Here is a 56215-nt window from a genome sequence, read left to right as displayed (position 1 = left end):
CTCGCGCTGCTGCTGAGCAAGAAGAAGAAAACCCCGGCGGGCGAAGAGACCACGACCGAAGAGCCCGCCACCTATCCCGCCGGACCGCCGGCGACGCTGAGCGCGAACCTGTCGGCGTTGCCGAGCGCGGCGCGGCCGTCGGTGCAGAATTGCATGAACGACGCGGCACGCCAGATCGGGGTCACCGGCGGCACGCGGCTGAGCTATGACAAGCTGGTGTCGCTGGAGCAGGGCAATGGCGGCTGGCGCATCCGCGCCGCGATGACCGCGACCTATCCCGACGGGGCGCGGACGGTCGAAATGTATTGCCGGGCGACGCCGAGCCAGATCATCCAGCTCGATTTCAGCTAGCGCGCTACGGCGTTTTGGATATTGCCGTCATCCCGGCGAAAGCCGGGTGACGAAGCATGAGACGAGAACAGAGTCGCGCCGCCATGGTGAAGGAGAATGGGCCGGCTGCGGCCTTGTGGTCGCGGGCCTATCTGCTGCTGACGATGACGGCGCTGTTCTGGGCCGGCAATTCGATCGTCGGACGCGCCGCGCGCGACCTGGTGCCGCCCGCCGCGCTGTCCTTCTGGCGCTGGACGATCGCGCTCGCGCTGCTGTTGCCGCTCGCCTGGCCGCATCTGAAGCGCGATTGGCCCGCATTGCGGGCGCGTTGGCCGGTCATGCTGATCCTCGGCGCGCTGGGAATCGGTGCGTTCAACACCTTGCTCTATACCGGGCTGCAAACCACCACCGCGCTCAATTCGATGCTGATCCAGTCGGCGCAGCCGGCGTTGATTCTGATCGTCGGTGCGCTGGTGATGCGCGACCGGACGAGCGCCCGGCAGGTCGCGGGTGTCGCGGTGTCGCTGGCGGGCGTCCTTATCATCATCGGGCGCGGCGACCCCGGCCTGCTGCTGGCGTTAAGGCTGAATGGCGGCGACGCGATCATCGCCGTCGCGGTGCTGTTGTGGGCGCTTTATTCGGTGCTGCTCCGCCGTCGCCCGGCGGTGCATCCGCTCAGCTTTCTCGCCGCATCGATCATGGTCGGGCTGATGGTAATCATGCCGGTCTATGCGACGGAAATCTGGTCGGGACGCCTGATCGTGCCGGCGACGGGCAGCGCCCTTGCGATCGCCTATGTGTCGATCTTTCCATCGTTCCTGGCCTATCTTTTCTTCAATCGCAGCGTCGAACTGATCGGATCGGCGGCGACCGGGCAGTATATGAATATCATGCCGCTGATGGGGGCAGGGTTGGCGATGCTCTTTCTCGGCGAGGTGCTGCACCTGTTCCACATCGCGGGATTGGCGCTGATCGTCGCCGGGATTTTGGTCGCCGGGCGCCCGCCGCAGCCCGCCGCAGACGGTTAGCCCAGCGCTTCCTCGACCTGCGCCAGCCGGTCCTTGCCGAAGAACATCTCCTCTCCGACGAAAAAGGTCGGGATGCCGAACACCCCGCGCGCGACCGCGCCCTCGGTGTTTTGGGCGAGCTTCGCCTTGATCTCGGGTTCCTGCGTGCGCGTGAGCAGCGCGGGGCCGTCGAAGCCGTTGGCGGTGAGGAAGGCCGCGGCGACCTCCGGATCGTCCATCTTCAGCCCATCTTCCCACATCGCGCGGTTCACCGCCTCGACATAATCGTCAAGGTTGCCGTCATTCTCCGCCACGATCGCGCCGCGCATGATGAGCAGGGTATTGACCGGGAAATGCGGGTTGAGGCGGAATTTGGTCAGGCCATGCTTGTCGATGAAGCGCCGCATCTCGAGGTTTTCATAGGCCATCTTTGCCGGCGCGTCGGCGTATTGGATCATCGGTGCCTTGTTGCCGGTGGCCTTGAAGACGCCGCCGAGCAGACAGGGGGTGATGATCAGGTCGGCGCCGGTGCGGTCGAGCAGTTCGGGCAGGACCTTGAGCGTGAGATAGGCGTTGGGGCTGCCGAAATCGAAGATGAGTTCGAGGGTTTTTGCGGCGTTTTGGGTCACCATTTTTCTCCCCAAGGGCGGAGGTCGAGTTCGTGGGTCCAGGCGCTTTTGGGCTGCTGGTGGAGCATCACATAATTGGCGGCGATGGCGTCGGGGTTGAGGATCAGGTCGGCCGCCTTGGCATTGTCGAAATCGGGGTGGCGGCCCTTGATGAAGTCGGTGTCGATCGCGCCGTCGATGATCGTGTGGGCGACGTGGATGCCTTGAGGCCCGAGTTCGCGCGCCATCGACTGGGCGAGCATGCGCAGCGCGCCCTTGGCGCCCGAAAAGGCGGAAAAGCCGGAGCCGCCGCGCAAGCTCGCGGTCGCGCCGGTGAAGAGGATCGTGCCGCGACCGCGCGGGGCCATGCGCTTCGCCGCCTCGCGGCCCAACAGGAAGCCACCGAGGCACGCCATTTCCCAGACCTTGGTGTAGACCCGCACCGTCGTCTCGGTGATCGGGAAATTGACGTTGGCGCCGATGTTGAACACCGCGACCTCGACCGGCCCGACCTCGGCCTCGACCTGGTCGAACAGCGCGATCATGTCGCTTTCTTCACGGGCGTCGCCAGGGAAGGCGCGCGCTTGTTGGCCCGCATCGCGGATCGACTGCGCCAGCGATTCGAGCTGGTCGGCGTTGCGCGCGCGGCGGTTGACGCAGGCGGTGAGGCCCTCGGCGGCGAAAGCGCGCGCGATCGCGCCGCCGGTGGAGTCGCCGGCTCCGATGATGACGGCGGCTGGATTGGACATGCGACTCTCCTCTTGCCGTCCATCGTAACTATGATAATCATAGTGACAAGTGGTTTTTCCACGAAGGGTGGCAATTGTACTGCGACAAAAAAAACCGCGTCATTGCGCGCGAAGCGAAGCAATCCAGAGCCTGCGTAAACCGCTCTGGATTGCTTCGCTTCGCGCGCAATGACGAGTAGGGAGGACGATAGATGCCCAGACGTGCGGATCTTTCGGATACTTTCTGCCCCGTCGGACGGTCAGCCGAACTGCTCGGCGACCGCGCCGTGCTGCTGATCCTGCGCGACCTGTTCTTAGGGCGGCGGCGGTTCGAAGCGATCGCGGCGAACACTGGACTCGGCCCGCAGCTTGTGTCCGCGCGGCTCAAGCTGCTGGAAAAGGAAGGCGTGGTCGAACGCCATGCCTATCAGGACAAGCCGCCGCGCCACGAATATCGGCTGACCGACAAAGGCAAGGATCTGTTCGACGTGCTCTATGCGATGCGCGGTTGGGCCGAGCGCTGGGCGTATGCGGATGGCGAGACCGGCGACGGCCCGGCGATGCGTTATACCCACCGCGCGTGCGGCACCGATGTCGGAACGGCGACGGTCTGCCCGGGGTGCGGCGCGGCGCTGCGTTATGGCGACTTGAAGGGCGAGCCGTCGCCGGCGCTGAAGGCCGAACAGGCGCGGCGGGCGGGTTAGCTCAGGCCTTTTCCAGCGTGCATTGCAGCGGGTGCTGGTTCTGCCGCGCGGCGTCCATCACCTGGTTCACTTTGGTCTCGGCGACCTCATAGCTGAACACGCCGCACACGCCGACGCCCTGTTGGTGGACGTGGAGCATCACCTGCGTCGCCTGTTCGATGTCCATGTTGAAGAAGCGCTGGAGCACCATCACGACGAATTCCATCGGGGTATAGTCGTCGTTGAGCAGCAGCACCTTGTACATTGAGGGTTTTTTGGCCTTCGCGCGGGTGCGTGTCGCGATGCCGACGCCCGGGGTGCCGGGCGTGCCATCGTCCTTGTCCGCCATGGCGCGGATCGGGGGAAGGGTCTGAACTGGAAGCATTGTCACCGGAATATCGCACGCCGAGGCGGATTCGCAAGGGGGCGGGGCATCATTAACCCCCTTTTTCGGGAACCCCGAAAGCAAGAACCGCCCGCAACCCGAAGGATGCGAGCGGTCTTGGTGTGTCGGCGCAGGCTGGGAGGAGGGGAGAGACGCCCGCGCCAACGGGAAGAGGAAAGCCCTTAGGCGGCCTTCATCTTCGAAGTGATGACCGACACGCGGTTCGAGATCGGCGCGAAGCTGTCGTTCGCCATCTTGACGACGAGTTCGCTGGTCTTCGAGGTCTGCGCGACAGCGGCGTCGAACGCCTTCTTGCTGTTTTCGGCATAGAGCTTGAAGAATTCGGTCGGCGACTTGACGGCGGTGTAGCCCTTCAGCGCGGCGGTCGTGTCTTCAAAGCTCTTGCGAGCGAAGGTCACGCCTTCCTGGCCGAGGACTTCGGCGTTCTTCGCGGCGATCTTGCCGGCTTCGACGAGGGCTTCGAGGTTCGCCTTGTTGAACTCGACGGCTTCCTTGGCCTTCGCGTTGAAATCGGCGGTCAGCGCTTCGGCGCGGGTCTTCGCTTCGTCGGCGAACTTCTTGACGGTGTCGTTCATGGTCTTGAATCCTTTGGTGGCGGCAGCGACCGGCTTCGGTGCGGCCTTCAGGGGCTTGGGGGCAATGGTCTTGAGGACCGCCTTCTTGGGGGCGGCCTTTTTGGCGACGGTCTTGGGGGCCGCGGCCTTCTTGGCGACCGGCTTGGCTTTTGCCTTCACCGTCGCGGTTTTTACGGGTGCCGGAGCGGCCTTTGCCACTGCCGGGGCAGCGGTTTCGACCGGAGCGGCCGGAGTCGCCGCCGGCGTGGCGGGGGTTTCCAGCGTCGCGGCTTCGAAAGCCTTTTCGGCACTATCCATCTTGGTAGCCATCGGGGTAACTCCTTTATGTTGCAGTGCACAATATAGGAGTGGCGTGGCGATTTCAAGGATATTTTTGTGCACTGCACAAAAATTGTTGCTCGCGGCCTTATTGGCCCTTTATTTCCCCGATTTTACCGCTGCTTGACGTAGCGGCCGGGGGCATCCTCGATCGCCTTCTTAGCACCTTTTCCGGGAATGCGCGAACCCTTAGCGGCGGTTTTTGCGCTATCCTGTGTGGCAATCCAGTCGATCCAGTGCGGCCACCAGCTGCCTTTGGTCTCGTGCGCGCTGGCGACATAGTCGTCGAGTGTGGCGGCGTCGCTGTCGCCGACCCAATATTGATATTTGCCCGCGGCCGGCGGGTTGACGACCCCGGCGATATGGCCCGAACCGGCGAGCAGGAAGGTCTTGGGGCCCGACAGATGGTCCATCAGTCGCCAGACGCTGGCGAGCGGCGCGATATGATCCTCGCGCCCCGCCTGGATATAGGCGGGGGTCTTGATCTTCTTGAGGTCGAGCGGGGTGCCGCACACCGACAGGCTGTTCGGGATCACCATCCGGTTGTCGCGATAGAGGTCGACCAGATATTGGCGGTGCCACTTCGCGGGTAGGTTGGTGGTGTCGCCGTTCCAATAGAGCAGGTCGAAGGGCGGATAGTCGTTGCCGAGCAGGTAATTGCTGACGACATAGTTCCAGATCAGGTCGCGCCCGCGCAAGCTGTTGAAGGTCGCCGCCATATAGCGACCATCGAGGAAACCCGGCGCCGACAGCTGTTCGAGCAGCGCCAGATAGCTGTCGTCGACGAACATCTTCAGGTCGCCGGCGAATTCGAAATCGATCTGCGCGGTGAAGAAGGTGACCGACTGGACCTTGTCGGCTTCTTGCCTGGCCGACAGCATCGCGAGCGTCGCGGCCAGCGTGGTGCCGGCGACGCAATAGCCGATCGTGTGGACCGCGGGGACGCCCAGCAAGTCGCGTACCGTGTCGATCGCATCGACCTGCGCCGCGATATAATCGTCCCAGACCACGTCCTTCATCGACGCGTCGGCCGATTTCCATGACACCATGAATACCGACAGCCCCTGCTCGACCGCCCAGCGCACGAAACTTTTCGCGGGGTTCAGGTCGAGGATGTAGAAGCGGTTGATCCACGGCGGGAAGATCAGCAGCGGGACGGTGAAGACGTCCTTCGTGGTCGGGGCGTAGTGGATGAGCTGATAGAGATCGGTCTCATGGATCACCTTGCCCGGCGTCGTCGCGATATTCACCCCGACCTCGAATGCGTCGGGATCGACGTGGCTGAGCTGCCCGCGCGACAGGTCGGTGAGCATATGCTTCAAGCCCTTGAGCAGGCTCTCGCCGCGCGTCTCGACCGCGCGCTTGATCACCTCGGGGTTGGTGAGCGCGAGGTTCGACGGCGAAAAGGCGTCGGCCATGCCCTTCGCGGCAAACTCCATCTTCTTGCGCGCGTTCTCATCGAGCCCCTGCATCTGGCGCGTCGTCGTGAGCAACTGGTCGGAGAGCAGGCCATAGGTCTGGCGGATCAGCGCGAAGGCCGGGTTGGCGGTCCATTCGGGGTCGGCGAAGCGCTTGTCCTTCGGCACTTCGGCAGGCGCGTCGGGGGTGAAGCCGGGGGTCAGCGTCGCCAGCGAGGTCCAAAAGGCGACCCCCTGTTCCCACATTTTTGCCGACTGTTCGGCCCAGGCCTGCGTCGCGGGATTGTTCAGCCAGCCCGCGGGATCGAACATCGCGGCGGCACCGGCCTTGCCCTCGTTCGCCTGTCCCATCGCGTAATCGAGCATCATCTGCTGCGCGCGGCCCATGACGCTGGTCCAATGCTGCAGGTCGTCGGGTGCGGGCATGAAGGGGTTTGGCGTTTCCGATGTGCCGTCTTTGCCCGTGTCGCTCATGCTGGTTCCTGCTGGTCTGTCCGGAGATTATGCCTATAACAAGCCGCGGCGCGGCTGGCGAGCGGCCGTTCGCGCTTATTACCGATAACGAAAAGGAGTTGTTCTAGTTTTCCATGTCCGAAGATGAATTCTATCGCATCAAGCGCCTGCCGCCCTATGTCATCGCCGAAGTCAATGCGATGCGTGCGGCCGCCCGCGCCTCGGGCGAAGACATCATCGACCTGGGAATGGGCAACCCCGACCTGCCGCCGCCGCAGCATGTGATCGACAAGCTCTGCGAAGTGGCGATGAAGCCCGACGCGCACGGCTATTCGCAATCGAAAGGCATTCCGGGGCTGCGCCGCGCGCAAGCCAATTATTATGCGCGCCGCTTCAACGTCGAGCTCGATCCCGAAAGCGAGGTCGTGGTGACAATGGGATCGAAGGAGGGACTCGCGAGTCTCGCCACCGCGATCACCGGTCCCGGCGACGTCGTGCTGGCGCCGAACCCCAGCTACCCGATCCATACCTTCGGTTTCATCATCGCCGGCGCGACGATCCGCAGCGTGCCGACGACCCCCGACGAAAATTACTGGCGCGCCCTCGACCGCGCAATGGCCTTCACCGTGCCGCGCCCGTCGATCCTGGTGGTCAATTATCCGTCGAACCCGACCGCCGAGGCGGTCGATCTCGCTTTCTACGAACGGCTCGTCGCCTGGGCGAAGGAGAATAAGGTCTGGGTGCTCAGCGATCTTGCCTATTCGGAGCTTTATTACGACGGTAACCCGACTCCCTCGATCCTGCAGGTGCCGGGCGCGAAGGATGTCGCGGTCGAATTCACCTCGATGTCGAAAACCTATTCGATGGCGGGGTGGCGCATGGGCTTCGCGGTCGGCAACAAGCGGCTGATCGCGGCGATGACGCGGGTGAAATCCTATCTCGACTATGGTGCCTTCACCCCGATCCAGGCCGCCGCGTGCGCGGCCTTGAACGGGCCGCAGGATATCGTCGCCAGGAATCGCGAGCTGTACCAGAAGCGCCGCGACGTGATGGTCGACAGCTTCGGCCGCGCCGGCTGGGACATTCCGAGCCCCAAGGCGTCGATGTTCGCCTGGGCCCCGCTGCCGCCCGCGCTGAAAGAGATGGGCAGCCTCGAATTTTCGAAGCAATTGCTCACCCATGCCAAGGTCGCGGTCGCGCCCGGCGTCGGTTATGGCGAGGACGGCGAAGGCTTCGTGCGCATCGCGATGGTCGAGAATGAGCAGCGCATCCGTCAGGCGGCGCGCAATGTGCGCAAGTTCCTCCAGATGCACGGCGTCAACACACCATCGGTCGCGGCGGGCAGCGAGGGATGATGGCGAACCGGCGGGGTGCGATAAATAGGGACAGTCCCTATTTATCGGCGAGGCCGGGTTGATGGCGGCCGCAGGCCTCGGGGCCATTGCGGAAATCATCCAGATCTCGGTCACGCCGGTGTTCCTGCTGGTAGCGACCGGCGGCCTGCTCAACGTCTTCACCGGGCGGTTGGCGCGCGTCGTCGACCGGTCGCGCGTGCTGATCGAGCAATGGGGCGAGACCCAGGGCGCGGAGCATGAGCGGGTCGTCGCCGAACTGCGCGTCGTCGACCGGCGGATGGACATCATCAACAATTCGATCGCCGCGGCGGTCGCGTGCGGGATCGTCGTTTGCCTGCTGGTGGCGCTGCTGTTCGCGCAGGCTTTCGTCGGCTTCAACCTCGGCGCCGCGGCGGCGTGGGTCTTCGCGCTGGCGATGCTGTTGTTGCTCGCCTCGCTCGTCCTCTTCCTGGTCGAGGTCAGGCTTGCGACGCGGACGATCCATGTCCCGCTCGAACTGCTCGAGCTGGAGGAGATGGGCTGGCGGAAGCGACAGGGGCGGCGTTAGGGCATCGGATCATCGCGATCCGCGTTTGTTACCGGCGTTGGCTTTGGCGTAGAAAGCGGACATTTGCCAGCGGCGACAGCTAGGCCTCAATATGTCCATATCTTTGGTTTACGAAGAATCCGGGCGATGGCTGCCGTCACAATCAAGGCTGCGCCAAATCTCAGCACCCAGTCGATCTCGAAAAAATCCAATCCAGCATAAGTCGCAAAACCAATTACGGTGGCGGTTTCAGTTGCGTGCTTGCGAAAAATCCTGGGTATCATCTGCTCAAAAATAAATTCATCGAGACCGGATGTCCAGCTCGAAGCCCTGTGCGCTAAAGCGTCGATGAGCGGCCATCAGGTCTTCGGACAATCAGGGGCCGACACGCGTGCGGAAGGTCGGCATGACGCGTTTCTTGCTCGCCTGCTCATAGGCATAACCTGCGGCAAGCACATCGGCATCGCTCCACTTCGCACCGATGAAGCTGACACCGATCGGCAGGCCCTCGACCGCGCCCATCGGGACGGTCAGGTGCGGATAGCCGGCGACGGCGGGAAGCTGACTGACGCTCGGGCCGCTATAATGATCGCCGTTGACTAGGTCGCTGGTCCAGGCGGGCCCGTTGGTGACGCCGACGAGCAGGTCGACGCCCTTGTCCTTCAACAATTTGTCGATCCCCTCGGGACCCGCAAGCCGCGCCGCCTTGGCCTTGGCTTCGACATAGGTGGGACTGTCGAGTCCGCCCTTGCTCTCGGCCAGTTCGAACAGCGACTGGTCGAACCATTTGAGTTCGGCGGGGTGCGCCTTGTTGAATGCGATCAGGTCGGCGAGCGTCTTCGGCCCGTCCTTGCCGGGCAGGCCCGCGAGATAGGCCGCCATGTCGGCCTTAAGCTCGGTCATCAGCACCTCGAACTCGGCGGCGCCCAGTTCCTCCAGTCCTTTGCGGCTGTCGTCGATCTCGACGATCGTCGCGCCGAGGTCCGCCATCTGTTTTAGCGCCGCGTCGAACAGCGCGGCGACGTCGGCCCGGTCTCCGATGCGGTCGCGCAGCACGCCGATGCGCTTGCCCTTCAGCGCGTCGGGCGAGAGCGCGGCGGCATAGTCGGTCTTGCGCGCATCGGCCTCGGTGGTCGCGGGATCGGCGGGGTCGCTACCCGCGATGACGGTCATCACCGCGGCGGCGTCCCGGACGGTGAGGGTGATCGGGCCGGCGGTGTCCTGGCTGTAGCTGATCGGCACGATATGGGTGCGGCTGACAAGGCCGACGGTCGGTTTGAAACCGACGACGCCATTAACACCGGCGGGGCAGGTGATCGACCCGTCGGTTTCGGTGCCGATGGCGAGCGGCGCGAGGCTGGCGGCGACCGCGGCGGCGCTGCCCGACGACGAGCCGCATGTGTTGCGGTCGAGCGCGTGGGGGTTTTTGGTGAGTTCGCCGACCGCGCTCCAGCCGCTGGTCGAATTGTTCGACCGGATGTTCGCCCATTCGCTGAGGTTGGTCTTGCCAATGATGACTGCGCCCGCCTCGCGCAGCCGCGCGACGATCGGCGCGTCGCGGTTCGTGACATTGTCCTTCAGCGCGAGCGAGCCGGCGGTCGTCGGCACCGGCCCCTTCGCCTCGATATTGTCCTTGAGCAGGATCGGGATGCCGTGGAGCGGGCCGCGTTTTTTCTCCGCCTCGCGTTCTTTCCACAGCCGGGTCGCCTCGCTCTGCGCGTCGGGGAAAGTGGCGATGACGGCGTTCAGCTTCGGCCCATAGTCGTCGATCTTCAAAATGCGGTCGAGATAGAGGGTTGTGAGCAGTTCGTCGTACATCGATCCGCTCTCCATCTCGGCCTGGAGCGTCGCGGCGTCCTTGCCCTCGACGGGCGGCAGCGGCGGCGGCATCGCCGTTGCGGGAGCGATCGCGAGCAGGGCGGCGGCGGCGAGCAGCGAAATTTTTTGCATGGGCGCGAAGCTGCCAGCCGTAGCGGCAATTGCAAGCGGCGAATTTCGGCGCGCCGCAACGGCGTTGACACCTGGGTGTCCGGTCTGCTCCCATGGCGCTACGGGAGATAAGAATGAACCAGAAAGCTGCCCTTGCCGGGAGCATCGGGTCGCCGCCCACCGCCGGCGTGTCCGCGCAGACGCGGACGATGCTGTGGGTGCTGCTGATCGTCTATATCTTCAATTTCCTCGACCGGCAGATCGTCAACATCCTCGCCGAGCCGATCAAGACCGACCTAGGGCTGAGCGATACCGAACTGGGATTGCTCGCCGGACCGGCGTTCGCGGTCTTTTATGCGCTGCTCGGCATCCCGATCGCGCGCTATGCCGACAAGGACGGCACCAACCGGGTGCGGCTGATCGCGCTCGCGCTCGCCGTCTGGTCGGCGATGACCGCGGTGTGCGGGCTCGCGCAGAATTTCGTCCAGCTGCTGTTCGCGCGGATCGGGGTCGGGGTCGGCGAGGCGGGCTGCACCCCCGCCGCGCACTCGTTGATTTCGGACAGCGTGCCCGCCGAGAAACGCTCTTCGGCGATCGCCTTTTACGGGCTGGGCGTGCCGATCGGTTCGCTGCTCGGGCTGATTATCGGGGGCATCGTCAACGATCTTTATGGCTGGCGGATCGCGCTGATGCTCGTCGGCGCACCGGGTTTGCTGCTCGCATTGATCGTGTTGTTCGTCATGCGCGAGCCGCGCCACAGCCGCACTGCCGAAGCCGCGGCGAGCGCGGCGGCGGTGGTGCCGCTGTCGACTCGCGAGGCGATGCGCGAAATCTTCGCTTCGCGCGCTTTCGTCTACATATTGATCGCATCGTCGGTCGTCGCCTTCCTCGGTTATGGCAAGGCGCTGTGGACGATCAGCTTCTTTATCCGCAGCCACGGACTGTCGACGACCGAGGCGGGGCTGTCGATGGCGGTCGTGCTCGGGCTTGCGGGGGTGCTCGGCACCTGGCTCGGCGGCAAGATGGCCGACAAGTTCGGCCCGCGCGACAAGAAGCATATCCTGACCTTCCCGGCCTATGGCATGGCGCTCGCGGCGCCGGTGCTGTTCCTCGGCTATTATATGGAGGACTGGCGCGTCGCGGTGGCGTTGCTGATCGTCCCGACGATCCTCAATTCGGCCTATTACGGTCCTGCCTATGGCTGCGTGCAGGGGCTTGTGCGGCCGCAGGCGCGCGCGGTCGCGGCGTCGATCATGCTGTTCGGGCAGAATCTGATCGGGCTGGGTTTCGGGCCGTTCCTGTTCGGGGTGCTGTCGGACATGCTGGCGCCGACCTATGGTCAGGAAAGCGTGCGTTACGTCCTTTATGGCGCGGCGTGGCTCGGGCTGATCCCAGCCTTCTTCTTCTGGCGTGCCAGCCTGCGGCTGAAGGCCGAGCTGAAGTCGGGTTAGGTCAATAGGGCGGCGCCTGGCGCGCCCGCTGTTCCCGCGCCGCGTCGATCCACCAGTTGAGGTCGTCGGCGAAGCGCGGGAAGTTTTTTGCCAGCCGCGCGCCGTCGTCGCCCGCCGGCTGGCCGTCGGTATCGAAGGCGCCGCCGATCCGCCCGACCGGCAGGATCGACGAGATCACCGCCATTCCCATTTCGCCCAGCGTGTCGCGCCAGCCCATCATCGCGCGCACCCCGGACCAGGGGCCGGCCGAATAGCAGGCGATCGCGGCGGGGCGCCAGAACCATTCCTCGAGATAATGATCGGTGAGATTCTTGAGGCCGGGTTGCGGTCCCCAATTATATTCGCCGGTGACGAACAGGAAGCCGTCGGCGGCGCGGATCTTGCCCGCAAGTTCCGCCATCGCGGGCGGCGCCTCGCCCTCCGGATATTCCTTATACATGCGGTCGAGCATGGGGAGGTCGACCGCCTTGGCGTCGATCAGTTCGGCGCTGTCGCCGCGTGCCGCGATTGCCTCGACCAGCCAGCGGGCGAGCTTGATCCCCTGCCGGTCGCGGCGGTAGCTGCCGTAGAAGACGAGAATGTTGCGCGACATGGAAGCTCCTAGGGGCGAATGGTGATCAGGGTGCCGTCGGGAACCAGGTCCCACAGCTGCTCCATTTCACCGTTCGACAGCGCGATACAGCCGTCGGTCCAGTCGGTCGTGAGCGGCGGACCGGGCCAGCGATTGGGCTGGCCGTGGATGAAGATATCGCCCCCCGGCGAGCGCCCTTGCGCCTTCGCATAAGCGCGATCAGCGGCATTGGGATAGGAGATGCGCAGCGACAGGTGATAGGCGCTCTTCGCGTTGCGGCCGTCGATCCTGTAGTCGCCCTCGGGCGTGCGCTCGTCGCCCTCGAACTGCTTATGCCCCTCGGGCGCGTCGCCGAAGCGGATATTGGTGTAACGCGCGATCTCGCGGTTGCCGACAAAGGCGATCAGGGTGCGGTCACTCTTGTCGACCAGCAGGCGGTCGGCCTTCGCGTTCTGGGGTATTTGCGGGGGCTGCGACGCGGCGGATCCGCAGGCCGTGATGAGCAGGCACACGAGGGGGAGGGCGGAGCGCATCGTCCGACCCTACGCCTTTGGCGGTCTCCGGCAAGTGGTTGTCAGCGCGGCCTCCCAGGCTAAGGTGGCGGCGGGGGGATTGGAGCATGACCATATATCGCACGCCGGACGCGCGCTTCGCCGCGCTACCCGACTGGCCCTATGCGCCGAAATATTTGGAGATAGACGGCGGGTTGCGCGTGCATCATGTCGACGAGGGGGCAGCGGATGCGCAGCCCGTGCTGATGCTGCACGGCGAACCGACCTGGGCCTATCTCTATCGCAAGATGATCGGGCCGGCGGTCGACGCGGGCTTTCGCGTGTTGGCACCCGACCTGATCGGTTTCGGTCGGTCGGACAAGCCGCTGGATGCCGGTGCCTACAGCTATGCACAGCAGGTCGCGTGGATGCGCCAGTGGATCGAGGAGCTCGACCTCAAGAACATGATCCTCGCCTGCCAGGACTGGGGTTCGCTGATCGGGTTGCGGCTGGTGGCGGAGATGCCCGAGCGCTTCGCTGGGGTCGCGCTGTCCAACGGTGGCCTGCCCGAGGGCCAGCCGGCGCCGCGCGCCTTCGCCATCTGGCGCGCTTTCTCGCGCTACAGTCCGGTGTTTCCGGTCGGGCGGATCGTCAATGCCGGAGCGAAACGGCAGCTGACGCCCGAAGAAATCGCCGCCTATGACGCGCCATTTCCGACCCGCGCGTCAAAGGTCGCGGCGCGCATCTTTCCGTCCTTCGTGCCGCTCGGTGACAATGTCGCCGTACCCGACCAGAAACGCGCATGGGCGGCGCTCGAGCGCTTCGACAAGCCCTTCCTCTGCTGCTTCGCCAACGGCGACCCGATCACGCGCGGCGGCGACGCGCTGTTCACCGCGCGCGTGCCGGGCGCACACGGCATGGCGCATCGCGCGCTGCACGGTGGACATTTCATTCAGGAGAATGACCCCGACGGCTTCGTCGCAGCGATCCGCGACGTTGCGGCTGCGGGGGTCAGTCGCTGAACGGATCGCGGATCAGGATCGTGTCTTCGCGTTCGGGGCTGGTCGATACCAATGCGATCGGGGTTTCGATCAGTTCCTGGACGCGCTGGACATATTTGATCGCCTGCGCGGGCAGGTCGGCATAGCTGCGCGCGCCCGCGGTCGTTTCGTGCCAGCCGTCCATTTCCTCGTATATCGGCTCGACCTCGGCCTGGTCGGCCGAATGGGCGGGGAAATAGTCGAGGATCTTGCCGCGCAGCCGATAGCCGGTGCAGATGCGGATGGTGTCGAAGCCGTCGAGCACGTCCAACTTAGTGAGCGCGATACCGGTGACGCCCGAGACGGCGCAGCTCTGGCGCACGAGCACCGCGTCGAACCAGCCGCAGCGGCGCTTGCGCCCGGTGACGGTGCCGAATTCATGCCCGCGCTCGCCGAGCTTCTGGCCGGTCGCATCTTCGAGTTCGGTCGGGAAGGGGCCGCTGCCGACGCGCGTCGTATAGGCCTTGGCGATGCCGAGGACGAAGCCGACCGACGAGGGGCCGAGGCCCGAGCCCGACGCCGCGGTGCCGCTGACGGTGTTCGAGCTGGTTACGAACGGATAGGTGCCATGATCGACGTCGAGCAGCACGCCCTGGGCGCCCTCGAACAGGATGCGCGCGCCGGCCTTGCGGACCTTCTTCAGGCGCTTCCACACCGGCTGCGCATATTCGAGCACATAGTCGGCGATTTCGGTGAGGTCGGCGATGAGGCGATCGCGGTCGATCGGCGGTTCGCCGAAGCCGGCGCGCAGCGCGTCATGGTGCGCGGTCAGGCGGTCGAGCTGCGGATCGAGCTTGTCGAGGTGCGCGAGGTCGCAGACGCGGATCGCACGGCGGCCGACCTTGTCCTCATAGGCGGGGCCGATGCCGCGCCCGGTGGTGCCGATCTTGCCCGCGCCCGCGGCGGTTTCGCGCAGCGCGTCGAGGTCGCGGTGGAAGGGCAGGATCAGCGCGCAATTGTCGGCGATCGCGAAATTCTCGGGATTGATCGCGACGCCCTGGCCGCGCAGCTTGGTGATCTCGTCGCGCAGCGCCCACGGGTCGAGGACGACGCCATTGCCGATGATCGACAGCGTGCCGGTGACGATTCCCGACGGGAGCAAGGAGAGCTTGTAGACCTGCTCGCCGACGACGAGCGTATGGCCGGCGTTGTGCCCGCCCTGGAACCGGACCACGGCGTCGGCGCGGCTGGCGAGCCAGTCGACGATCTTGCCCTTGCCCTCGTCGCCCCATTGCGACCCGATGACGGTGACATTTGCCATGATGCTGTCCTGCTGAACTGGGGCCTCGAAACGACCAGCGCCGGCCCGGCGCGGCCTTAGCGGATTTGGCCGCAGAGGCAAGCTTGGTGGGACGGATTTGCGACATTTGCGGGCTAGATATGCTGGCGCCAGGGAAAGCGGAGATTGCAGGCGATGCGAAAACAGCGGTTGATCACAGGCGCGGCGCTCGCGGCGTTCGTCGCGGCAAGCCTGATCATCCCGGGCCCCTTTGCGGAGGGGCGCGAGCGGCTGCGCGACCGGATCGCGCAGCGAATGGGTGCCGACGAGGGGCCGAAGGCGCCGGGCAGCGAGACGATCTTCTATGGCCGCGATCCGCTCCAGTCGCTCGACGTCTGGCGTGCGAAAAATGTGAAGGGGCCGGCGCCGCTGGTCGTCTTTGTCCATGGTGGCGGGTGGAAGCGCGGCAGCAAGGACAATGCGACGGGGCGCTTCAAGGCCGACCATTATCCGGGTGAGGGCTATGCCTTTGCGTCGATCGATTACCGGCTGGTTCCGGACTCGCCGGTCGAACAGCAGGCCGAGGATGTCGCGATGGCGGTGAAGGCCTTGATCCGCGATGCCGACCGACTGGGGATCGACCGGCGGCGCATCGTGCTGATGGGGCATAGCGCGGGCGCGCATCTGGTGGCGCTGGTCGGCACCGATGAGCAATATCTGAAGAGCGTCGGCCTTTCTTTCGCCGATATCACGGGGGTGATCCCGATCGACGGCGCGGCCTATGACGTGCCGGCGCAGACGAAGGACGGACCGCCGATCATGCAGGCGACCTATAAGCAGGCGTTCGGGAGCGATCCGGCGCGGCAGGCGAAGCTATCGCCGACGCTGCACGCGGCCGCGCCCAATGCAACGGCCTTCCTGCTGCTCTACGTCCAGCGGCCCGACGGGGTGCGCCAAGCCAAAGCGCTAGGCGCCGCGCTCGAGGCGGGCGGGAGCAAGGTCGAGCATGGCAGCTTTCCGGGCGAGGGATTGCAGGGCCATGGCGAGATCAACCGGCGACTGGGCGACCCGAGTTACGCGCCGACGACGGCGGTCGACGCATGGTTGAAGCGGGTGTTTGCGCGATAGCGTCTAACGCCGCTGTCTAGCAATTGCCCTTCACGCCATCGGCACAGTCGCCGACCGATTCGACATCCTTCCCCGCGCCTTGAACCGTGTTGCAAGCAGACAGGACCAAGATCGAGCTGCCGATTGCGAAAATTTTCAGAAGCTTTTTCATTTTCTCTCTCCGACGACGAGGGCGACCCACCCTCGATTCATTTTCGGTATTTCGACAACATCCGCTCGCGACGATCGTTGCGCGGTATCCGCGTCACGCTGGCCGAAGCGTTCGAAATGATCGTCGGGCTGGGGAAGAACCCGGGCTTGACCCGCGGCCAGCCTTCTCGTTCAAGGCAGGCAGGCCCCGGATCAAGTCCGGGGTGACGTGACCCGGAAAGCGATGCCCCTATGACCGACCCCTCCGCCCCCTATCACGCGCATATCTATTATGACGCCGCCGAACGTCCTGCGGCTGCAGCGCTGCGTGACGATTTCGGGCGCGATCCGGCGATCCTGTTCGTCGGGTCGATGACCGAGGGCGGGGTGGGGCCGCATCCGATCGCGCAATATGAGGTGCATTTCCTTGGCAGCACGGTGCCGGCGGTGGTTGCTGCGATCGAGGCGACGGGGTTGCGCGCGCTTGTGCATCCCCTGACCGACGACGACCTGGCCGATCATACGACGCTCGCGCACTGGATCGGGGAGCCGGTCGTTCTTGATGTGACGGTGCTCGACCCGCCGGGCGTGAACCAAGGTGTGCCGCGCTTCGGCAAGGCCGATTTCTAATTGATGTTCCCCGGCGAAGGCCGGGGCCCAGATGCTGTGCGCAACCGATCAATGGGCCCCGGCTTTCGCCGGGGAGCGTGAAGGTCAGGCCGCGACCGGACCATCGGCGCTGAGCCGGTACCCGCACCCGAGCGCGCGTGCATCATCGGCTTCGGACAGCGCCGCTACCGTCTGCCAGTCGTCGGCGCGCAGGCTCGCGGCGAGCGCGGGATCGTGCCCCAGCGGCAGGAAGATGCGGCGCTCGGCGTCGTCCTCGGCGCCGAGGCCGTCGTCGATCAGCGGATCGGGATAGAGCGAGAAGCCGACCGCCGATTCTTCATGATCCTCGCCGACCGGGATCGCATAGCCGCCGCCGCGGCCGATCGCGTCGCCCTGGCCGGGGACGAAGATCTGGAAACCGAACCAGCTTTGATAGGCGAAGCCGTGGCGCTCGGTCGGGTCGAGGGTCAGCGACACGCGGTCGCGGATCGGTGCGGCGATTTCTTCCAGCGCGTCGATACGGCTGGCAAGCACCCCGGCACTGTCGAAGGCGCGCAGGTCGGCGATCGCCTGGTCGAAAGGACCGGTGGCGCGGAGCAGAGGCAGATAGGCCGAAGCACCGATGCGGACGAGCGCGCCGGCATCCTTGGCGTCGAGTTCATCGCGCAAGGCATCGCGGCTGGCCGCGACCGGAAGCGAGGCGGCGAGCAGGTCGACGACGTCGGGCAGGGTGAAGTCGATGGTGACGGGGCCGATGCCCGCGGCGTCGAGTGCGTCGATCGCGACGGTGACGATCTCGCGCGCCGCGGCGACGCTGTCGCTGCCGATCAGCTCGGCGCCGACCTGCAGCATTTCGCGCGCCGGGCGAAGCTGGCTGGCGCGCAGCTTGACGACCTGCCCGGCGTAGCAAAGGCGCAGCGGCCGCGGAGCGCTCGCGAGCAAAGAGGTGGCGATGCGCCCGACCTGGCGGGTGATGTCGGGACGTAGCGCGAGGGTGCGCTGCGATACCGGATCGGTGAAGCGGAGCAGGTCGCGCGATGCGCGCTCGTCGTCGCCGCCGAGCGTCTCGCGGAACTCGGCGAGCGGGGGCGCGACGCGGCCATAGCCGTGCGCGCGCATCGCATCGACGAGCGCGCGGGTGACGCGCGACGCCGCCTCGGCCTGTTGCGGCAGGCGGTCGCGCAGGCCTTCGGGCAGCAGGGCGGGGGCTTTGGGCATCGGAGCGGCCTTAGGCTGGTCGCGACCGGAGTCAACGATCCGGTGCGATTCGTCCGCGTCGGGTGGTGCCGAAACACCGTGGAGGAGAGAGAGCCTGATTGGGCATCCCGGTCCACCCGACGCGGACTGGCAGGGCAGGAAGTCCTAGAACTTCAAACCCTTCACCGTCTTCACGCCGGGCAGCTGGCACAGCTGCCACAGCAGGGGTTCGGGCATCGGCGAGTCGAGGCTGAGCAGCAGCACCGCTTCGCCCCCGGCGGCGCGGCGGCCGAGGTGGAAGGTGCCGATGTTGAGCCCGGCTTCGCCGAGTGCGGTGCCGATGCGGCCGATGAAGCCGGGGGCATCCTCGTTGACGATGTAGAGCATGTGGCCGTCGAGATCGGCCTCGACCTTGATGCCGAACATTTCGACCAGGCGCGGGTCGCCGTTGCTGAACAAGGTGCCGGCAACCGAGCGGTCGCCGTCGCTGGTCGCCACCGTGACGCGGACGAGCGTGTGATAGTCGCCGTCGCGATCATGACGCACTTCGCGCACATCGAGGCCGCGTTCGCGGGCGAGATGCGGCGCGTTGACCATGTTCACGCTGTCCGAATAGCGACGCATCAGGCCGGTGAGCACCGCGGCGGTGATCGGCTTGAGGTTCAGCTCGGCGGCGGCACCCTCGACCTCGACCGAGATCGTCGTGAGATTGTCGTGCGCGAGCTGGCCGACGAGGCTGCCGAGCTTTTCGGCGAGGCTCATATAGGGGCGCAGCTTCGGCGCTTCTTCGGCCGAGAGGCTCGGCACGTTGAGCGCGTTGGTGATGCCGCCGGTGAGCAGATAGTCCGACAGCTGCTCGGCCACCTGGATCGCGACATTGACCTGCGCCTCGTCGGTCGACGCGCCGAGGTGCGGGGTGCAGATGAAGTTCGGGGCGCCGAACAGCGGATGATCGGCCGCCGGCGGCTCGGTCTGGAACACGTCGAGCGCGGCGCCCGCGACATGGCCGCTGTCGAGCGCGTCCTTGAGCGCCGCCTCATCGATCAACCCGCCGCGCGCGCAGTTGATGATCCGCACCCCCTTCTTCGCCTTGGCGATATTATCGGCCGACAATATGTTGCGCGTCTGGTCGGTCAGCGGCGTGTGCAGCGTGATGAAATCGGCCTTGGCGAGCAGGGTGTCGAGATCGGCCTTTTCGACGCCGAGTTCGATCGCGCGCTCGGGGGTCAGGAAGGGATCGAAAGCGACGACCTTCATGCGCAGGCCGAGGGCACGTTCGGCGACGATGCTGCCGATATTGCCGCAGCCGATCAGGCCGAGCGTCTTCGAGGTCAGCTCGACGCCCATGAAATCGTTCTTCGGCCATTTGCCCGCTTGGGTCCCGGCGTTGGCTTCGGGAATCTGGCGTGCGAGGGCGAACATCATCGCGATCGCATGTTCGGCGGTGGTGATGCTGTTGCCAAAGGGCGTGTTCATTACGATGACGCCCTTTTTCGACGCCTCGGGAATGTCGACATTGTCGACGCCGATGCCGGCGCGGCCGACGACCTTCAGGTTCGTCGCGGCGGCGAGGACGTCGGCGGTGACCTTGGTGGCCGAGCGGATCGCGAGGCCGTCATAGTCGCCGATCATCGCGATCAGCTCGTCCTTGGTCTTCCCGGTGATGACATCGACGTCGATGCCACGTTCCTTGAAAATCGCGGCGGCTTTCGGGTCCATTTTGTCGGAAATGAGAACTTTGGGAGCGGTCATTGTCTGTCTCCGTATCCCGGCGAAAGCCGGAACCTGTGCGGAATGGGGAAATGGGCCCCGGCTTGCGCCGGGGAACACAAAGGTCAGGCCGAAAGGCTGGCGTAGGCCCAGTCGAGCCACGGCCCGAGCGCTTCGATATCGGCGGTGTCGACGGTTGCGCCGCACCAGATGCGAAGCCCCGGCGGCGCGTCGCGATAGCCCGCGATGTCATAGGCGGCGCCTTCGGCATCGAGCAGCCCCGCGAACTTCTTGATGAAGCCCTCGTCGGCGCCGGCGACCGACAGGCAGACCGAGGTCTTCGATCGGCTGGCGGGATCGGCGGCGAGGTGGCTCAGCCACTCGCGCTCTTCGACGATCTTGTCGAGCGCCGCGGCGTTCGCATCGCTGCGCGCCTTCAGCCCGTCGAGACCGCCGAGCGATTTCGCCCATTCGAGCGCGAAGATCGCGTCTTCGACCGCGAGCATCGACGGGGTGTTGATCGTCTCGCCCTTGAACACGCCCTCGGCGAGCGCGCCCTTGCTGACGAGGCGGAAGACCTTCGGCAGCGGCCAGGCCGGGGTGTAATTCTCGAGGCGTTCGACCGCGCGCGGGCCGAGGATCAGCACGCCATGGCCACCTTCGCCGCCGAGCACTTTCTGCCAGCTGAAGGTCGCGACGTCGATCTTGTCCCACGGCAGGTCGTAGGCGAACACCGCGCTGGTCGCGTCGGCGAAGCTCAGTCCTTCGCGGTCGGCGGCGATCCAGTCGCCGTTCGGGACGCGGACGCCGCTGGTGGTGCCGTTCCAGGTGAAGAGAACGTCGTTCGACCAGTCGACCTGCGTCAGGTCGGGAAGCTGGCCGTAATCGGCACGGATGACGGTGGGGTCGAGCTTGAGCTGCTTTGCGGCATCGGTGACCCAGCCCTCGCCGAAGCTCTCCCAAGCGAGCGTTGTCACAGGGCGCTGCCCAAGCATCGTCCACATCGCCATTTCAAAGGCGCCGGTGTCGGAGCCGGGGACGATACCGATGCGGTGCGTGTCAGGCAGCTGCAGCATCTCGCGCATCAGGTCGATGCAATATTGGAGACGCGTCTTGCCGATCTTGGCACGATGCGAGCGGCCCAGCGATTCGGTGTTGAGTTTTTCGGGGGACCAGACCGGCGGTTTGGCGCAGGGTCCGGAGGAGAAAAACGGGCGCGCAGGGCGCAATTCGGGTGTCGGCACTTCAGTCATGTTAGTCTCTCCTTGCAGAGAGCTCGCGCGGCGTTGGGACCGCGTGGCCCGGCGCCGCGTTTAGGGAGCGCCGCGTAACTGTCAAACAAATTGCGCCGCCCGGGCGAAATTATCGACGAGCCGATGCCGTGCTTTAAGACTTGTTAACCATGGTGTCGGTAAATTGACGCCATGGCGAAATTCCCGCTTCTCCGGCCCCATATCCTGATGGCGACGATCGCGGCCCTGTCGCTTTCGGCGTGTTTCGGCAGCCCCGACGTGATGAAGCGCAGCGATGCGAAAGGCTCTTCGGCCAGCACCCCAAAACGCCCGCAGATGACTTCGGCACCGTCGTTCAACAGCCCCGAGGCGCAGCAATGCGCGGTCGACCTGAAGCAGGCTGGGGTGAAATTCACCCCGCTGCCCAATCAGGATCATGGCGGCGGGTGCAGTTCGATCGACGCGGTCAAGCTGCTCGACATCGGCACCCCGACGACGAACCTCGGCGCGATGACCTGTCCCTTGGCGCGCAATTTCGCGGCGTGGGCGCAATATGCGGTAAAGCCCGCGGCGCGGAAATATTTCGGGCAGGAGGTCGTCAAGATCGAGACCTTCGGCACCTACAGCTGCCGCAACATCTATGGCGGCCGTTCGGGCCGGCTGTCGCAGCATGCCTATTCGAACGCGGTCGACGTGTCGGGCTTCGTGCTCGCCGACGGGCGGCGGATCATGCTCGACGGCGGGTGGACGGGCGACAAACCGTCGCAGGACTTCCTCCGCGCGCTGCACAAATCGGCGTGCCGGCGCTTCGGCACGGTGCTCAGCCCGGATTATAACGCCGCCCATTATAACCATTTCCACATGGATATGAGCGGCGCCGGATACTGCCGCTAGGGCGCCCCTGCACTTGGCTTTCGCGGTGGAAACGGCTAGCCGTCCGCCCATGACAGAAGACAAACAGCCCCATCGTTCGCGTTTCCACAAGGCCAAGGACGACGCGCAGTTCGCCAAGCAGGCGGTATCGACTCCCCAGACCCAGGACCCCGCCTATCGGTTGGCGTTCCAGGACACCGAATTCCTGCTGCGCGAGGATTTGCGTCCGGTACGCTTTCAGCTCGAACTGCTGAAACCCGAACTGATGCTCGACGCGGCGAAAATCGAATCGATGCTCGTCATCTATGGGTCGGCGCGCATCCCGTCGCCCGACAATGCCCAGGCGGTGCTCGACGCGGCGCGGACGCCCGAGGAAAAGCGGATCGCCGAGCGGCTTGCCGCCAAGGCGAAATATTATGAGGAGGCGCGCAAACTGGCACGCATCGCCAGCCAGGTGCCACCCGACAAGAATGGCTGCCGCAACTTCGTTGTTTGCTCGGGCGGCGGGCCGTCGATCATGGAGGCGGCGAATCGCGGCGCCGACGACGAAGGCAAGGAATCGGTCGGGCTCAACATCGTGCTGCCGCACGAGCAGGCGCCGAACCGCTACGTCACCCCGGGGCTGAGTTTCCAGTTCCACTATTTTGCGCTGCGCAAGATGCACTTCCTGCTCCGCGCGCGCGCGGTGTGCGTGTTTCCGGGCGGTTTCGGGACATTCGACGAGACGTTCGAGCTGTTGACGCTGATCCAGACCGGCAAGATCAAGCCGATCCCGATCGTCCTCTTCAGCCAGGAATTCTGGACCCGCGTCGTCAATTTCGACGCCCTGGTCGAGGAAGGCGTCATCAGCGCGCGCGACCTGTCGCTGTTCCACTTCGTCGAGACCGCCGACGAGGCGTGGGCGATCATCCAGGATTTCTATGCAAAGGTGGCGGCGGAATAGGCCGCCCTTTCGTCGCCCCCGCGAAGGCGGGGGCCGCCAGCCGCCTATTTCTGCGCGTCCAGATACAGGATCAACGCCTTGCGATCGGCATCGTCGGGAATGCCCGCGAACGCCATGCGCGTTCCGGGCACCGCCATCATCGGCTGTTTGAGATAAAGATCGAGCGCCGCGTCGTCCCAGATGCCGCCTTTCGCCTTCATCGCGGACGAATAGCTGAAACCGGCGTGCGAGGCGACCGCGCGGCCGACGACGCCGTGCAGATTGGGCCCGATGGCGTTGTTGCCGCCCTTGTCGATCGTGTGGCACGCGACGCAGCGCTTGAAGATCTGTTCGCCCATCGCCGCGGTCGGTTCGACCGTCGCTTCGGGGGGGGCGGACGGCGCGTCCGGGGTTTCTGCGGCCGGCTTGTCGCCTTTCCCGCAACCCGCCAGCGCGCCCGCAAGCACGAGCGCGCCCGCCAGCACGACGGGCGCGAGGCGCATTACTTCTTGGCTTCGGCCGGGGCGGGAGCGGCCGCGGCGCCTGCCGCCGGTGCAGCGGCGCCCTTGTCGGCGGCGGGTGCCGCCGCGCCTTCGGCCGGGGCCGCAGCGGCGTCAGCTGCCGGAGCGGCTTCGGCGGCGGGCAGCGGAACGTTCGAACCCTGGGCGTTCAGATAGACGATCAGGTTCGCGCGATCTTCGGCGCTCGACAGGCCGGCGAACGACATCTTGGTGCCGCTCGCGAACTTGCGCGGGCTGGCGAGCCAATGGTCCATATTCTCGAAGGTCCAGGTGCCGCCGTGGCTCTTGAGCGCGTCGGAGAAAGCGAAGCCGCCCCGGCCGTGGCCGATTTCGTCGCCCACCACCGCATGGAGGTTCGGGCCGACGCCGTTGGCGCCGCCCGCATTGATCGTGTGGCATGCGGCGCATTTCGCGAACACCGCCTCGCCCTTCGCGACATCCGCCGCGGCGAGCAGGTTGGGAAGCGGGACGGCCGATTCGCCGCCGCCGGCACCGCCTTCGGCGTCCTCGATCGGATAGCCTTCCTTTTCAGGATGATGGTCGGCGAACACCATGCCCGACCCGATGGTCAGACCAAGCGCGCAAATGCCCGCAAAGAGCACCCAGCCGGCGATGGTATTGTTGCGATTGTCCATGCTTTGCAGCCCCGTTCGCTGGCGCCCGCCCATGGACGCTCATATCTGATTTGGACGCTCCCTTACTGGTGCGCGCACGGCGGCGCAAGGGGATGAAAGGCTCTTCACGCCGGTTGCGCGAAAAGGCCCGCGCCGCTATGCGCGCGGCCTCCACGCGGGAAGGCACATATGGGCAGTTATTCGGCATCGGCGCAGGCATTGGTCGACGAAATGAAAGCGGCGGCACTCGCCGAACCGGCGCGTGGCCTTGCGTTTCAGGGCGCGCCGGGCGCCAACAGCGACCTCGCGGCGCGCGAATATGACCCGAATTCGCTTCCCTTGCCCTGCTATTCGTTCGAGGATGCGATCGAGGCGGTGCGCGACGGGCGCGTCGACCGCGCGATCATCCCGATCGAAAACAGTCTGCACGGCCGCGTCGCCGACATCCATTTCCTGCTCCCCGAATCCGGCCTGTCGATCGTCGGCGAGCATTTCCTGCGCATCCGATACGGTCTGATGAGTCGCGACCTCGGCCCGTTGACGCGCGCGATGAGCCATGAACAGGCGCTGGGGCAGTGCCGCAAATGGCTGCGCGGCAACGGCATCGACCCGGTGGCGCACAGCGATACCGCGGGCGCCGCGGCGTGGGTCGCGGACAGCGACGAGGTCGGGCTCGCCGCGCTGGCACCGCCGCACGCTGCCGACCTCTACGGGCTCAAGCTGCACGAGACCGGGATCGAGGACGCCGACCACAATATGACGCGTTTCGTCGTGCTGGCGCGCGAACCGCTGACCGAACTGCCGCAGGACGTCCCGCTGATGACGACCTTCATCTTCGAAGTCCGCAACATTCCCGCCGCGCTCTACAAGGCGCTTGGCGGCTTCGCGACCAACGGCGTCAACATGACCAAGCTCGAAAGCTATCAGGTCGGGGGCAGTTTCACCGCGACGACCTTTTATGCCGACATCGTCGGGGCGCCGGGCGAGGAACGCATCGATCGCGCGCTCGAAGAACTCGATTTCCAGACCAAGACGCTGCGCCTGCTCGGGATCTATCGTCAGGCGCGCGCGCGCACCTAACGCGCCTCGAAATGCGTCGCGGGTTTCGCATCGCGCGTCGTGACCAGATAGTCGTAACCGAGCAGCATGAACCGCGGAAAACTTGGCAATTCGCGCAGCGCCTTGCCCTGCAGTTTGTGGCGCAGCGGCGCGAGCGGGATCAGGACATGGCCCGTCGCGGGCAGGCTGTCGCGGGCGATGCCCGCGGCGTCGAGGATCGGACCGATCGCCTCATCTTCATAAGGCACGACCGCAGTGAAGGCGGTGGGCGACGGCTTGACGGTGCGAACCATCCCCGCCAGCGGCACATAGGCGATGTGAAGCGACGTCTTGCCATTCGCGGCGGCGAGGCCGGGCAGTAGCGATCCGATATCATAGATCGACGTCGGCGTCGTGCCGCGTCCCATATGATAGGCGCCCATCTTGAACAGCACCGTCGGTGCGTTCGGCGCCGCGCCGCGCCAGGCGCGCAGGAAATAGCCGCGCATCAAGGCGGCGCGGACCTCGTTATTCTCCAGATAGCGTCCGCTGTCGTTGAGCTGGTAGATCGCGGCGCTGTTCGCGAGCGCGTCGACGATCGCGAGCGCCTCGACATCGCCGGCGAAGCGCGACCTGAGGTCGGCGAAACCGGCGGGGGTGGTCGTCTGGAGCATGATCGCGTCGAACCGGCCGGCGCCGAGCGCGGTCTTGTCCCTGTCGCGCCATTCCGCGAGCAAATCCTTCGTCGCCTTGTCCTTTGCGCGCTCGGCGAGCAGGTCGAGCAGGATCGTCGGCGATCCGACGAATTCCTGGTCGATGCCCCACAACCCGTCGCTGGCGGCAAAGGGCGCGGCGAGTTTCGCATCCTCGACGTTCGACAGGAAGGGCATGGCAAAGGGCCGTCCGGCGAGCGATTTGCCGAGTGCGTCGGGTCCGCCGTCGCGCAGCGTCTGCCCGGCCCAGCGGGTGGTGACCGGGCCGACCTCGACCGCGTGATAGAGCGGCGCCGCGCCGGGCAGCGCGGCGACGTCATGCGCCAGCGCCATGCCGAGTTCGGGCGACCCCGCAAAGCCATGATCCTCGCCGAGCGCGATGAACTGGACGCCGGCGAGTTCGGCGCGCAGCCGATCGCCGCCGGGACCCGACAGGCCCTCGGCGGAAAAGGCGATCGGCAGGATTTCGATCGGCTCGGGCGCGGATGCGGCAGGATCGGCGGCGGCGGCCGTGAACGGAAGCGCCGCGATCCATGCGGCGGCCAAGGCGGTTTTCCAGAGATTCATGTCGCCCTCCTCTTTTCGGCTAGCTGTATTATTATGACAATACAATCAAGCGAAAAGGCAGGCGGGTTTAGTCGCGGCGGTGGGCCAGCTGGCGCGCGGTGGCGAAGCTTTGCGTCACGAACAGGGTGACGAGGATGCTGGAGATGGTGAGCCCGAAAAGATCGAAGGGCGAGAAATTGGTGTGCCAGACATCGGCGCCGCCGACGATCGGCATCAACCCGGTCATCGCGATCAGCATCAGCCGCAGTTCGGTGGGACCGCCCGCCATGTAGGAGAGGCGGAATTCGCCGACGACCTTGGCGGCGAGGAAGCTGTGGATCGCCAGCAGCAGATATCCGATTACCGCGATCAGTGCGACGTCAAAGCGCATATAGGGGCTGAGTCCGATGCTGCCGACCATCAGGAAAATGGCGAGGCCGTCGACGCTATGGTCAACGAAATAGCCATAAGAGGGGCGTTCGATCCGGCGCCAGCGCGCGAGGCTGCCGTCGAGCGAATCCCCGAACCAGTGGACGACATAGCCGGCCACCGACAGCGAGAGCCACGCCGGGCCGAGCCAGCTCAGCATATAACCCATCGCGACCATCACTGCGCCGAGGAAGCCCAAGGTCGTCAGCTGGTCGGGGGTGACCCAGCCGGGAAGGCGCGGGCAGATCCAGTTGAGCAGGCGGCGTTCGCCGCGCGCGAGGATATTCTGCTGGATGCGGACCGGAGGGGTCGCCGCCTGCGGGGGAATGCTGCTCATGTCGGCCTTTCGTCGGGGGCTGTCACATCTGTGTCAGCCAGACGTCACGCGGGCGTCATAGGCGCAATTTCGCAGGGGGGAAAGGGCGCGACCACGCAGCCCGGCTCCGCGGCGGGGCGGATGGACGCGGCATATGCTTGGCGCGCCGTCGCCGAACGGCTATCCGGAAAGCCGAAGGGGGAGACAAATGGCCGATATTTCAATCGGGAGGATCGTGCGGCGCGGGGTGGCGGGGACGATCGATCCCCGCGGGCGCGACGACCGGGTCCAGTTCTGGATCTATTTCGCTATCGTCCTTGCGCCGCTGGTCGCGGTCCAGATGATCGCGCAGGTCGTGCTCACCTTTCCGTCGATCGACCTGCAGGGCGCGATGCAGCCCGATTATGATGCCAGGGCGGCCAATCTGAAGATGATGACCGAGATGTTCGAGGGCATGATCGCGTCGATCTACATCGCGGTGGCGATGCATGCGGTGGCCACGCTGCTGTTGCTGACGGCGACCGCGCGCCGCCTGCACGACCGGGGGCGCAGCGGGCTGTTCGCGTTGATCCTGCCGCTTGCGGCGGTGGTGACGGGCATCGATCAGGCGCGCCGGACCGAGCATATCCTGGGCATGATGCCGAAACTGTCGGCGGAACTGGCCGCGCAAAGCGGCCCGCAACAGCCGAGCGACATTTTCGGGCTGATCGCGAAGATGCAGCCCGAGGCGTCCGGGGCGAGCTGGGCGGCGATCGTTGCCGGCCTCGCGATGCTCGTGCTGGTGATCGAATTGTTGCGCGCCGGGACGCCGGGTCCCAACCGCTTCGGGCCGCAGCCCTGAGGCGTCAATCCTGCCAGGGACCGATTTCGCCGACGTCGCCGATCACGCGGTAGCGCACCGCGTCGCCCTGCCAGGCGACCTCCCACATCGGCGCGGGGCGCGCCCATTCGCCGATCACGAACAGCGGAATCCTGTTCGCCGCGACGAAGGCGAGGTCGTCGGCGGTCGGGCCGGGGACGACGGTTTCGGAGCGCTGGTGCAGCCGGACGACCGCGATCGTCCCGGCGGGCGGCGCGGGCAGCGACTGGCGCACCGGCATCGCGAGGCTGCCGCCGATGTCGGGATGGCCATTGCGGTCGCGGTTGAGCAGCAGAATCTTGTCGGCGGTCGGATAGGGGCCACCGACCGGGCGCCCCGCGACCTTGCGGCCGTTGAGCGCGGCGAACAGGCGCATGTCCTCATCGGCGATCGTGGGGATGGCGGCGGGCCGCGGTGCGGTTTCCACAACCGGCGGCGGGACCACCACCGCCGCACCATCCTGAAGCAGCAACGCAGCCGCCAGCGCGAGCATCGTCAATGCGCTTCGCCCCAGCTCTTGCCGGTGCCGATTTCGACCTCCAGCGGGACCGAAAGCGTCAGCGCCGGTTCGGCGGCGCCCATCATCACGCTGCGGATGACGTCGCCCGCCGCGGCGGCCTTGTCCTCGGGCGCTTCGAAGACGAGTTCGTCATGGACCTGTAGGAGCATTTTTACGTCGGACAGGCCGGCCTCGGCGAGCGCGGCGGGCATGCGCGCCATCGCGCGCTTGATCAGGTCGGCGCTGGTGCCCTGGATCGGCGCGTTGATCGCGGCGCGCTCGCTGCCCGCGCGCTCGTTCTGGCTTGCCGCCTTGATCCGCGGGAACCAGGTCTTTCGCCCGAACAGCGTCTCGGTATAGCCCTTGGCGCGGACGCTCTCCAGCGTGTCGGTGATATAATCGCTGATCCCCGGGAAACGCTCGAAATAGCGCGCGATCAGCGCTTGCGCCTCGTCGGGCGTGACCTCAAGCCGCCCTGCGAGGCCCCAGCGCGAAATGCCGTAGAGGATCGAGAAATTGACCGTCTTGGCCTTGCCGCGCGTGTCGCGGTTGCTTTCGCCGAACAGCTCGATCGCGGTCGCGGCGTGGATGTCCTGCCCCTGCGCAAAGGCTTCCTTCAGTTCGGGCACATCGGCCATATGCGCGGCGAGGCGCAGTTCGATCTGGCTATAGTCGGCCGCGATCAGGACATGACCCGGCGCGGCGATGAAGGCGTCGCGGATCTGGCGCCCGGTCTCGGTGCGGATCGGAATGTTCTGAAGGTTCGGGTCGGTCGAAGACAATCGCCCGGTCTGCGCACCGACGAGGCTGTAACTGGTGTGGACGCGTCCGGTCTTCGCGTTGATCTGCTGCTGCAAGGCGTCGGTGTAGGTGGACTTCAGCTTGGCGAGCTGGCGCCATTCCAATATCTTGCGCGCGATCGGCACGCCGTCGCGTTCGAGCCGTTCGAGCTCGTTCTGGTCGGTCGACCAGTCGCCCGACTTGCCCTTGCGTCCGCCCTTGAGGCCGAGCTTGTCGAACAATATTTCGCCGAGCTGCTTGGGGCTGCCGATGGCGAAGGGCTGGCCCGCGAGGGTGTGGATTTCGCCCTCGATGCGCAGCATTTCGGTCGCGAACTCGCCCGACAGCTTCGCCAGATAGTCGCGATTGACCATGATCCCGGCGCGTTCCATCGCCTCGACGATCGCGGCGAGCGGGCGGTCGACCATTTCGTAAACGCGGGTGCCGCCTTCGAGCGGCAGGCGGACCTTGAGCAGCTTCCACAGGCGCCATGCGACCTCGGCGTCTTCGGCGGCATATTCGGTCGCGCGGTCGAGCTGGACTTCGGCAAAGCTGATCTGCGACTTGCCGGTCCCGCACATCTCCTTGAAGGTGAGGCAGATGTGATCGAGGTGGAGCTTCGCCAGCTCGTCGAGCCCGTGCTGGTGCTTGCCCGCGTCGAGCGCGAAGCTCATCACCAGCGTGTCGTCATAGGGCGCGATCACGATGTCGTGCTGCGCGAGCACACCGATGTCATATTTCAGGTTATGGCCGACCTTGAGCACTGCATCGTCGGCGAACAGCGGGCGCAGGCGATCGAGCGCTTCGGCCAGCGGAATCTGGTCGGGCTTTTCGGCGAACATGTCGGTGCCGCCATGGCCGAGCGGGATGTAACAGGCCTTGCCGGCACCGGTCGACAGGCTGACCCCGACAAGGGTGCCCGTGACGCTGTCGAGGCTCGCGGTTTCGGTGTCGACCGCGACGACATGCGCCGCTTTGGCCATTGCGATCCAGCGGTCGAGCGCCTCGATCGTCGTCACCGTCTCGTAAAGCGAGCGGTCGATCGCCGGCATCGGGGGCAGGGTCGGGGTCGAGGGTGCGCCAGCGGGAACCGGCGCGGGGGCCGCGCCGGTGCGCGGCAGCGTCGGCGGGCCACCGGGGGTCGCGCCGAGATCGAGCTTCGCCGACAGCGAGCGGAAACCATGTTCGTCGAGGAAGAGCTTCAAGGGTTCGGGCGGGATCGCGCCGAGCTTGAGCTGGTCGAGCGTGTCGGGCATCGGCGTGTCGCGCTTCAGCTCGACGAGGATACGCGACAGCCGCGCCATATCGGCATGCTCGATCAGATTGTCGCGCAGTTTCGACGGCTTCATCGTCTCGGCACCCGCGAGCGCCTTTTCGAGGTCGCCATATTCGACGATCAGCTTGGTCGCGGTCTTCGGCCCGACCCCGCGCACGCCGGGGACATTGTCGACCGCGTCGCCCATCAGCGCGAGCACGTCGCCGACGAGGTCGGGGGTGACGCCGAATTTCTCGTTCACCGCGTCGAGGCCGAGGCGGACATTCTTCATCGTGTCGAGCATGTCGACCTGCGGCGCGTCGCCCGCCGGTTCGCGGATCAGCTGCATCAGATCCTTGTCGGAGGAGACGATCGTGACGTCCCAGCCAGCGGCGACCGCCGCCTCGGTATAGCTCGCGATCAGGTCGTCGGCTTCGAAACCCTCAAGCTCGATACACGGCAGCGAGAAGGCGCGCGTCGCGTCGCGGATCAGCGGAAATTGCGGGCGCAGGTCCTCGGGCGGCTCGGGCCGGTTCGCCTTATACTGGTCGTAGATGTCGTTACGGAACGACTTGCTCGAGTGGTCGAGGATCACCGCCAGATGCGTCGGCCCGTCGGCGTCGTGCAGGTCCTTCGCCAGCTTCCACAGCATCGTCGTATAGCCATAGACCGCGCCGACCGGCGTCCCTTGCGGGTTCGTCAGCGGCGGCAGGCGGTGATAGGCGCGGAAGATGTAGCTGGAGCCATCGACCAGATAGAGATGATTCTTTTCCGACATGGCGCGGATGTAGCAGCGACAATGCGCCCTAGCGATAGTCGATGACGAGCTTTGCGGCAGCGGCAACCGCCGCGGCCCGCGCCTCGTCGGTCGTGCCGCCCGCGACCTTTGCGAGCGCAACGCCCATGCGGCGCCAGGGGCGGGTGACGGGCTTGCCGAAAATGCGGGCGTCGACCGACGTTTCGGCGTCGGGCTGGGCCAGTGCTTCGGCGAGGCCGGTGATCGCGAAATCGCTCGCGTCGCGATCGGCCAGCAATACCGCGCTGGCGCTGGCATCGGACACCGCGATCGCGGGGATCGGCAGGCCGAGGATGGCGCGGGCGTGGAGGTCGAATTGCGTCAGCCGCTGCGAGATCAGGGTCACCATGCCGGTGTCGTGCGGGCGGGGCGAGAGTTCGGAGAAGATCACCGCGTCGCCCTTGACGAAAAACTCGACCCCGAAAATGCCGTGGCCGCCCAGCGCATCGACGACCTTGGTCGCCATGTCCTGCGCCGATTGCAACGCGGCGGCCGACATCGCCGCGGGCTGCCAGCTTTCGCGATAGTCGCCGCGTTCCTGGCGGTGGCCGATCGGCGGGCAGAAGGTCACGCCATCCTTGTGGCGCACCGTCAACAGCGTGATTTCATAATCGAAGTCGATGAACGCTTCGGCGATCACGCGCAGCCGGTCGCCGCGCATGCCCGCGGCGGCATAGTCCCAGGCGGCATCGATGTCGGCGGCCGTCTTGACGGTGCTTTGGCCCTTGCCCGATGACGACATCACCGGCTTGACCACGAGCGGGAAGCCGATGCGGTTCGCGGCGGCGGCCAGTTCCTCGCGGGTGGTCGCATATTCGAAGGTCGAGGTGGTGAGCTTCAACTCGCTCGCGGCAAGATCGCGGATCGCGTCGCGGTTCATCGTCAGCTGCGCGGCGCGCGCGCTGGGGACGACATGGAACCCTTCGGCCTCGACCTCGGCGAGGATTTCGGTGCGGATCGCTTCGACCTCGGGCACGATATGGTCGGGGCGATGCTTTTCGATCGTCGCGCGCAGCGCGTCGCCGTCGAGCATCGAGAAGACTTCGAACGCATCCGCGACCTGCATCGCGGGCGCGCCGGCATAGCTGTCGCAGGCAATCACGCGGCATCCGAGGCGCTTCGCCGAAATTACGAATTCACGCCCGAGCTCGCCCGAGCCGAGCAGCAATATGGTGGCGGTGGGGGTCATGGCGCGCTCCGAAGAAAAGGGGATGTTCGCGCTCTAATAATGCACGCGGCGATTGGCCAGCCGATGAATCACAGATCGGCGGCGCGAATTTCGGGAATGAGTTTCCACCATAGTAGCGCGCCCAGCGCGCCCAGCGCTGCGGCCGATGCAAAGGCCCAGCCATAGCCGCCAAGATAGTCGATGATCAGTCCGGTGACGATCGGTCCGACGATGCCCGACACATTGCCCAGCGCATTCTGTACGCCGATCCAGCTTCCCGCGGCGCGGGGACCCGCGAAGATCTGGCCGATCGCGAACAGGTTGGTCGCGATCAGCCCGGTCCCGACCCCGGCGAGCGCCAGCCAGGCGGCGAGGGCGAAAACATTGTCGCTGGCGCCGATCCCCGCGATCGCGGCGGCGGTCGACAAATGGCCCGCGATCATCAGCTTGCGGCGCAGTTCGCCCTCTTCGGCGCCGCGCGCGACCATGCGGTCCGACAGCCATCCCGCGCCCAGCGCGACGACGCCCTGCGTCGTGAAGCCGAGCGTCGTCAGTGCGGTCATCTCGGGAATCGAATAGCCCTCGGTGTTGACGAGATAGAGCGGCAACCAGGCGAGGAGGAAGTAGAAGCCATAGTTGGAGAGGAAATGCACCGTCCCCATTTTCCACAGCGTCGCGATGGCGAGCAGCCGCGTCAGGGAGACGCGCTCGCCGGCGGGCGCGGCGATGCGCTTCGCGCGCAGTGGAGCCGAAGCGATCTGCCAGGGGATGAGCCAGAGCAAGGTTCCCAGCCCGAAAATCCAGAAGACCGGTCGCCATCCCCATTCGCCGAGGATCGCGCCGCCGAACAGCACCCCCACCGCGGGACCAAAGGCGAGCGCCGCGGAGACAGAGGCATTGGCGATGCCGCGGCGCTCGGCCGGAACTTCGGCGGCGAAGATCTTGCTGCTGCCCGGAAAGGCGATGCTCTCGCCGAGCCCGAGGAAAAGGCGCAGCAGAATCAGCGACGCGAGTCCGCCGACGAAACCGGTCAGCGCGGTGCTGATCGCCCAGATCGCTACGCCGATCGCGAAGACGCGATAAACGCAGAAGCGGTCGCACAGCCAGCCGACGAACAGGCAGGCCGACGCATAGACCCAGAAAAAGGCCGAGACGGCAAAGCCGAAGCCGGTGGCGGAGAGCTTCAGCTCTTCCTTCATCAGCGGCGCCGCGACGCCGATCGCGCCGCGGTCGACATAGTTGAGCAGGACCGATAGCGCGATCAGGACGACGATCCAGGTCAGCCGGACGGGGCTGTGCCGCGTGTCGCTGTTCGCTGTCGCCATATCCTGTCCCCCGCCCGGTCCATGGGCTATCACAGCCGGTGAAAGAGGCTAGAAAATTCGGCGGGGCGATTGGGCGCAAGATACGGGACGCGCTTCGCCGCAATCCTCGCCATAGACCGAGCGTCACAGTTCAAGGAATGGCCGCATGACGCATGTTTTCAAAACCATCTGGTCGCCGGTCGGCGAACTGACCCTCGTCGCCGATGCCAACGGCCTCGCCGCGATCCTGTGGGAGAATGACCGGCCGGGCCGCGTCCGCCTCGGTCCGCTGACCGAGGCGCCGGATCATCCGCTGCTGGTCGAGACCGAACGCCAGCTCGGCGAATATTTCGCCGGCGACCGGCGGCGTTTCGATGTGCCGCTCTCCTTCGCCGGGACCGCCTTCCAGAAAAGCGTGTGGGCGGCGCTGCTCGCCATCCCGTTCGGCGAGACGCGCAGCTATGGCGAGGTCGCGGTGCAGATCGGCAAGCCCGGCGCGTCGCGCGCGGTGGGCGCCGCCAACGGCCGCAACCCCATCTCGATCATCGCCCCATGCCACCGCGTGATCGGATCGACGGGGAAACTCACCGGCTTTGCGGGCGGGATGGAGGCGAAACAATATCTGCTCGAACTGGAGCGATAGGCGCGTCGTCGCCTCAATCGATTAGGCACACCGTCCCCGCCCAGATGCTGGTGACCAGCCCGTCGATTCCATCGATGTCGAGCAAGCCGACGAGGTCGCCGGTGCTGAACAAAAGCCCGAGCGACGAATCCTCGACGTCGACCTTGTACGCGGCGTCGAGTTGCTGGCGCGTCGAGCCGACGCCGATGCCCTTCGCGGTGCGTAGCGGCGATTCGCCGCTGTTGATCGTCCAGCCGACGAACTTGTTCTCCTGGAAGGTCAGCTGGAGATCGTCCCTGTAGCTGGTGTAGTCGATTTTGCCGGCGCCGCATTCGGCGCTCGAACCCTTGCCCAGCTGTTCGCCCTGAACGGAGCCGACCATCCGTTCGGCGCTGGCGCGCGGGATACCAAAGGGAACCAGCCTGGCTTTGCCCGATGGCGTTTCGACGATCGACAGCCCGTCGGGAGCCAGCGTCAGCGCGGCGGTGGTTTTGGCGGGCGCGGCCGTGGCGGCAGGCGCGGCGGCGGCGGTTTCGCCGGTCGTTCCCTCTGGCGTCTCCGTTTCGCTGGCCGGCGACGAACAGGCGGCCAGCATCGTCACGACCCAGACCCAGGCGGTTTTCATCGCGTCGCTCCCACTTATGATTTGGGAGCGTTGTAACCCGGTCCTGTCGCAGCCGCGAGCGTTCGTCGAAGGCCTTGCCGATGGCGTCGATCCATCCCCGGCGCCGATCGCGGGTTTCTAATTGCTGCGCTGGCGCAGGCTTGCCGGGGAAAAGCCGAACCGGCTCTTGAAGGCGTTGGAAAGATGCGCCTGATCGGCAAAGCCGCAGCGGTGTGCGATGTCGACCAGCGCCGCGCCGCGGCGCGCCAGGTCCATCGCGGTCGACAGGCGGATGTCCTGCAGGAAGCCGTGCGGGGTGACGCCGACCTCGCGCTTGAACTCGCGCGCGAAATGGGCGCAGGAATAGCCGAGGCGGTCGGCCATGTCCTGGACACCGATCTTCTGGTCCAGATGCTGCTCGATCCAGGCGCGCAGATCGGCGACCATATAGGGCGCGATGCCGCCGCGCGCCGATGCGGCGGGCGACGCGGGCGCGCGTTGGTGCATCGCCAGGATGAAGCTGTCGATCAGCGACTGGGCGAGCGCGCGATCGCCGCTCGTATCGCGTTGCTCGTGGCAGAGCTGCTCGATCAGCGCCTGGAACAACAGCGACAAAATCTGGTCATGATCCGACCAGCCCGCCGTGTCGTCGGAACCCCGCCGCGACCCCAGCGCCGGATGGTCGACGATCGCAAAGGCCCAGCGAGTCCACAGATCGTGCCGGATATTGAGCGGGGTACCCGCGGGATGGATGAACAATTGATGCGAGGGCAGGGTGGCGGGAACCCATCGGCCATTTTCGTGGATTTCGACCGCCAGCGGCTGCCCGGTGATCTGCATGCCGATCAAATGGCCTTGCAGCATAAGCGACCGGACGTCGCAGCCGCGATTGTGGCCGACCTCCAGATGCATCCCGCGCCAGCCCTTTTGCGACGAACAGCGTTCGACGACCAGGTCTGACTGGTGGCGCGCATAGATCGCGCGATCACTCTTAAAGAAGCTTCCCAGCATCCTTGCCTCCCGCGATGCCGTGCTTTGATGCGCGGTCGTCGACAGCTTATCACGCCCGGTCGGGCATGGAAAGATATCTAGTCAGTCGATTAATTAGCAGGATTCTACAAATTAGCAGGAATCGTCAAGAGCCGGGCGCGCAGCCTTCCTAAGAGCGGGTCATGAGACCGGCAACCTTCCAATCCCCCCGCATGCCCGCAGCCCGCAATGCGCTGACCCATCTTGACCGATTGGAGTCGGAGGCGATTCACATCATGCGCGAGGTGCTGGCGGATGCGGCGGCGCCGGTGATGCTGTATTCGGTGGGCAAGGACAGCGCGGTGATGCTGCACCTGGCGCGCAAGGCTTTCTATCCCTCGCCGCCGCCGTTCCCGCTGCTCCACGTCGATACGACGTGGAAGTTCCAGGCGATGTATGAGCTGCGCGACCGGATGGCGGCCGAGAGCGGCATGGAGTTGCTCGTCTACCAGAACCCCGAGGCGAAGGCGCGCGGGATCAACCCGTTCGACCATGGCCCGCTGCACACCGACATGTGGAAGACCGAGGGGCTGAAGCAGGCGCTCGATTTGCACGGCTTCGACGTCGCCTTTGGCGGCGCGCGCCGCGACGAGGAGAAGAGCCGGGCGAAGGAACGCATCTTCTCGTTCCGCACCGCGAGCCACGGCTGGGACCCCAAGAAGCAGCGCCCCGAGCTGTGGAACCTCTACAATGCCCGCAAGGCGAAGGGCGAGAGCATCCGGGTGTTCCCGATCTCGAACTGGACCGAGCTCGACATCTGGCAATATATCGCCCGCGAGGCCATTCCCATCGTGCCGCTCTACTTCGCGGCGCCGCGCCCGACGGTGGAGCGCGATGGGCTCCTCCTCATGGTCGACGACGACCGCTTCCCGCTCAAGGACGGCGAGGTGCCCGTGACCCGCTCGATCCGCTTCCGCACCTTGGGCTGCTACCCGCTCACCGGCGCGGTCGAGAGCGAGGCGGCGACCTTGAGCGAGGTCATCCAGGAGATGCTGCTGACCACCACGAGCGAGCGGCAGGGCCGCGCGATCGACAAGGACGGCGGCGACGCGTCGATGGAGAAGAAGAAGCAGGAGGGGTATTTTTGACCCGCCGCGTCAATCTTCAGATTGACGAAGGGTCAACCCCCGCGAAGGCGGGGGTCGCCAGCGGCGGAGTACCCACGCCAACGGCCCCCGCCTTCGCGGGGGCGACGAGTAAGGCCATATGACCAAAACATCTACCGACCCCATCTATGTCACCGACGCGCTGATCGCCGAGGATATCGACGCTTACCTTGCGCAGCATCAGCAAAAGTCGCTGCTCCGCTTCATCACCTGCGGCTCGGTCGACGACGGCAAGTCGACGCTGATCGGGCGGCTGCTCTACGACAGCAAGATGATCTTCGAGGATCAGCTGGCGGCCTTGGAAGCCGACAGCAAGCGCGTCGGCACCCAAGGCGGCGAGATCGACTTTGCCCTCCTCGTCGACGGCCTCGCCGCCGAGCGCGAGCAGGGGATCACGATCGACGTCGCCTACCGCTTCTTCACCACCGAGAAGCGCAAGTTCATCGTCGCCGACACCCCGGGGCACGAGCAGTACACGCGCAACATGGTCACCGGCGCCTCGACCGCCGACCTCGCGGTGATCCTGATCGACGCGCGCAAGGGCGTGCTCACCCAGACGCGGCGCCACAGCTTCCTCGCGCACCTGATCGGCATCCGCCATATCGTGCTCGCGGTGAACAAGATGGACCTCGTCGACTACGACAAGGCCGTCTTCGAGCGCATCCTGCTCAGCTACCGGGCGTTCGCGACCGAGATCGGCATCACCCAGTTCACCGCGATCCCGATCTCGGGGTTCAAGGGCGATAACATCACCGCCCTGTCGGACAACACCCCCTGGTACAAGGGACCGGCGCTGGTCGAGCATCTCGAGAGCGTCGAGGTCGCCGCGCAGCGCGATGTTGAGACGCCGTTCCGCATGCCGGTGCAATGGGTCAACCGCCCGAACCTCGACTTCCGCGGCTTCTCCGGCCTCATCGCGGGCGGTTCGGTCAAGCCGGGCGATGCGGTGCGCATCCTGCCGAGCGGCAAGACCTCGACCGTCAGCCGCATCGTGACGCTCGATGGTGATCTCGAAGAGGCCGTCGCAGGGCAGTCGGTGACGATCTGCCTCGCCGACGAGGTCGACTGTTCGCGCGGCGATGTCATCGCGCTCGCCGACGCGCCGCCCGAGGTCGCCGACCGCTTCGAGGCGACCCTCGTGTGGATGGCCGACGAGGCGATGATCGCGGGGCGCGCTTACTGGCTCAAGCTCGCGACCCAGACCGTCTCGGCGACGGTGCAGGCGCCGAAGTATGAGATCAACGTCAACACCCTCGATCATCTGGCGGCGAAGACGCTCGAGCTCAACGGCATCGGCGTCGTCGAGGTCGCGACCGACAAGCCGCTGGTGTTCGAAGCCTATGGCGAGAACCGCAGCCTCGGCGGGTTCATCCTGATCGACAAGCTGACCAATGCGACGGTCGCGGCGGGCATGCTGCACTTCAGCCTGCGCCGCGCCCAGAATGTCCATTGGCAGGCGCTCGACATCGGCCGCGAGGCGCACGCCGCGCTCAAGAACCAGAAGCCCGCGGTGCTCTGGTTCACCGGCCTCTCGGGCTCGGGCAAGTCGACGATCGCCAATCTGGTCGAGAAGAAGCTGCACCGGATGAACCGGCATACCTTCCTCCTCGACGGCGACAATGTCCGCCACGGGCTGAACAAGGACCTCGGCTTTACCGAGGCCGACCGGATCGAGAACATCCGCCGCGTCGGCGAGGTCGCCAAGCTGATGACCGACGCCGGGCTGATCGTGATCACCGCGTTCATCAGCCCGTTCAAGGTCGAACGCGACATGGTGCGATCGATGCTCCCCGCGGGCGAGTTCGTCGAGATCTTCGTCGATACGCCGCTGGTCGAAGCCGAGAAGCGCGACGTCAAGGGCCTCTACAAAAAGGCGCGCGCCGGCCAGCTCAAAAACTTCACCGGTATCGACAGCCCTTACGAAGCGCCCGAAGATGCCGAAATCAGGATAGACACCACCGCGATGACCCCCGAAGAGGCGGCCGACCTGATCGTGGACAGGCTGATCGAATGAGCGCCGTCATGGACGACGCCGCGCTCGCCGCGCATCTCGCCGAAAGCGCGGGACGCATCCTGCTCCTCGTGCGCGACTCCGGCCTCTTCGCCGGCAAGGCGCTCGGCAAGGCGGGCGACCAGGTCGCGAACCAGTTCCTGATCCATGCGCTGCGCGAACAGCGCCCCGATGACGGCCTGCTCTCGGAAGAAAGCCAGGACACCCCCGACCGGCTCGGCAAGCGCCGCGTCTGGATCATCGACCCGCTCGACGGCACGCGCGAATATGGCGAGGGTCGCAGCGACTGGGCGGTGCATGTCGCACTCGCGATCGACGGCTTGCCCGTCATCGGTGCGGTCGCGCTGCCCGGCCTCGACGGCGGCATCCTGCTCGCCACCGACCGCGCGGGCCCGCTCCCCGATGCCGCCGCGCGCCCGCGCCTCGCGGTCAGCCGCACCCGCCCCGCCGCCGAAGCGCTGGCGGTCGCCGAAAAACTCGGCGCTGAACTCGTCCCGATGGGGTCGGCGGGCGCCAAGGCGATGGCGGTCGTCCGCGGCGAGGTCGACATCTATCTCCACAGCGGCGGCCAGTACGAATGGGACAGCGCCGCGCCCGCGGCGGTCGCGCTCGCGCACGGCCTCCACGCCTCGCGCATCGACGGCGCGCCGCTCGTCTACAACCAGCGCGACGTGGCGATGCCCGACCTGCTGATCTGCCGCAAGGACATGGCCGACGGCCTGCTCGCGGCGTGCCGCAATTCACACATCGGGGGGAAAGACGCATGACGGGTTTCGACACGGCGGACGGCGCGCGCGCGCTGGCCGCGGCGCGCGCGGAGAGCGGCATCGACCGCGAAGAACCACAGGATTTCCGCGCCGCGCTCGACGCCTTCTACCATTTCGCGCGCCGCAACACGCCGACCCCCGAGGGTCTCGCGCAGCTCGACACGATGGTGCGGCGCCTGCTGATCAACCGGCTGCGCTTCGCCGACGACCGCGCGCGCCACCCCGAAATCCTGACCGAAAATGTCGCCGACCCGATCGTCGTGCTCGGTTTCCCGCGCAGCGGCACCACGGTGCTGCAGCGGATGATGTCGGCCGATCCGGCGATGCAGTCGCTCAAATTCTGGCGCCTGCTCAACCCCGCGCCCTTCCCGGGCGATGCGCCGCATGAACCCGGCGGGCGGCTGGCCTATGCCGAGGCGGTCGCCGACGCGATCCGCACCGGCAATCCCGCGCTCCACGCCGCGCACCCCGCGGTCGCCGACGACGCCGACGAGGACTGGAATCTCCATCATCTCAGCTTCGAGCATGTCGGCCAAATCTACACCGGCGTCCCCGATGCCGATTATCTCGCCCATCTTCGCACGCTGCCGCGCCGTCCGAGCTACGCCTATGTCGCCGACCTGCTGCGCTATCTGCAATGGCAGGACGGCGGCCGCCGCGGGCGCAAATGGATATTGAAGAGCCCGGTGCATGTCGGCCATCTCGAGGAGATGCTTGCCTGTCATCCCGGCGCGACCTTCGTCTATGCGCGCCGCGATTTTCGCACCGTCGTCGCCTCCTTCTGCAACGCGCTCGAAGCCGCAGGACAGCCGTATCTGACGCGCTCGGCCGCCGCGATCGGGCGTATCGCGCTCGAATATTGGGTCCCCGAAATGCATCGCTTCCAACAGGCGCGCGTCCGGCTCGGGGCGCGGCTCAAGATGATCGAGGTCGATTATCGCGAGATGCTCGCCGACCCGATCCCGCATATCCGCGAGATTTATGCGCAGGCCGGGACGCGTTTGTCGGACGATGGCGAAGCCGCGATCCGCGCGTGGATCGCCGACAATCCCGCCGGCAAGCACGGCATCAACCAATATTCGCTGGAACGGTACGAACTGACCGATGCGATGGTCGACGAGGCCTTTGGCTTCCTCGACGCCACCAGCAAGGAGACCAGGGCCCATGTCTGATATCGCAACCGGCTATACGCAATTTCTCGAAGCAGCCCGCGAGGTCGAGGCGATCATTCGCGCCCACCCCGGCACCACCGACGCGGACCTGGCGGAGGGCTATCATTATCTGTCGGGCATGTGGATTTTCCACGTCGAACGCGCGTTCAAAAGCTATGACGTCGATCGTCCGGCCTTTGTGCGCGACATGGACAATGTCCGCACCTGGGGCCTGCCCACCCCCGACCATCATTATTACAGCGCCCAGATCGACGGCACCGGCGTCTATCGCCTGTTCGGCAATCGCGGCACCACCGTCGATTATTGCTTCGAACTCGTATCGGGGCTCGCCGGCGACGACGGGGTCGTCGGCGACCGCATCGGCGTGCTTGAATCGAGCCGGTTGCAGATCGAGGCCGACGGCCATTTCGAACTGTGGATCGGCGGCCCCGAACGGCCCGGCAACTGGATGCCCTGCGACCAGCGCGCGCGCTGCCTGTTCGTGCGTCAGACCGTCAACGACTGGCTGACCGAACAGCCGACCCCGATGCTGATCGAGCGGATGGACAAGCCGACCCCGATTCCCCGGCGACCGGCGCTGGCCGACGTCCAGAAGCTCTATGCCATCGCGGCGAAAAACATGGTCGACCAGGTGCGGTTTCTCGACGATTTCGCGCAAAACTGGGGCAAGATATTGCCGGTCAACGCCTATCCGGCGCCGAGCGTGGGACCCGCGGATGCCGGCTATTTCCCCGGACAGTATAATACCAAGGGCCGCTGGGAAGTGCCGGCGGGCAAAGCGCTCGTCATCACCATCGAACCGAACGACGCGCGGTACCAGAGCCTCGCGCTCGCGCATCCGCTGTGGTTCAACAGCCTGTCGCCGCGCTCGGTCCAGTCGAGCATCACCGGGGCGCAATCGCTGGCGTCTAGCGACGGGCGGTTTCGCTATGTGATCGCTGGCGAGGACCCCGGGGTCTGGAACTGGCTCGACACCACCGGCATCACCTCGGGCTTCATCTTCATGCGGTTCCAGCAGCTCGCCTCGCGCACCCCGCCGGGCGCGCCGCAGACCAGGCTCGTGTCGCTCGCCGCGGTGCGCGACGCATTTCCCGCCGACGAACCGCGCGTCTCGCCGACCGAGCGTCAGGCGATCTCGCGGTTGCGGCGGCTCTCGGCCGACCGGCGCTATGCTTGAAGGGCCGCCGGGCGCCGGACCCGGATCGAATAATGTCACTTGATAACAAGGATATGGGGAGAGAGAAGATGATTGTTTCGCACAAAATCCTGATGGGTTCGACCGCCATTCTGATGGCGATGGCCGCGGTGCCCGCCGCCGCGCAGAGCGATCCGGCGGTGCCCGCCGTCGCCGAGGACGACGGCAACGACGGCATCATCGTCGTGACCGCGCAGCGGCGCGAGGAAGCGCTGCAGGACGTTCCGATCGCGGTGTCGGCGTTCCAGGGCGATCAGCTCCAGTCGACCGGTATCGACGGCCTCCGGCAATTGTCGCAGATGGCGCCGTCGCTGGTGGTGCCCGAGGGCGGCAGCCAGTCGGTGCCCTATATCCGCGGCGTCGGCAGCCGCAACATCACCCCGGGCAACGAGTCGAGCGCGGCGGTCTATATCGACGGCGTCTATCAGACCGACAAGACCGGCATCCTGCTCCAGACCTTTCCCGAGGTCGAATCGATCCAGGTGCTGCGCGGGCCGCAGGGCACCTTGTTCGGGCGCAACGCCACCTCGGGCGCGATCCTGATCTCGACGAAGAAGCCGAGCCAGGATTTCGGCGGCATGGTCGAGGGGACGTTGGGGACCGACGATCGCGGCGCGCGCGCCTATGTCACCACCGGGCTTGGCGAGAACCTCGCCTTCAGTGTCAGCGGTTTCTACCGCTATGAAACGCCCTACATCACCAACCGCAACCCGTCGAACGGCATCGGCAAGCGCACTGGCGAAGAGGAAACCTATGGTTTCCGGGGCAACCTATTGTTCGAGAGCGGCGATTTCTCGGCCATGGTGCAGGGCAATTATATCAAGGGCTATACGACGCCGATCATGGCGATGCAGCCCGCGCCGGGATCGCCTTTCTCGATCGGCGAGGCGGTGTCGGGGGTCGATATCCGCAATCCGAAGCGCAGCTATTATGGCGAGGTGCCGCCCGAGGTGCGCTACGACAGCTGGGGGACGTCGCTCCACCTCGACTATGACCTTGGCGACATCGCGATCAGCTCGACCAGCGCCTATACGCGCAGCGGTTCGGGGGTTCAGCTCGATCTCGACCTGTCGCCCGCCTCGGTCTTCTGGTTCGACACCGACCTCAAGGGCCGCACCTGGCAACAGGAATTGCTGGTGTCGTCGAAAGGCAGCGCGCCCTTCCAGTGGCTGCTCGGCGGATTCTACATCAATTATCGCGACGGCTACACGCAACTCGACCAATATGTCGGGCTTCCGGTTCCGAGCAAACTCCAGCCGCATGTCATTCCGCAACGGCTGCTCGACCTGTCGGCGCTCGGCCTCGGGCCGACGTCGGGGCTCGCCTATATCGATCTCAGCACCTTCGTGAAAATCGAATCGGTCGGGCTGTTCGGCGAGGCGTCGTACGAGTTCGGGCAGGGGACAAAGATCACCGCCGGGCTGCGCTACACCGACGAGACAGCGACGCTCGACGCCGACAATGGCAAGGTCACCTATGTCCCCGACGGCGCCGGCGGGGTCATCGCGATCCCGCAGACGATCGGCGACGTCTGCACCGCCGATCCGCAATGCGACGGGCTGAGCACCGGCTTTTCGGAACTGACCTATCGCCTCGTCCTCGACCATAAATTCTCGGACGATCTGCTCGTCTATGCGAGCTACAATCGCGGCTTCAAGAGCGGGGTGTACAACATCTCCTCGCTGTCGGCGCGCGCGACCGAGCCCGAAACGATCGATGCCTTCGAGGTCGGGCTGAAATCGCAGCTGTTCGACCGCAAGCTGACGCTCAACCTCGCGGGCTATTATTATAAATACGACAATCTGCAGGTGCCGGTGGTCGATCCCGCCACCAACACGCAGATTTCGATCAACGCGGCGAAGGCGACGATTTCGGGGCTGGAGGCCGAAATGTCGTTCCGCCCCGACGACCGGCTGACGCTGAACACCAGTTTTTCGACCTATTTCCAGTCGGAATATGACAGCTTCCCGAACTGCGAAATCTATCGCCCCGCGGGGGTCGGGCTGGCGCTCGCGACCAACGCCGATTGCTCGGGCCAGGATCTGCCGGTCACGCCGAACATCATGGCCAGTATATCGGCGAACTATAAGCTGCCGCTCGGCCGCGACGGCGAGCTCGAATTGGCGGGGCTGCTCAGCTACACCGACGAATTCGACCATGCGACCCACGGTTTCTATCCGGCGGGGATCGATGCCGGCGGCAATCCCTATCCGGCGGGCGAGGGCCGGGCGCCGATCCAGAAATCGCTGACGACGCTCAACCTGTCGGCGACCTTCCGGCCGCTGAAGGACAATCTCTACGTTACCGTCTGGGGCCGCGACCTGCTCAACCAGGGCGACCGCGTGTTCCGCAACATGCAGACGACGACATTCGGCTATTCGACGGCGCTCGGCCGCGGGATCACCGGGGGCGTCACGATCGGCTATAAATTCGGTTCGTGACGGCGTGACGAGGCGGCGGGGCGGCGAAAAGGCGATAAGGGCATCGCCGGCGGTCCCGCCGCCTTAGTGAATTGGTGTTGATAGGAACGGGCATGCAGATCCTCCCCACGCGAAGCGATGGGGAGGTGGCAGCCCGCAGGGCTGACGGAGGGGGCGACGCCGTCAGACGTCAGCGCAAGGCCAGACCCCTCCACCACCGCTTCGCGGCGGTCCCCCTCCCCATGGCTTTGCCAAGGGGAGGATCTTTATGTCCGCCTCTCACCGATCAACCCACCGGCGCATCGCGCAAAATGATATCGGCGCCGCGCCACGCCATCGCCATCGTCGGGCCATTGGTGTTGCCCGACGGGATCGCGGGCATGATCGAGGTGTCGATGATACGCAGCCCCTCCACGCCGCGCACACGCAGCGCCGGATCGACGACCGAGGCGTCGTCCTTGCCCATCCTGCAGCTGCCCACCGCATGATAGCCGCAGGTCCCGAACCGGTCATAGGCATCGAGGATTTCGGCGTCGGTGGCGAAGGTAGGCCCGGGCAGCGTCTCTTCCGATATCATGCCCGCCAGCGGTTCCTGCTTCGCATAGTCACGCATCACGCGCACCGCGCCCGCCATCGCGGCGCGATCCTCGTCGGTGTCGCGGTAATTGGGCTTGAAGCTCGCCGCCGTATCGGGGTCGCGTGTCGCGATATGGATGCTGCCGCGCGAGGTCGGGCGCAGCGGATAGATCACCGCGTTGATCCCCGGATGTTTTTCGAGCTGCGTGCGCTGCGTCGCCATGTCGAAGCTGAACGGCGCGATCAGCATCTGGACGTCGGGGCGGTTGAGCCCGGGGCGCGACTTGAACCAGCCACCGATCTCATAGGCCGCCGCCGACATCGGGCCGTCGCCGGTGAGATAATATTGGAGCGTCGCGAGCAGCAGCCGCCAGCCGCCGAAGACGCGGTTCTGCGACAGCGCCGCTTTGGTCAGCTTCCACTGCATGATGATACCGCGATGCTCGATCAGCCCTTCGCCGACCTGCGGACTATGATGGACGAGCGAAATGCCAAGCGCGGCGAGGCGGCTCGCGTCGCCGATCCCCGATCGTTCGAGGATCGCCGGGCTCGCCATCGCGCCGCCGCACAGGATCACCTCATGGCGTACGTCGATCCGCTCGCGCTGGCCGCCCTGGACGACCTCGACTCCGACCGCGCGGGTGCCGTCGAAGATCACGCGGTCGACGGTGCGGTCGGTGAGGACGGTGAGGTTGGGGCGCTTTTCGGCGGGGCGCAGGAACGCCTGCGCGGCGCTCTGGCGCTTGCCCTTCCAGATCGTACGCGGGGCATAGCCGATCGCGACCTGATCGTCGGGGGCGTTGATGTCGGGCTTGTTCGCCCAGCCCATCGCCTCGCCCGCCGCGACCTGCGCGTCCGAAATCGGCAGGCGCTGGGTCGGCATCGATATCTTCATCGGCCCCGCATCGCCGCGCGTTTCGCCCGCGCCGAGTTCGTGATTCTCGAAGGCGCGATAGGCGGCGCCGATATGCTCCCAGCTCCAGTCGTCGCTCGACTGTTCGGCGATCGCGTCGAAATCGGCGGGCTGGCCGCGCACGTACATCATGCCGTTGACCGACGACGACCCGCCGAGCACGCGCCCGCGCACCCATGCCTCGGACTGGCCCGCGGTCGATGCCTCGGGCTCGCTCATATGCACCCACAGATGCTTGGGATCCTGCATCACCTTGGCCAGGCCCTTGGGCATCGAAATGAACGGATGGCGGTCGCGCGGCCCCGCTTCGATCAGCGCGACCGTCACCGCCGGATTCGCCGACAAGCGATAGGCGAGCACGCAGCCGGCGGCGCCCGCACCGCAGATAATATAGTCGAAGTCCATGACCCTATCCCTTCGATTCCGGCCATTTTTACGGCGCTTTCACCCGCACCATAAAAAACTATTGTTATTAGGTAAAGGGTCGAATAGGCTGAGGCCAACGAAAAGGAGAGGATTGGCGATATGGGTGAAGTTCGTGAAATTGCGCGCCCCGCCCGCAAACTGACCACGCTCGCCGATCTGACCCCGAGCCAGATCGAGGCGATCCGTAAGATCCCCGCCGAAAAGGACGCGGTCGTGGTCCCCTTCGGCGCGACCCGCCCCAACGCGATCTTCACCGGCCAGGACCGCTATGACCGCGAGCAGGAGGGGATCTTCCGCCGCTTTCCGGTCCCTGTCACCCTTTCGGCGCTGCTCGAACCCGGCAGCATCGTCGCTAACGACAGCTATGGTTTCCCCATGCTCGTCTCGCGCACCCGCGACGGCACGATCAAGGCCTTCGTCAACGCGTGCCAGCACAAGGGCTCGAAGATCATCGAGGATTGCGCGGTCCACAAGCAGAGCCGCATGACCTGTCCCTATCACGCCTGGACCTATGGCATCGACGGCAAGCTGATCGGCGTGTCGCGCAGCGAGGCTTTTCAGGGGCTCGACAAGAACCAGCGTGGGCTGATCGAGCTCGAAGCGCGCGAGTGGGGCGGGATCGTCTATGTCCAGCTCAACCGCGACATCCCGGCCGACTGGTCGAACCTGTCGCAGCAGGTCGCTGACGATTTCGACGCGCTCGGCATCGGATCGGCGCATGTCTATGGCCGCAAGACGTTCGATTTGCAGGCGAACTGGAAGGTCGTGCTCGAACCCTTCCTCGAGGGTTATCATGTCCAGCGGCTCCACGCCGCGTCGATCGGCGACCGCTTTCAGGACGCGCCGAACATCGTCGACATGTTCGGGCCGAACATCCGGCAAGTGTCGGGGCGCATCGGCTATGTCCCCGAAATACTGGACGAAGAGGCCGACGGCAATGTCCACAAGCTGGTGACCCACGCTTACACGACCTTCCCCAACTGCGTCGTGGTGACCAGCCAATATTATATCAGCGTCATGCTGCTGATGCCGCGCGGTCCCGCCCGAACGACGGTCGAATATTTCATGCTTACCCCCGAAGCGGCGTCGACGCCGAAGGCCGAGGAGGTGTTTGCGCGCTCTTATGAGCTGATCCTCAGCGTCTTTGGCGGCGAGGATTTCCGGGCGGCCGAGATCAGCCAGCAGGGGCTGAACGCCGGGGTGCCCGAAGAAACGATCTATTGCGGGCTCGAGACCAATATCATCCATTATTATGAAGCGATCGAAGCACTGCTGTAACGACGGACCCGGCGATAGATCGGACAGAGAGGGACTGAATGGCGCAGACATTGCCGGGTGCGATGGATTGGTGGGCGCGGATGCGGCCCGAGCAGCCCGCGGTGGTGCTCGGCGGCGACCGGCTGAGCTATGGCGAATATAAGGCCTGGTCCGACCGCGTCGCCGCGATGCTGGAGGCCGACGGACTGCAGCCGGGCGATCGCGTCGCGATCTGTTCGACCAACAGCCTCGCCTATTGCGCGCTGATCATGGGGATCATCCGCGCGGGCGGGATCGTCAATCCGGTCAATTTCCGCTTCACGCCGCGCGAAATCCGCGAGTTGTGCGAGACGACCGAACCGCGCTTTGCCTTTGCCGCCCCCGATTTCGAGGCAAATGTGGAGGCGGCGGGGCTGGCCCCACGCCCGATGGCCGAGATCGAGGCGCTGCGCCACGCCGCGCCCGTCTTGCCGAAGCACGACCCGGTGCCCGACGCGCCGGTGGTCATCATCGCGACGAGCGGGTCGACCGCGAAGCCCAAGGGGGTGGTCTTCACCAACCGCTCGATGACCGCCTATGCCGCCTGCTGGGCGGTCGAGGAGACGGCATCGTCGCCGGGGTCGCGCGTCATCACGCTCGCGCCGCTCAACACCTCGGCGGGCTTCGTCCAGCTCGTCCATTATACTGTGCAGGGGTGCACCGTTTATATGGAGCCGGCCTTCGTCCCCGACGCGATCCTGCAACTGATCCAGGACGAAAAAATCAGCTGTTTCGGCGGTGTCCCGACCTTCTTCGAGGCGATCACCCGCAGTCCCGGCTTCGCCGACGCCGACCTCTCGTCGATCCGCCTCGCGACTGCGGGCGGAGCGCGCGTCAGCCGGCAATTGCTCGACACCTGGAAGGCCAAGGGCATCACGATCCGGCAAATCTATGGCCAGACCGAAGTCGGCGGAAACGCGACGATGATGCCCGAGCATCTGGCGATCGAAGAACCCGAGAAATGCGGCTGGGGCGGGGTCTTCATGGATTTGCGCGTGGTGCGGCCCGACGGAAGCGACTGCGACCCCGGCGAACCCGGCGAGATATTGATGCGCTCGCCCGGCATGATGCAGGGCTATTGGCGCAATCCGGAGGAGACCGCGAAGGCGATCCGTGGCGGATGGCTCTATTCGGGCGACATCGGCATGCTCGACGAACGCGGCTTGCTGACCTTTGTCGATCGGATGAAGGACCTGATCATTTCGGGCGGACTCAACATCTCGGCCGCCGAGGTCGAGCGGGTGGTGTGCGAGTTTCCGGGGGTGATCGAGGCGCTGGCGATCGCCGCGCCCGATCCGAAGTTCGGCGAGACGCCTTTCGTCGTTTATCACGGCGCCGCCGAGGTCGATGTCGCGGCGCTGATCGACCACTGCAACTCGAACCTGTCGAACTACAAGGTGCCGCGTTACGTCGCTTTCTCTGCCGACCCGCTGCCGCGGCTCGCGACCGGAAAATTGTCGAAGCCCGCGGTGCGCGAAGCCTATGCCGGCGCTCATGAGATGATGGAGCGCGTCAGATGAGGAGCCGTCGATGACCGCCGCCCAACTCGCCGCCGCGCCGGTGCCGCCGCACATTCCGGCGCATCTGGTGTTCGATTTCGACATCTATGCCGATCCGCGCATCGGCGAGGATGTGCAGGGCACTTACGCCGCCGCGCTGTCGGACGCGCCCGACATTTTCTGGAGCCGGCTCAACGGCGGGCACTGGATCGTCAAGAGCTTCGATGCGATCAGCCAGATCGTGCTCGACCCCGAGCATTTTTCGGTGCGCGAAATGCAGATTCCGCGCGTCAAGAACCCGCCCTTCATGATCCCGCTAAGCCTCGATCCGCCCGAAAACCTGCCCTATCGCCGCGCGATGATGCCGATGTTCGGACCGAGTGCGATCAAGGCGCTCGAACCGCGGATCCGCGAATGGGCGGCCGAATTCGTCGAGGCGGTCGCGGGCAAGGGCGCATGCGATTTCCAGGCCGATGTGTCGAAGGTGTTTCCGGTCAGCGTCTTCATGGAGCTGATGGGCATGGACCTCGCGCGGTTGCAGGATTTCCGCCATCTCGCCGAGGATTTCTTCTCAGCACAGAATGACGAAGCCGAATTAGGGCGGCTGAGCGCGTTGATCCTCGGTGAACTCAAGGGCCTGATCGCGGAGAAGCGCGCCGCGCCCGACGGCAAGCTGATGTCGCACTTCATCACCGTCGACGTCGACGGCCGGACGATGAGCGACGATGAAATTCTCGCTATGAGCTTCGTGCTTTTCCTCGGCGGCATGGACACGGTCACCAACGTCACCGGCTTCGCCTTCCAGCAGCTCGCGCAGATGCCCGAAGTGCAGGCGCGGCTCGCCGCCGATCCGTCGCTGATCCCTGCTTTCGCCGACGAGGCGGTCCGCCTCTATGGCGTCGTCAACACCCCGCGGCTGGTGGTGCAGGACCAGCAGATCGGCGAGGCGCAGTTCCGCGAAGGCGAGATGGTGCTCAATATCCTCTGCCTCGGCAGCCGCGACCCAGCCAAGTTCGAGAATCCCAATATCTTCGATCTCGATCGCAAGAAGACCGCGCACCTGACCTTTTCGTCGGGGCCGCATCTGTGCGTCGGCCATGTCCTCGGCCGCGCCGAGCTGCGCATACTGACCGAGGAATGGGTGAAGCGCATCCCGGCCTTCCGCGCGACTCCCGGCGAGCGCCACGCCTTTCGCATCGGCACGGTGATGGCGCTCGAAGCGCTGCCGATCGAATGGGCGGTTTGACCTAGTCGGCGTCGCCGAGCGGCGCGCCGATGGTATCCGTGCCCAGGCGGCGCCTGACGCCGACCAGGAACATGCGCAGCGCCTCGACGAACATCTCTTCGTCGCCAAAGGGATTGTCGTCCACAGCTTTGGCGAAGTAAGGATATTTGGCCGCATCGACCGCCGGGATCACCGGGATGCCGCGCACCTGAGCCGACGCCTCGAACAGCGCGGTTCCGAAGGTATATTTCTCAATCGCATCGATCACGGTCAGGTGGATCGACGGGGGGTAGGGTTCCTCGGACGCCGCGCGTTCATAGGCGGCGAGCAGCAGGTGACGCGGGAAATAGCGCAGCATCAGCGGCGCGGCATTGGGATGTTTGAGCAGGGTGCGGCGGGTCACCACGCAGCGCGCGATGATCTGTTCCTCGAAGGACAGCGCGGGATCGTTCACCGTCGGGATGCGCACGAACATCATGCGCGCGACCTCCTGGAGCAGTTCCGACTTGTCCTTGAAATGATGGTAGAGTGAGGGCGGCCGCACTCCGAGTTTGCGCGCGACGAGGTTGAGGCTCAGTTCCTCAAGCCCGACCTCGTCGATCACCTCAAGCGCGGCCTCGGCCGCATTAGCGCGCGATATCAGCGGTTTGGATGGCCGTGCCAACGAAATTTTCCCCTTGCCCAAATTGCTCATGGCAGCGCGGGCGGGCGCGTGCCAGTACAAAAACGCCGCCGCTTGGGGTGGCCCGTTAAATCTATTGACGTTAGATAATCCCGAGATCATTGTCGAGTATGAGGAGAGCCAGTCGATGACGGATCACTTGCAGACCCGTGTGTTCGTGTCTTCGGACGGAGTCGAACTTGTCGGTGATCGCGGCGGGGTGGCGGATGCGCCGTGCGTGATCCTGCTCCACGGCGGCGGGCAGACGCGACACAGCTGGAGCCGTGCCGTCGACAGTCTGCTCGACGCGGGATTGCAAGTGATCAACTTCGACGCGCGCGGGCATGGCGACAGCGACTGGTCGCCCACCGGCGCCTATGCGCTCAGCGACCGCGCGGCCGATCTGCGCGCGGTGGTGGCCGATCTGCGCGTGCCGTTCGTCCTCGTCGGCGCATCGTTGGGCGGAGCGACCGCGATCCAGGCGGTGCACGAAGGGCTGCGGCCCGCGGGCGTCGTGCTCGTCGATATCGTGCCCGAACCCGATCCGCGCGGGATCGAGCGCATCGTCGGCTTCATGCACGGGCATCGCGAAGGCTTTGCGAGCATCGACGAGGCGGCGGCAGCGGTCGCGGCCTATAACCCGCAGCGTACGCGGCCAACCGACACAAGCGGGCTGATGAAGAATCTGCGCCCGCGAGAGGGGCGCCTGTACTGGCATTGGGACCCGCGCATCCTCGATACCGCGCCGACGACGCATCATATCGTCGTCGAGCGTGCGACCGAAACGCTGGGCGCGCTGGTCGACATGCCGGTGCTGTTGGTCCGCGGGCTGTCGAGCGACGTCGTCAGCGAGGCCGGGATCGCGGCCTTTCGGCGGCAGGTGCCGCGGCTCGCAATCCTCGACGTGCAGGGCGCCGGACATATGGTAGCGGGCGATCGCAACGACGCATTCAACGATGGCGTGATCGCTTTTGCGAAGCGGTTACTGATGCCGGTGTCGTGATAGAGATTTGGCACTAAGTATCAGATTTTATGATGGATCATATGTGTCCGCCGAAAACCTTACGGCGTTAAATTTGCGATTGACTTTAAATCTAATGACTGTAGGTTAAATCCCACAGGGCCGCAGCTGACGGCTCGACCTTTGGGAGGAGACGGTCATGGATCGCAAAGTTTCGCGTCCTGCAATTCGCTACGCTTGCCTGGCATCGGTTATCGCGCTCGCGGCGGTTGCTGCGCCCGCTTATGCGCAGGACGCGCCCGCCGCGCCGCCGCCCGCCGCGCCGCCGCCCGCCGCGCCGCCGCCCGCCGCGCCGCCGCCCCCGCGCCGCCGCCCGCCGACGAAGCCAATGCCGGCAACGACGCCGAAATCATCGTCACCGCGCGCCGCCGCGACGAGCGACTGATCGACGCCCCGGTCGCGATCACCGCGCTCGGCGGCGCGGCGCTCGACAATTACGCGGTCACCGACTTTAACGATATCGCGCAGCTCGTGCCGACGATGGTCGCGGGCAAGGCGGCGTCGGGGTCGTCGGCCAGCATCTTCCTCCGCGGCGTCGGTTCGACCGCGCTCAGCGCGGGTTTCGACCAGTCGGTGTCCTTCGTCGTCGACGGCATGCCAATGAGCCGCGGCCGCGAGATCGGTCTCAGCCAATATGACGTCCAGCGCGTCGAGGTGCTCAAGGGGCCGCAGGCCTTGTTCTTCGGCAAGAATGCCACCGCGGGCCTGATCGCGGTCACCACGAACAACCCGCGCGACGTCTTCGAGGCGGGATTCAAGGCGGGCTATGGTTTCGAGGCGCAGGAGAAATATGGCGAGGGTTATATTTCGGGTCCGCTCGCCGACGGGCTGCGCGCGCGCCTGGCCTTCCGCATCGCGGACAGCGAGGGCGCCTTCACCAACACCGCCGCGGCGACCTATACCGACCCGTTCGGCCTCCAGCGTCACAGCAACAGCAAATATCGCGGCGGCGGCCGTACCTATAGCGGACGTGCGACGCTCGAATGGGACGCCACCGACAATCTGACCTTCCAGGTCAAAAGCGGCTACACCGACCAGAAGGACGGCGGCCCGACTGACATCATCGAGCGCATCTGCGGCGGCGGTCGCACCACGCCCTTCGCCGCCAACGGCATTCCGCCGAGTCCTAATGCCGATTGCGTCATCAACGGCCGGTCGGACAGCTCGACGATCCCCGTCGAGGTGGCGAACCTCGATTATCGCTATGCCGGCGACGGACACATGTATTCGCGGCTCAAATCGGGTTTCGGTATCCTGACCGCGACGCTGGAGAGCGACGTTTTTGACGTCACCTCGATCACCTCCTATTACCGCTTCAAGCAGAACGACCTGAACAACGTGTCGGGTGAAGCCTATCCGGCGACCTTCTCGCAGCTCGCCGATTATCGCCAGACGTCGGAGGAACTGCGCTTCCAGTCGAAGTGGGGCGGGCCGGTCAACGTGCTGTTCGGGCTGTTCGCGTCGAGCAACAAGTTCATCTTCAACACCGATGCCTATATCTTCCCCTTGCCGGCTGTCGCCGCGGGGCCGACCTATGTGACGTTCAAGCGCGACAATGGCTTCACCGGCAGCTCGATGTCGGCGTTCGGCGAAGTGACGGCGAATCTGTCCGACGCGATCGAACTCGCGGCGGGCGCGCGGTACAGCTATGAATCGCGCGACAGCTTCCAGGCGTCGCTCGCCGCCAATCCCGCCTTTGGTGCGGCGTTTCCGGGCGGGCTGCGGCTTGACGATCGTTATCGCGAATCCGACGTCTCGCCGCAGGTCACGCTTCGCTACAAGCCCTCGCGCGACCTGACCTTTTACGCCGCGTACAAGGAAGGTTTCAAATCGGGCGGGTTCAACATTTCGCAGACCCTGACCCCCGCGGCGACCGTCGCGGCCGGGCAGTTCGGTGCCGAGCGCGCCCGCGGCGGCGAGGTCGGGGGGCGTGCGATCCTGATGGGCGGCGCGCTTTCGCTTAACGCGACGGCCTATTATTACGACTATCTCGATCTGCAGGTGCAGAATTTTGATCCAGTGACGATCGGGCAGGTCGTGGCGAATGCCGGTACGCTCCGCGTCAAAGGCATCGAGGGCGATTTCAACTGGCGTTCGGGCGGCTTCTCGCTGCGCGGCGCGGCGGCCTACAACAATGCGTCCTACAAGGATTATGTCGGGCAATGCTATGGTGGCCAGACGATCGCGCAGGGTTGTAACCTGCTTGCGCCGCCTCGGGTGAATCCCGGCGACCCGCCGCGGCCCTTCACCAGCCAGGATTATGACGGGCTGACGCCGCCCAAGGCACCGCGCTTTGCAGGTCGCCTCGGTGCCAGCTACGCGGTCGAGCTGTCGGATTCGGGCATGACGCTCGAAGCGAGCGGCGACATGAGCTATTCGGCCAAATATAATTTCTCCGACACGCTGCGCCCCGACGCGATCCAGCCGAGCTTCACGAAGTTCGACGCGTCGCTGCGCTTGAAAGGCCGCGACGATCGCTGGACGCTGGCGCTGATCGGCCGCAACCTGAGCAACAAGCTGGTGGTGACCGGCGGCTCGGAAATCCCGTTCACCGGTGGCACGGGAACGGGCACCGCCGGTCCGGGCGTGCTCAGCGACCTGTCGGCCTTCGTCGATAATCCGCGCGAATTCTACATCGAAGCCTCGGTCAAATTCTGATGCTCGGTCGCGGTTCGCGCGGCGCAAGATCGACGATGAACCCGGCGCTGCGAAAGCGGGCCGGGTTCATGTTGATCGTCTCGCTCGGCCTTGTGATGGCGCCGGCGAGGGCCGCGCCGTCCGACGTCGGTGATGGCGGCGTGCCGGCCTTTTACGCTTGGTCCGGTGCTTTGCCGGGCGAGGTGGGCGTCGTACTGGCCGAAGAGCCGTTGCCCGCCGATTTTTCGGTGCCCGGCGCGGGCAGGGCGACGCGCATCCTCTACACCGCGAGCGACGGCATCGCCGATAAGGGCGTGGCGCCGGTTTCGGCCGCGGTTTTTCTCCCGCGCGGTACGCCGCCGAAGGGCGGCTGGCCGGTGATGGCCTGGGCGCATGGCACCACCGGCATCGCCGACGTCTGCGCGCCGTCGGCGCGTCCGCGCGGCGAGCGCGATGGCCGCTATATCTCGAGCTGGCTCGACGCCGGTTTTGCGGTGGTGGCGAGCGATTATCAGGGGCTCGGCACACCGGGCATCCATCCCTATTCCAATTATCGCGCGAGTTCGTACAGCCTCCTCGACAGCGCGCGGGCCGTCGTGCGCGACGCACGTTACGGGACGGCCAATCAGGTCATCCTCGTCGGGCAATCGCAGGGCGCCGGAACGGTCGTCGCGGCCGCCGGCTATGCGCCGACCCACGCGCCCGAACTGAAGGTGCGCGGCGTTGTCGCGACGGGCGCGCCGAACCTGTCGCGCGAAGCGATCGAGAGCGGACTCGCGTCGAGCGCGACCGACGTCATGGTCACCGGCGCTTATGCGATGATCGGCTATGAACTCACGCGCACCCATGCCGATCTCGATGCCGATGCGGTTTTCACCGAACAGGGGCGCGAGATCGAGGAGATCGTCGGATCGGCGTGCCTGCCCGACCTGATGAAGGCGGCCGCCGCACGCAACCTCGATCCGTCGAAGGCGTTTCGGCCGGGCATGCTCAAGCGGCTCTGGGATACCGACGTCGATTTGCGTTCTTTTCCAACGCTCGACCTCGCGGCACCGGTCTTTTTCGGCATCGGCGCGGCTGACACGGCGGCGCTGCCGATGACGACGCTGACCTTGGTCAACGACCTGTGCAGCCGCGGCAATGTCGTCGAGGCGCGTATCTACAAGGACAAGGATCATTCGGGCGTTGTGAACGCCGCCGCAGCCGATGCGATCGCCTTTGCCAAGGCGGCGATCGAGGGCGGACCGATCGCGCCGACCTGCAAGCCCTAGCCGCCTAGCGGCCTTCGT

At 65.7% G+C, this 56215-nt stretch carries 52 protein-coding genes (2 of these 52 cut by a window edge); 26 read left to right on the top strand and 26 right to left on the bottom strand.

The genetic code is table 11. The features are described from left to right. On the top strand, positions 1–351 hold the 3' portion of the coding sequence (locus EEB18_RS05730) for a DUF3011 domain-containing protein (protein WP_187141611.1). The gene continues 660 nt to the left of window position 1, outside the view; 351 of the gene's 1011 nt are visible here — the last part of the coding sequence; the start codon falls outside the window, past its left edge; its stop codon occupies positions 349–351. Positions 352–407: 56 nt separating this feature from the next. Then, positions 408–1358, top strand: coding sequence for a DMT family transporter (locus EEB18_RS05725; RefSeq protein ID WP_222943148.1), 951 nt, complete (start codon positions 408–410; stop codon positions 1356–1358). On the opposite strand, the gene EEB18_RS05720 is transcribed toward EEB18_RS05725, so the two are convergent. After that, positions 1355–1966, bottom strand: coding sequence for a 2-hydroxychromene-2-carboxylate isomerase (locus EEB18_RS05720; protein ID WP_410468120.1), 612 nt, complete (start codon positions 1964–1966; stop codon positions 1355–1357). The genes EEB18_RS05725 and EEB18_RS05720 overlap by 4 nt on opposite strands. Continuing rightward, complete coding sequence (locus EEB18_RS05715; protein ID WP_187141608.1) at positions 1963–2694, bottom strand: SDR family oxidoreductase; 732 nt, start codon at positions 2692–2694, stop codon at positions 1963–1965. The genes EEB18_RS05720 and EEB18_RS05715 overlap by 4 nt, the downstream gene beginning before the upstream one ends. A gap of 191 nt (positions 2695–2885) precedes the next feature. On the opposite strand from EEB18_RS05715, the gene EEB18_RS05710 reads away from it, so the two are divergent. Further along, positions 2886–3377, top strand: coding sequence for a winged helix-turn-helix transcriptional regulator (locus EEB18_RS05710; RefSeq protein WP_187141607.1), 492 nt, complete (start codon positions 2886–2888; stop codon positions 3375–3377). 1 nt (position 3378) lies between these two features. Here EEB18_RS05710 and clpS read toward each other — a convergent pair whose 3' ends face one another. The 3 genes from clpS to EEB18_RS05695 form a co-directional block, all read right to left on the bottom strand. Further along, positions 3379–3741, bottom strand: a complete 363-nt coding sequence (gene clpS, locus EEB18_RS05705) for an ATP-dependent Clp protease adapter ClpS (protein WP_187141606.1) — start codon at positions 3739–3741, stop codon at positions 3379–3381. Between the two features lie 182 nt (positions 3742–3923). Then, complete coding sequence (locus EEB18_RS05700) at positions 3924–4646, bottom strand: phasin family protein (protein WP_187141605.1); 723 nt, start codon at positions 4644–4646, stop codon at positions 3924–3926. Between the two features lie 122 nt (positions 4647–4768). Continuing rightward, complete coding sequence (locus tag EEB18_RS05695) at positions 4769–6547, bottom strand: PHA/PHB synthase family protein (protein ID WP_187141604.1); 1779 nt, start codon at positions 6545–6547, stop codon at positions 4769–4771. A gap of 113 nt (positions 6548–6660) precedes the next feature. On the opposite strand from EEB18_RS05695, the gene EEB18_RS05690 reads away from it, so the two are divergent. Next, positions 6661–7881, top strand: coding sequence for an LL-diaminopimelate aminotransferase (locus EEB18_RS05690; RefSeq protein WP_056343041.1), 1221 nt, complete (start codon positions 6661–6663; stop codon positions 7879–7881). Between the two features lie 61 nt (positions 7882–7942). Then, entirely contained in the window at positions 7943–8428 is a 486-nt protein-coding gene (locus tag EEB18_RS05685) for a DUF2721 domain-containing protein (RefSeq protein WP_056343038.1), read from the top strand. Between the two features lie 86 nt (positions 8429–8514). Here the strand turns inward: EEB18_RS05685 and EEB18_RS05680 are convergent, their stop codons facing one another. Next, positions 8515–8691 carry a hypothetical protein gene (locus EEB18_RS05680; RefSeq protein ID WP_156377547.1) on the bottom strand — a complete coding sequence of 59 codons (177 nt, stop codon included), beginning with the start codon at positions 8689–8691 and terminating at the stop codon, positions 8515–8517. A gap of 91 nt (positions 8692–8782) precedes the next feature. Further along, positions 8783–10357: an amidase gene (locus EEB18_RS05675; protein WP_187141603.1), complete on the bottom strand. Its 1575-nt coding sequence runs from the start codon at positions 10355–10357 to the stop codon at positions 8783–8785. Positions 10358–10470: 113 nt separating this feature from the next. On the opposite strand from EEB18_RS05675, the gene EEB18_RS05670 reads away from it, so the two are divergent. Continuing rightward, positions 10471–11787, top strand: a complete 1317-nt coding sequence (locus EEB18_RS05670; protein ID WP_187141602.1) for a spinster family MFS transporter — start codon at positions 10471–10473, stop codon at positions 11785–11787. 1 nt (position 11788) lies between these two features. Here the strand turns inward: EEB18_RS05670 and EEB18_RS05665 are convergent, their stop codons facing one another. Both EEB18_RS05665 and EEB18_RS05660 read right to left on the bottom strand, forming a co-directional pair. Then, entirely contained in the window at positions 11789–12379 is a 591-nt protein-coding gene (locus EEB18_RS05665) for an NADPH-dependent FMN reductase (RefSeq protein ID WP_187141601.1), read from the bottom strand. Positions 12380–12387: 8 nt separating this feature from the next. Beyond that, on the bottom strand, positions 12388–12891 hold the full coding sequence (locus EEB18_RS05660; RefSeq protein WP_187141600.1) for a murein L,D-transpeptidase family protein: 504 nt from the start codon (positions 12889–12891) through the stop codon (positions 12388–12390). Between the two features lie 86 nt (positions 12892–12977). On the opposite strand from EEB18_RS05660, the gene EEB18_RS05655 reads away from it, so the two are divergent. Next, the gene (locus EEB18_RS05655; protein ID WP_187141599.1) at positions 12978–13871 is read left to right on the top strand and encodes a haloalkane dehalogenase; all 894 of its coding nucleotides are present in this window, start codon (positions 12978–12980) and stop codon (positions 13869–13871) included. Here the strand turns inward: EEB18_RS05655 and EEB18_RS05650 are convergent. After that, positions 13861–15150 (bottom strand): adenylosuccinate synthase, encoded by a 1290-nt coding sequence (locus tag EEB18_RS05650; RefSeq protein ID WP_056343019.1) that lies wholly within the window; start codon positions 15148–15150, stop codon positions 13861–13863. The two genes, EEB18_RS05655 and EEB18_RS05650, sit on opposite strands and share 11 nt — an antisense overlap. 153 nt (positions 15151–15303) lie before the next feature. On the opposite strand from EEB18_RS05650, the gene EEB18_RS05645 reads away from it, so the two are divergent. Together EEB18_RS05645 and EEB18_RS05640 are read left to right on the top strand one after the other, a co-directional pair. Further along, positions 15304–16236, top strand: a complete 933-nt coding sequence (locus EEB18_RS05645) for an alpha/beta hydrolase (protein ID WP_187141644.1) — start codon at positions 15304–15306, stop codon at positions 16234–16236. 381 nt (positions 16237–16617) lie between these two features. Further along, the gene (locus EEB18_RS05640; protein ID WP_187141598.1) at positions 16618–16995 is read left to right on the top strand and encodes a DOPA 4,5-dioxygenase family protein; all 378 of its coding nucleotides are present in this window, start codon (positions 16618–16620) and stop codon (positions 16993–16995) included. 84 nt (positions 16996–17079) lie between these two features. Here the strand turns inward: EEB18_RS05640 and EEB18_RS05635 are convergent, their stop codons facing one another. The 3 genes from EEB18_RS05635 to EEB18_RS05625 form a co-directional block, all read right to left on the bottom strand. Further along, positions 17080–18192: an ATP phosphoribosyltransferase regulatory subunit gene (locus EEB18_RS05635; RefSeq protein WP_187141597.1), complete on the bottom strand. Its 1113-nt coding sequence runs from the start codon at positions 18190–18192 to the stop codon at positions 17080–17082. A 144-nt stretch (positions 18193–18336) separates the two neighbouring features. After that, positions 18337–19923, bottom strand: a complete 1587-nt coding sequence (gene serA, locus EEB18_RS05630; protein WP_187141596.1) for a phosphoglycerate dehydrogenase — start codon at positions 19921–19923, stop codon at positions 18337–18339. Positions 19924–20006: 83 nt separating this feature from the next. Continuing rightward, a complete protein-coding gene (locus EEB18_RS05625; protein WP_187141595.1) occupies positions 20007–21134 on the bottom strand; it encodes a phosphoserine transaminase in 1128 nt (375 codons plus the stop codon). A gap of 171 nt (positions 21135–21305) precedes the next feature. Here EEB18_RS05625 and EEB18_RS05620 point away from each other — a divergent pair, with 171 nt between their 5' ends. After that, positions 21306–22007 carry an extensin family protein gene (locus EEB18_RS05620; RefSeq protein ID WP_187141594.1) on the top strand — a complete coding sequence of 234 codons (702 nt, stop codon included), beginning with the start codon at positions 21306–21308 and terminating at the stop codon, positions 22005–22007. Positions 22008–22056: 49 nt separating this feature from the next. Then, positions 22057–22929, top strand: coding sequence for an LOG family protein (locus tag EEB18_RS05615; RefSeq protein ID WP_187141593.1), 873 nt, complete (start codon positions 22057–22059; stop codon positions 22927–22929). Positions 22930–22973: 44 nt separating this feature from the next. On the opposite strand, the gene EEB18_RS05610 is transcribed toward EEB18_RS05615, so the two are convergent. Beyond that, entirely contained in the window at positions 22974–23411 is a 438-nt protein-coding gene (locus EEB18_RS05610; protein WP_187141592.1) for a c-type cytochrome, read from the bottom strand. Further along, complete coding sequence (locus tag EEB18_RS05605) at positions 23411–24064, bottom strand: c-type cytochrome (protein ID WP_187141643.1); 654 nt, start codon at positions 24062–24064, stop codon at positions 23411–23413. The genes EEB18_RS05610 and EEB18_RS05605 overlap by 1 nt, the downstream gene beginning before the upstream one ends. Positions 24065–24232: 168 nt before the next feature. Here EEB18_RS05605 and EEB18_RS05600 point away from each other — a divergent pair, with 168 nt between their 5' ends. Then, positions 24233–25123 (top strand): prephenate dehydratase, encoded by an 891-nt coding sequence (locus EEB18_RS05600; RefSeq protein WP_187141591.1) that lies wholly within the window; start codon positions 24233–24235, stop codon positions 25121–25123. Here the strand turns inward: EEB18_RS05600 and EEB18_RS05595 are convergent. Further along, positions 25120–26361, bottom strand: a complete 1242-nt coding sequence (locus EEB18_RS05595) for a hypothetical protein (protein ID WP_187141590.1) — start codon at positions 26359–26361, stop codon at positions 25120–25122. The two genes, EEB18_RS05600 and EEB18_RS05595, sit on opposite strands and share 4 nt — an antisense overlap. Positions 26362–26428: 67 nt before the next feature. After that, positions 26429–27106: a CDP-alcohol phosphatidyltransferase family protein gene (locus EEB18_RS05590; protein WP_056342988.1), complete on the bottom strand. Its 678-nt coding sequence runs from the start codon at positions 27104–27106 to the stop codon at positions 26429–26431. A gap of 187 nt (positions 27107–27293) precedes the next feature. Between EEB18_RS05590 and EEB18_RS05585 the strand changes: the two genes are divergently transcribed. Then, positions 27294–27926, top strand: coding sequence for a DUF805 domain-containing protein (locus EEB18_RS05585; RefSeq protein ID WP_187141589.1), 633 nt, complete (start codon positions 27294–27296; stop codon positions 27924–27926). 4 nt (positions 27927–27930) lie between these two features. Here EEB18_RS05585 and EEB18_RS05580 read toward each other — a convergent pair whose 3' ends face one another. From EEB18_RS05580 to EEB18_RS05565, 4 genes are all read right to left on the bottom strand, one after another. Continuing rightward, on the bottom strand, positions 27931–28437 hold the full coding sequence (locus tag EEB18_RS05580; protein ID WP_187141642.1) for a hypothetical protein: 507 nt from the start codon (positions 28435–28437) through the stop codon (positions 27931–27933). Between the two features lie 2 nt (positions 28438–28439). Next, on the bottom strand, positions 28440–31256 hold the full coding sequence (polA, locus tag EEB18_RS05575; RefSeq protein WP_187141588.1) for a DNA polymerase I: 2817 nt from the start codon (positions 31254–31256) through the stop codon (positions 28440–28442). A 28-nt stretch (positions 31257–31284) separates the two neighbouring features. Then, positions 31285–32463, bottom strand: coding sequence for a formate-dependent phosphoribosylglycinamide formyltransferase (gene purT, locus EEB18_RS05570; RefSeq protein WP_187141587.1), 1179 nt, complete (start codon positions 32461–32463; stop codon positions 31285–31287). A 68-nt stretch (positions 32464–32531) separates the two neighbouring features. After that, entirely contained in the window at positions 32532–33767 is a 1236-nt protein-coding gene (locus EEB18_RS05565) for an MFS transporter (protein WP_187141586.1), read from the bottom strand. A 145-nt stretch (positions 33768–33912) separates the two neighbouring features. On the opposite strand from EEB18_RS05565, the gene EEB18_RS05560 reads away from it, so the two are divergent. Continuing rightward, positions 33913–34389, top strand: a complete 477-nt coding sequence (locus EEB18_RS05560; protein WP_187141585.1) for a methylated-DNA--[protein]-cysteine S-methyltransferase — start codon at positions 33913–33915, stop codon at positions 34387–34389. 13 nt (positions 34390–34402) lie between these two features. Here the strand turns inward: EEB18_RS05560 and EEB18_RS05555 are convergent, their stop codons facing one another. Together EEB18_RS05555 and EEB18_RS05550 are read right to left on the bottom strand one after the other, a co-directional pair. After that, positions 34403–34993 (bottom strand): hypothetical protein, encoded by a 591-nt coding sequence (locus EEB18_RS05555; protein WP_187141584.1) that lies wholly within the window; start codon positions 34991–34993, stop codon positions 34403–34405. Positions 34994–35110: 117 nt separating this feature from the next. Then, the gene (locus EEB18_RS05550; protein WP_187141583.1) at positions 35111–35983 is read right to left on the bottom strand and encodes a helix-turn-helix domain-containing protein; all 873 of its coding nucleotides are present in this window, start codon (positions 35981–35983) and stop codon (positions 35111–35113) included. A gap of 191 nt (positions 35984–36174) precedes the next feature. Here EEB18_RS05550 and cysD point away from each other — a divergent pair, with 191 nt between their 5' ends. From cysD to EEB18_RS05520, 6 genes are all read left to right on the top strand, one after another. Next, positions 36175–37089: a sulfate adenylyltransferase subunit CysD gene (gene cysD / locus EEB18_RS05545; RefSeq protein WP_187669084.1), complete on the top strand. Its 915-nt coding sequence runs from the start codon at positions 36175–36177 to the stop codon at positions 37087–37089. 118 nt (positions 37090–37207) lie between these two features. Beyond that, a complete protein-coding gene (gene cysN / locus EEB18_RS05540) occupies positions 37208–39121 on the top strand; it encodes a sulfate adenylyltransferase subunit CysN (RefSeq protein ID WP_187669083.1) in 1914 nt (637 codons plus the stop codon). Next, positions 39118–39885, top strand: coding sequence for a 3'(2'),5'-bisphosphate nucleotidase CysQ (locus EEB18_RS05535; RefSeq protein ID WP_187142337.1), 768 nt, complete (start codon positions 39118–39120; stop codon positions 39883–39885). Before cysN ends, EEB18_RS05535 begins: the two co-directional genes overlap by 4 nt. Next, positions 39882–41057 carry a sulfotransferase family protein gene (locus EEB18_RS05530; RefSeq protein ID WP_187142338.1) on the top strand — a complete coding sequence of 392 codons (1176 nt, stop codon included), beginning with the start codon at positions 39882–39884 and terminating at the stop codon, positions 41055–41057. The genes EEB18_RS05535 and EEB18_RS05530 overlap by 4 nt, the downstream gene beginning before the upstream one ends. Further along, entirely contained in the window at positions 41050–42234 is a 1185-nt protein-coding gene (locus EEB18_RS05525; protein WP_187142339.1) for a hypothetical protein, read from the top strand. The genes EEB18_RS05530 and EEB18_RS05525 overlap by 8 nt, the downstream gene beginning before the upstream one ends. Positions 42235–42302: 68 nt before the next feature. Continuing rightward, positions 42303–44693: a TonB-dependent receptor gene (locus tag EEB18_RS05520; RefSeq protein ID WP_187142340.1), complete on the top strand. Its 2391-nt coding sequence runs from the start codon at positions 42303–42305 to the stop codon at positions 44691–44693. 265 nt (positions 44694–44958) lie between these two features. Here the strand turns inward: EEB18_RS05520 and EEB18_RS05515 are convergent, their stop codons facing one another. Then, the gene (locus EEB18_RS05515; protein WP_187142341.1) at positions 44959–46566 is read right to left on the bottom strand and encodes a GMC family oxidoreductase; all 1608 of its coding nucleotides are present in this window, start codon (positions 46564–46566) and stop codon (positions 44959–44961) included. Between the two features lie 120 nt (positions 46567–46686). On the opposite strand from EEB18_RS05515, the gene EEB18_RS05510 reads away from it, so the two are divergent. From EEB18_RS05510 to EEB18_RS05500, 3 genes are read left to right on the top strand one after another with little or no spacing between them, the layout of a single operon-like run. Then, positions 46687–47865, top strand: a complete 1179-nt coding sequence (locus EEB18_RS05510) for an aromatic ring-hydroxylating oxygenase subunit alpha (RefSeq protein ID WP_187142342.1) — start codon at positions 46687–46689, stop codon at positions 47863–47865. Positions 47866–47903: 38 nt separating this feature from the next. Beyond that, positions 47904–49403 (top strand): class I adenylate-forming enzyme family protein, encoded by a 1500-nt coding sequence (locus EEB18_RS05505; protein ID WP_187142343.1) that lies wholly within the window; start codon positions 47904–47906, stop codon positions 49401–49403. Positions 49404–49413: 10 nt separating this feature from the next. Then, entirely contained in the window at positions 49414–50628 is a 1215-nt protein-coding gene (locus EEB18_RS05500) for a cytochrome P450 (RefSeq protein WP_187142344.1), read from the top strand. Position 50629: 1 nt separating this feature from the next. On the opposite strand, the gene EEB18_RS05495 is transcribed toward EEB18_RS05500, so the two are convergent. Continuing rightward, the gene (locus EEB18_RS05495) at positions 50630–51271 is read right to left on the bottom strand and encodes a TetR/AcrR family transcriptional regulator (RefSeq protein ID WP_056351936.1); all 642 of its coding nucleotides are present in this window, start codon (positions 51269–51271) and stop codon (positions 50630–50632) included. 145 nt (positions 51272–51416) lie between these two features. Between EEB18_RS05495 and EEB18_RS05490 the strand changes: the two genes are divergently transcribed. From EEB18_RS05490 to EEB18_RS05480, 3 genes are all read left to right on the top strand, one after another. Then, positions 51417–52271: an alpha/beta fold hydrolase gene (locus EEB18_RS05490; RefSeq protein ID WP_187142345.1), complete on the top strand. Its 855-nt coding sequence runs from the start codon at positions 51417–51419 to the stop codon at positions 52269–52271. A gap of 195 nt (positions 52272–52466) precedes the next feature. Continuing rightward, on the top strand, positions 52467–54947 hold the full coding sequence (locus tag EEB18_RS05485) for a TonB-dependent receptor (protein WP_262408136.1): 2481 nt from the start codon (positions 52467–52469) through the stop codon (positions 54945–54947). 68 nt (positions 54948–55015) lie between these two features. Then, positions 55016–56197 carry a lipase family protein gene (locus EEB18_RS05480; protein ID WP_187141314.1) on the top strand — a complete coding sequence of 394 codons (1182 nt, stop codon included), beginning with the start codon at positions 55016–55018 and terminating at the stop codon, positions 56195–56197. 4 nt (positions 56198–56201) lie between these two features. On the opposite strand, the gene EEB18_RS05475 is transcribed toward EEB18_RS05480, so the two are convergent. Continuing rightward, positions 56202–56215: the 3' portion of an MFS transporter gene (locus EEB18_RS05475; RefSeq protein WP_187141315.1), read on the bottom strand. Its footprint extends 1285 nt past the window's final position; the window shows 14 of its 1299 coding nt (coding positions 1286–1299); the start codon falls outside the window, past its right edge — the gene reads right to left on this strand; it ends in the stop codon at positions 56202–56204.

It is taken from the genome of Sphingopyxis sp. OPL5 (assembly GCF_003797775.2).
Taxonomy (GTDB): Bacteria; Pseudomonadota; Alphaproteobacteria; order Sphingomonadales; family Sphingomonadaceae; genus Sphingopyxis.
This window is presented reverse-complemented; position numbering and strand designations above follow the sequence as displayed.

Coding starts and splice junctions, on each gene's coding strand:
- EEB18_RS05555 (WP_187141584.1), bottom strand. CDS start 34,993: ATGAAAACCGCCTGGGTCTGGGTCGTGACGATGCTGGCCGCCTGTTCG.
- EEB18_RS05565 (WP_187141586.1), bottom strand. CDS start 33,767: ATGGCGACAGCGAACAGCGACACGCGGCACAGCCCCGTCCGGCTGACC.
- EEB18_RS05615 (WP_187141593.1), top strand. CDS start 22,057: ATGACAGAAGACAAACAGCCCCATCGTTCGCGTTTCCACAAGGCCAAG.
- EEB18_RS05550 (WP_187141583.1), bottom strand. CDS start 35,983: ATGCTGGGAAGCTTCTTTAAGAGTGATCGCGCGATCTATGCGCGCCAC.
- EEB18_RS05650 (WP_056343019.1), bottom strand. CDS start 15,150: ATGGCAAATGTCACCGTCATCGGGTCGCAATGGGGCGACGAGGGCAAG.
- EEB18_RS05605 (WP_187141643.1), bottom strand. CDS start 24,064: ATGGACAATCGCAACAATACCATCGCCGGCTGGGTGCTCTTTGCGGGC.
- EEB18_RS05600 (WP_187141591.1), top strand. CDS start 24,233: ATGGGCAGTTATTCGGCATCGGCGCAGGCATTGGTCGACGAAATGAAA.
- polA (WP_187141588.1), bottom strand. CDS start 31,256: ATGTCGGAAAAGAATCATCTCTATCTGGTCGATGGCTCCAGCTACATC.
- EEB18_RS05710 (WP_187141607.1), top strand. CDS start 2,886: ATGCCCAGACGTGCGGATCTTTCGGATACTTTCTGCCCCGTCGGACGG.
- EEB18_RS05685 (WP_056343038.1), top strand. CDS start 7,943: ATGGCGGCCGCAGGCCTCGGGGCCATTGCGGAAATCATCCAGATCTCG.
- EEB18_RS05640 (WP_187141598.1), top strand. CDS start 16,618: ATGACCGACCCCTCCGCCCCCTATCACGCGCATATCTATTATGACGCC.
- purT (WP_187141587.1), bottom strand. CDS start 32,463: ATGACCCCCACCGCCACCATATTGCTGCTCGGCTCGGGCGAGCTCGGG.
- EEB18_RS05635 (WP_187141597.1), bottom strand. CDS start 18,192: ATGCCCAAAGCCCCCGCCCTGCTGCCCGAAGGCCTGCGCGACCGCCTG.
- EEB18_RS05725 (WP_222943148.1), top strand. CDS start 408: ATGAGACGAGAACAGAGTCGCGCCGCCATGGTGAAGGAGAATGGGCCG.
- EEB18_RS05560 (WP_187141585.1), top strand. CDS start 33,913: ATGACGCATGTTTTCAAAACCATCTGGTCGCCGGTCGGCGAACTGACC.
- EEB18_RS05590 (WP_056342988.1), bottom strand. CDS start 27,106: ATGAGCAGCATTCCCCCGCAGGCGGCGACCCCTCCGGTCCGCATCCAG.
- EEB18_RS05530 (WP_187142338.1), top strand. CDS start 39,882: ATGACGGGTTTCGACACGGCGGACGGCGCGCGCGCGCTGGCCGCGGCG.
- EEB18_RS05660 (WP_187141600.1), bottom strand. CDS start 12,891: ATGCGCTCCGCCCTCCCCCTCGTGTGCCTGCTCATCACGGCCTGCGGA.
- EEB18_RS05525 (WP_187142339.1), top strand. CDS start 41,050: ATGTCTGATATCGCAACCGGCTATACGCAATTTCTCGAAGCAGCCCGC.
- EEB18_RS05620 (WP_187141594.1), top strand. CDS start 21,306: ATGGCGAAATTCCCGCTTCTCCGGCCCCATATCCTGATGGCGACGATC.
- EEB18_RS05665 (WP_187141601.1), bottom strand. CDS start 12,379: ATGTCGCGCAACATTCTCGTCTTCTACGGCAGCTACCGCCGCGACCGG.
- EEB18_RS05670 (WP_187141602.1), top strand. CDS start 10,471: ATGAACCAGAAAGCTGCCCTTGCCGGGAGCATCGGGTCGCCGCCCACC.
- EEB18_RS05490 (WP_187142345.1), top strand. CDS start 51,417: ATGACGGATCACTTGCAGACCCGTGTGTTCGTGTCTTCGGACGGAGTC.
- EEB18_RS05625 (WP_187141595.1), bottom strand. CDS start 21,134: ATGACTGAAGTGCCGACACCCGAATTGCGCCCTGCGCGCCCGTTTTTC.
- EEB18_RS05520 (WP_187142340.1), top strand. CDS start 42,303: ATGATTGTTTCGCACAAAATCCTGATGGGTTCGACCGCCATTCTGATG.
- EEB18_RS05580 (WP_187141642.1), bottom strand. CDS start 28,437: ATGCTCGCGCTGGCGGCTGCGTTGCTGCTTCAGGATGGTGCGGCGGTG.
- EEB18_RS05595 (WP_187141590.1), bottom strand. CDS start 26,361: ATGAATCTCTGGAAAACCGCCTTGGCCGCCGCATGGATCGCGGCGCTT.
- EEB18_RS05500 (WP_187142344.1), top strand. CDS start 49,414: ATGACCGCCGCCCAACTCGCCGCCGCGCCGGTGCCGCCGCACATTCCG.
- EEB18_RS05510 (WP_187142342.1), top strand. CDS start 46,687: ATGGGTGAAGTTCGTGAAATTGCGCGCCCCGCCCGCAAACTGACCACG.
- EEB18_RS05480 (WP_187141314.1), top strand. CDS start 55,016: ATGTTGATCGTCTCGCTCGGCCTTGTGATGGCGCCGGCGAGGGCCGCG.
- EEB18_RS05690 (WP_056343041.1), top strand. CDS start 6,661: ATGTCCGAAGATGAATTCTATCGCATCAAGCGCCTGCCGCCCTATGTC.
- cysD (WP_187669084.1), top strand. CDS start 36,175: ATGCCCGCAGCCCGCAATGCGCTGACCCATCTTGACCGATTGGAGTCG.
- EEB18_RS05700 (WP_187141605.1), bottom strand. CDS start 4,646: ATGGCTACCAAGATGGATAGTGCCGAAAAGGCTTTCGAAGCCGCGACG.
- EEB18_RS05695 (WP_187141604.1), bottom strand. CDS start 6,547: ATGAGCGACACGGGCAAAGACGGCACATCGGAAACGCCAAACCCCTTC.
- EEB18_RS05515 (WP_187142341.1), bottom strand. CDS start 46,566: ATGGACTTCGACTATATTATCTGCGGTGCGGGCGCCGCCGGCTGCGTG.
- EEB18_RS05535 (WP_187142337.1), top strand. CDS start 39,118: ATGAGCGCCGTCATGGACGACGCCGCGCTCGCCGCGCATCTCGCCGAA.
- cysN (WP_187669083.1), top strand. CDS start 37,208: ATGACCAAAACATCTACCGACCCCATCTATGTCACCGACGCGCTGATC.
- EEB18_RS05505 (WP_187142343.1), top strand. CDS start 47,904: ATGGCGCAGACATTGCCGGGTGCGATGGATTGGTGGGCGCGGATGCGG.
- EEB18_RS05680 (WP_156377547.1), bottom strand. CDS start 8,691: ATGATACCCAGGATTTTTCGCAAGCACGCAACTGAAACCGCCACCGTA.
- EEB18_RS05655 (WP_187141599.1), top strand. CDS start 12,978: ATGACCATATATCGCACGCCGGACGCGCGCTTCGCCGCGCTACCCGAC.
- EEB18_RS05645 (WP_187141644.1), top strand. CDS start 15,304: ATGCGAAAACAGCGGTTGATCACAGGCGCGGCGCTCGCGGCGTTCGTC.
- EEB18_RS05675 (WP_187141603.1), bottom strand. CDS start 10,357: ATGCAAAAAATTTCGCTGCTCGCCGCCGCCGCCCTGCTCGCGATCGCT.
- EEB18_RS05585 (WP_187141589.1), top strand. CDS start 27,294: ATGGCCGATATTTCAATCGGGAGGATCGTGCGGCGCGGGGTGGCGGGG.
- EEB18_RS05715 (WP_187141608.1), bottom strand. CDS start 2,694: ATGTCCAATCCAGCCGCCGTCATCATCGGAGCCGGCGACTCCACCGGC.
- serA (WP_187141596.1), bottom strand. CDS start 19,923: ATGACCGCTCCCAAAGTTCTCATTTCCGACAAAATGGACCCGAAAGCC.
- clpS (WP_187141606.1), bottom strand. CDS start 3,741: ATGCTTCCAGTTCAGACCCTTCCCCCGATCCGCGCCATGGCGGACAAG.
- EEB18_RS05610 (WP_187141592.1), bottom strand. CDS start 23,411: ATGCGCCTCGCGCCCGTCGTGCTGGCGGGCGCGCTCGTGCTTGCGGGC.